The 57,671-nt window shown below is 34.6% G+C and carries 60 protein-coding genes and 1 other RNA gene (1 of these 61 running past the window's edge); 31 read left to right on the forward strand and 30 right to left on the reverse strand.

Features of this window, described 5'->3' with window-relative positions; genetic code table 11:
• Positions 1-238: 238 nt before the first annotated feature.
• The 5 genes from EPI11_RS17065 to EPI11_RS17085 form a co-directional block, all read right to left on the reverse strand.
• Positions 239-730 (reverse strand): GNAT family N-acetyltransferase, encoded by a 492-nt coding sequence (locus EPI11_RS17065; RefSeq protein ID WP_128391204.1) that lies wholly within the window; start codon positions 728-730, stop codon positions 239-241.
• A 594-nt stretch (positions 731-1,324) separates the two neighbouring features.
• A complete protein-coding gene (locus tag EPI11_RS17070; RefSeq protein WP_128391205.1) occupies positions 1,325-1,672 on the reverse strand; it encodes a DHCW motif cupin fold protein in 348 nt (115 codons plus the stop codon).
• Between the two features lie 218 nt (positions 1,673-1,890).
• Positions 1,891-2,778 (reverse strand): carbon-nitrogen hydrolase family protein, encoded by an 888-nt coding sequence (locus tag EPI11_RS17075; protein ID WP_128391206.1) that lies wholly within the window; start codon positions 2,776-2,778, stop codon positions 1,891-1,893.
• A 44-nt stretch (positions 2,779-2,822) separates the two neighbouring features.
• Complete coding sequence (locus tag EPI11_RS17080) at positions 2,823-4,127, reverse strand: hypothetical protein (protein ID WP_128391207.1); 1,305 nt, start codon at positions 4,125-4,127, stop codon at positions 2,823-2,825.
• Positions 4,128-4,768: 641 nt separating this feature from the next.
• Positions 4,769-5,203: a VOC family protein gene (locus tag EPI11_RS17085; protein WP_128391208.1), complete on the reverse strand. Its 435-nt coding sequence runs from the start codon at positions 5,201-5,203 to the stop codon at positions 4,769-4,771.
• A gap of 514 nt (positions 5,204-5,717) precedes the next feature.
• On the opposite strand from EPI11_RS17085, the gene EPI11_RS17090 reads away from it, so the two are divergent.
• The 9 genes from EPI11_RS17090 to EPI11_RS17125 all read left to right on the forward strand — a co-directional run bounded on the left by EPI11_RS17090 (position 5,718) and on the right by EPI11_RS17125 (position 15,960).
• Entirely contained in the window at positions 5,718-6,284 is a 567-nt protein-coding gene (locus tag EPI11_RS17090; protein ID WP_128391209.1) for an RNA polymerase sigma factor, read from the forward strand.
• Positions 6,285-6,501: 217 nt separating this feature from the next.
• The gene (locus EPI11_RS17095) at positions 6,502-7,344 is read left to right on the forward strand and encodes a FecR family protein (RefSeq protein WP_128391210.1); all 843 of its coding nucleotides are present in this window, start codon (positions 6,502-6,504) and stop codon (positions 7,342-7,344) included.
• Positions 7,345-7,379: 35 nt separating this feature from the next.
• Complete coding sequence (locus EPI11_RS17100) at positions 7,380-10,631, forward strand: TonB-dependent receptor domain-containing protein (protein ID WP_128391211.1); 3,252 nt, start codon at positions 7,380-7,382, stop codon at positions 10,629-10,631.
• Positions 10,632-10,843: 212 nt separating this feature from the next.
• Positions 10,844-11,002 (forward strand): hypothetical protein, encoded by a 159-nt coding sequence (locus EPI11_RS19020; RefSeq protein ID WP_164879197.1) that lies wholly within the window; start codon positions 10,844-10,846, stop codon positions 11,000-11,002.
• A 116-nt stretch (positions 11,003-11,118) separates the two neighbouring features.
• Entirely contained in the window at positions 11,119-12,420 is a 1,302-nt protein-coding gene (locus EPI11_RS17105) for a hypothetical protein (protein WP_128391212.1), read from the forward strand.
• A 67-nt stretch (positions 12,421-12,487) separates the two neighbouring features.
• Positions 12,488-13,360 carry a T9SS type A sorting domain-containing protein gene (locus EPI11_RS17110; RefSeq protein ID WP_128391213.1) on the forward strand — a complete coding sequence of 291 codons (873 nt, stop codon included), beginning with the start codon at positions 12,488-12,490 and terminating at the stop codon, positions 13,358-13,360.
• A 145-nt stretch (positions 13,361-13,505) separates the two neighbouring features.
• The gene (locus tag EPI11_RS17115) at positions 13,506-14,246 is read left to right on the forward strand and encodes a hypothetical protein (protein ID WP_128391214.1); all 741 of its coding nucleotides are present in this window, start codon (positions 13,506-13,508) and stop codon (positions 14,244-14,246) included.
• A 22-nt stretch (positions 14,247-14,268) separates the two neighbouring features.
• The gene (locus tag EPI11_RS17120) at positions 14,269-15,639 is read left to right on the forward strand and encodes a S41 family peptidase (RefSeq protein ID WP_128391215.1); all 1,371 of its coding nucleotides are present in this window, start codon (positions 14,269-14,271) and stop codon (positions 15,637-15,639) included.
• A 33-nt stretch (positions 15,640-15,672) separates the two neighbouring features.
• Positions 15,673-15,960 carry a hypothetical protein gene (locus tag EPI11_RS17125; protein WP_128391216.1) on the forward strand — a complete coding sequence of 96 codons (288 nt, stop codon included), beginning with the start codon at positions 15,673-15,675 and terminating at the stop codon, positions 15,958-15,960.
• A gap of 467 nt (positions 15,961-16,427) precedes the next feature.
• Here the strand turns inward: EPI11_RS17125 and EPI11_RS17130 are convergent, their stop codons facing one another.
• Positions 16,428-17,195 carry a hypothetical protein gene (locus EPI11_RS17130; protein ID WP_128391217.1) on the reverse strand — a complete coding sequence of 256 codons (768 nt, stop codon included), beginning with the start codon at positions 17,193-17,195 and terminating at the stop codon, positions 16,428-16,430.
• Between the two features lie 169 nt (positions 17,196-17,364).
• Between EPI11_RS17130 and EPI11_RS17135 the strand changes: the two genes are divergently transcribed.
• The 6 genes from EPI11_RS17135 (at position 17,365) to EPI11_RS17160 (ending at position 21,495) form a co-directional block, all read left to right on the forward strand.
• Positions 17,365-17,724, forward strand: coding sequence for a hypothetical protein (locus EPI11_RS17135; RefSeq protein WP_128391218.1), 360 nt, complete (start codon positions 17,365-17,367; stop codon positions 17,722-17,724).
• Between the two features lie 3 nt (positions 17,725-17,727).
• A complete protein-coding gene (locus EPI11_RS17140) occupies positions 17,728-18,144 on the forward strand; it encodes a hypothetical protein (protein ID WP_128391219.1) in 417 nt (138 codons plus the stop codon).
• Between the two features lie 30 nt (positions 18,145-18,174).
• Positions 18,175-18,786: an Imm43 family immunity protein gene (locus EPI11_RS17145; protein ID WP_128391220.1), complete on the forward strand. Its 612-nt coding sequence runs from the start codon at positions 18,175-18,177 to the stop codon at positions 18,784-18,786.
• 95 nt (positions 18,787-18,881) lie between these two features.
• A complete protein-coding gene (locus tag EPI11_RS17150; protein WP_164879198.1) occupies positions 18,882-19,604 on the forward strand; it encodes an SMI1/KNR4 family protein in 723 nt (240 codons plus the stop codon).
• Positions 19,605-19,798: 194 nt separating this feature from the next.
• Complete coding sequence (locus EPI11_RS17155) at positions 19,799-20,434, forward strand: hypothetical protein (protein WP_128391222.1); 636 nt, start codon at positions 19,799-19,801, stop codon at positions 20,432-20,434.
• 530 nt (positions 20,435-20,964) lie between these two features.
• On the forward strand, positions 20,965-21,495 hold the full coding sequence (locus tag EPI11_RS17160) for a hypothetical protein (protein WP_128391223.1): 531 nt from the start codon (positions 20,965-20,967) through the stop codon (positions 21,493-21,495).
• A 68-nt stretch (positions 21,496-21,563) separates the two neighbouring features.
• Here EPI11_RS17160 and EPI11_RS17165 read toward each other — a convergent pair whose 3' ends face one another.
• From EPI11_RS17165 to EPI11_RS17175, 3 genes are all read right to left on the reverse strand, one after another.
• Positions 21,564-21,848: a hypothetical protein gene (locus tag EPI11_RS17165; protein ID WP_128391224.1), complete on the reverse strand. Its 285-nt coding sequence runs from the start codon at positions 21,846-21,848 to the stop codon at positions 21,564-21,566.
• Positions 21,849-22,052: 204 nt separating this feature from the next.
• A complete protein-coding gene (locus EPI11_RS17170) occupies positions 22,053-22,553 on the reverse strand; it encodes a hypothetical protein (protein WP_128391225.1) in 501 nt (166 codons plus the stop codon).
• Between the two features lie 482 nt (positions 22,554-23,035).
• Complete coding sequence (locus tag EPI11_RS17175; RefSeq protein WP_206619137.1) at positions 23,036-23,524, reverse strand: immunoglobulin-like domain-containing protein; 489 nt, start codon at positions 23,522-23,524, stop codon at positions 23,036-23,038.
• Positions 23,525-24,215: 691 nt separating this feature from the next.
• Here EPI11_RS17175 and EPI11_RS17180 point away from each other — a divergent pair.
• From EPI11_RS17180 to EPI11_RS17190, 3 genes are all read left to right on the forward strand, one after another.
• A complete protein-coding gene (locus EPI11_RS17180) occupies positions 24,216-25,325 on the forward strand; it encodes a hypothetical protein (RefSeq protein WP_128391227.1) in 1,110 nt (369 codons plus the stop codon).
• A 191-nt stretch (positions 25,326-25,516) separates the two neighbouring features.
• Positions 25,517-26,257, forward strand: a complete 741-nt coding sequence (locus EPI11_RS17185; protein WP_128391228.1) for a 3-oxoacyl-ACP reductase family protein — start codon at positions 25,517-25,519, stop codon at positions 26,255-26,257.
• A gap of 291 nt (positions 26,258-26,548) precedes the next feature.
• Entirely contained in the window at positions 26,549-26,956 is a 408-nt protein-coding gene (locus tag EPI11_RS17190; protein ID WP_128391229.1) for a helix-turn-helix domain-containing protein, read from the forward strand.
• Positions 26,957-27,007: 51 nt separating this feature from the next.
• Here the strand turns inward: EPI11_RS17190 and EPI11_RS17195 are convergent, their stop codons facing one another.
• The gene (locus EPI11_RS17195; protein ID WP_128391230.1) at positions 27,008-28,954 is read right to left on the reverse strand and encodes a hypothetical protein; all 1,947 of its coding nucleotides are present in this window, start codon (positions 28,952-28,954) and stop codon (positions 27,008-27,010) included.
• 319 nt (positions 28,955-29,273) lie between these two features.
• Positions 29,274-29,670, reverse strand: a transfer-messenger RNA (tmRNA) gene (gene ssrA / locus EPI11_RS17200).
• Between the two features lie 212 nt (positions 29,671-29,882).
• On the opposite strand from ssrA, the gene EPI11_RS17205 reads away from it, so the two are divergent.
• The 3 genes from EPI11_RS17205 (at position 29,883) to EPI11_RS17215 (ending at position 33,574) form a co-directional block, all read left to right on the forward strand.
• On the forward strand, positions 29,883-31,103 hold the full coding sequence (locus tag EPI11_RS17205; protein WP_128391231.1) for an NAD(P)-dependent oxidoreductase: 1,221 nt from the start codon (positions 29,883-29,885) through the stop codon (positions 31,101-31,103).
• Between the two features lie 280 nt (positions 31,104-31,383).
• The gene (locus EPI11_RS17210) at positions 31,384-33,045 is read left to right on the forward strand and encodes an MFS transporter (protein ID WP_128391232.1); all 1,662 of its coding nucleotides are present in this window, start codon (positions 31,384-31,386) and stop codon (positions 33,043-33,045) included.
• 115 nt (positions 33,046-33,160) lie between these two features.
• Complete coding sequence (locus EPI11_RS17215; RefSeq protein WP_128391233.1) at positions 33,161-33,574, forward strand: hypothetical protein; 414 nt, start codon at positions 33,161-33,163, stop codon at positions 33,572-33,574.
• A gap of 68 nt (positions 33,575-33,642) precedes the next feature.
• On the opposite strand, the gene creD is transcribed toward EPI11_RS17215, so the two are convergent.
• The 6 genes from creD to EPI11_RS17245 form a co-directional block, all read right to left on the reverse strand.
• The gene (gene creD, locus EPI11_RS17220) at positions 33,643-35,010 is read right to left on the reverse strand and encodes a cell envelope integrity protein CreD (protein WP_128391234.1); all 1,368 of its coding nucleotides are present in this window, start codon (positions 35,008-35,010) and stop codon (positions 33,643-33,645) included.
• A gap of 136 nt (positions 35,011-35,146) precedes the next feature.
• Complete coding sequence (locus EPI11_RS17225; RefSeq protein WP_128391235.1) at positions 35,147-35,464, reverse strand: hypothetical protein; 318 nt, start codon at positions 35,462-35,464, stop codon at positions 35,147-35,149.
• 97 nt (positions 35,465-35,561) lie between these two features.
• A complete protein-coding gene (locus EPI11_RS17230; protein WP_128391236.1) occupies positions 35,562-35,894 on the reverse strand; it encodes a hypothetical protein in 333 nt (110 codons plus the stop codon).
• Positions 35,895-35,943: 49 nt separating this feature from the next.
• Entirely contained in the window at positions 35,944-36,600 is a 657-nt protein-coding gene (locus tag EPI11_RS17235; protein WP_128391237.1) for a DUF1361 domain-containing protein, read from the reverse strand.
• 57 nt (positions 36,601-36,657) lie between these two features.
• The gene (locus tag EPI11_RS17240) at positions 36,658-36,954 is read right to left on the reverse strand and encodes a winged helix-turn-helix domain-containing protein (RefSeq protein ID WP_128391238.1); all 297 of its coding nucleotides are present in this window, start codon (positions 36,952-36,954) and stop codon (positions 36,658-36,660) included.
• A gap of 2 nt (positions 36,955-36,956) precedes the next feature.
• On the reverse strand, positions 36,957-37,559 hold the full coding sequence (locus tag EPI11_RS17245) for a hypothetical protein (protein ID WP_128391239.1): 603 nt from the start codon (positions 37,557-37,559) through the stop codon (positions 36,957-36,959).
• 217 nt (positions 37,560-37,776) lie between these two features.
• On the opposite strand from EPI11_RS17245, the gene EPI11_RS17250 reads away from it, so the two are divergent.
• Positions 37,777-38,040 carry a hypothetical protein gene (locus EPI11_RS17250; RefSeq protein ID WP_128391240.1) on the forward strand — a complete coding sequence of 88 codons (264 nt, stop codon included), beginning with the start codon at positions 37,777-37,779 and terminating at the stop codon, positions 38,038-38,040.
• Between the two features lie 149 nt (positions 38,041-38,189).
• Here the strand turns inward: EPI11_RS17250 and kdsA are convergent, their stop codons facing one another.
• On the reverse strand, positions 38,190-39,008 hold the full coding sequence (kdsA, locus tag EPI11_RS17255; protein WP_128391241.1) for a 3-deoxy-8-phosphooctulonate synthase: 819 nt from the start codon (positions 39,006-39,008) through the stop codon (positions 38,190-38,192).
• A 74-nt stretch (positions 39,009-39,082) separates the two neighbouring features.
• A complete protein-coding gene (locus EPI11_RS17260; protein ID WP_128391242.1) occupies positions 39,083-39,544 on the reverse strand; it encodes a 2-dehydro-3-deoxyphosphooctonate aldolase in 462 nt (153 codons plus the stop codon).
• Between the two features lie 221 nt (positions 39,545-39,765).
• On the opposite strand from EPI11_RS17260, the gene EPI11_RS17265 reads away from it, so the two are divergent.
• Positions 39,766-40,332, forward strand: coding sequence for a YeeE/YedE family protein (locus EPI11_RS17265; protein WP_128391243.1), 567 nt, complete (start codon positions 39,766-39,768; stop codon positions 40,330-40,332).
• An 8-nt stretch (positions 40,333-40,340) separates the two neighbouring features.
• Positions 40,341-40,754 carry a DUF6691 family protein gene (locus EPI11_RS17270; protein ID WP_128391244.1) on the forward strand — a complete coding sequence of 138 codons (414 nt, stop codon included), beginning with the start codon at positions 40,341-40,343 and terminating at the stop codon, positions 40,752-40,754.
• A 320-nt stretch (positions 40,755-41,074) separates the two neighbouring features.
• Here the strand turns inward: EPI11_RS17270 and EPI11_RS17275 are convergent, their stop codons facing one another.
• From EPI11_RS17275 to EPI11_RS17290, 4 genes are read right to left on the reverse strand one after another with little or no spacing between them, the layout of a single operon-like run.
• Positions 41,075-41,719, reverse strand: coding sequence for an alpha/beta hydrolase (locus EPI11_RS17275; RefSeq protein ID WP_128391245.1), 645 nt, complete (start codon positions 41,717-41,719; stop codon positions 41,075-41,077).
• Positions 41,720-41,723: 4 nt separating this feature from the next.
• Positions 41,724-42,047, reverse strand: coding sequence for a hypothetical protein (locus EPI11_RS17280; RefSeq protein ID WP_128391246.1), 324 nt, complete (start codon positions 42,045-42,047; stop codon positions 41,724-41,726).
• Between the two features lie 3 nt (positions 42,048-42,050).
• Positions 42,051-43,307, reverse strand: a complete 1,257-nt coding sequence (locus EPI11_RS17285) for a dihydroorotase (RefSeq protein ID WP_128391247.1) — start codon at positions 43,305-43,307, stop codon at positions 42,051-42,053.
• Positions 43,304-45,232, reverse strand: a complete 1,929-nt coding sequence (locus tag EPI11_RS17290; protein ID WP_128391248.1) for a vWA domain-containing protein — start codon at positions 45,230-45,232, stop codon at positions 43,304-43,306. Before EPI11_RS17290 ends, EPI11_RS17285 begins: the two co-directional genes overlap by 4 nt.
• A 117-nt stretch (positions 45,233-45,349) precedes the next feature.
• Between EPI11_RS17290 and EPI11_RS17295 the strand changes: the two genes are divergently transcribed.
• Positions 45,350-46,453: a lactonase family protein gene (locus EPI11_RS17295; RefSeq protein ID WP_317125649.1), complete on the forward strand. Its 1,104-nt coding sequence runs from the start codon at positions 45,350-45,352 to the stop codon at positions 46,451-46,453.
• 227 nt (positions 46,454-46,680) lie between these two features.
• On the forward strand, positions 46,681-48,102 hold the full coding sequence (locus tag EPI11_RS17300) for a sugar MFS transporter (RefSeq protein WP_128391249.1): 1,422 nt from the start codon (positions 46,681-46,683) through the stop codon (positions 48,100-48,102).
• Positions 48,103-48,159: 57 nt separating this feature from the next.
• Here EPI11_RS17300 and EPI11_RS17305 read toward each other — a convergent pair whose 3' ends face one another.
• On the reverse strand, positions 48,160-49,509 hold the full coding sequence (locus EPI11_RS17305) for a DEAD/DEAH box helicase (RefSeq protein WP_128391250.1): 1,350 nt from the start codon (positions 49,507-49,509) through the stop codon (positions 48,160-48,162).
• A gap of 154 nt (positions 49,510-49,663) precedes the next feature.
• On the opposite strand from EPI11_RS17305, the gene EPI11_RS17310 reads away from it, so the two are divergent.
• The 4 genes from EPI11_RS17310 to EPI11_RS17325 all read left to right on the forward strand — a co-directional run bounded on the left by EPI11_RS17310 (position 49,664) and on the right by EPI11_RS17325 (position 51,257).
• Positions 49,664-49,918 (forward strand): hypothetical protein, encoded by a 255-nt coding sequence (locus tag EPI11_RS17310; protein WP_128391251.1) that lies wholly within the window; start codon positions 49,664-49,666, stop codon positions 49,916-49,918.
• 104 nt (positions 49,919-50,022) lie between these two features.
• Positions 50,023-50,295 carry a hypothetical protein gene (locus EPI11_RS17315; RefSeq protein WP_128391252.1) on the forward strand — a complete coding sequence of 91 codons (273 nt, stop codon included), beginning with the start codon at positions 50,023-50,025 and terminating at the stop codon, positions 50,293-50,295.
• 18 nt (positions 50,296-50,313) lie between these two features.
• Positions 50,314-50,808, forward strand: a complete 495-nt coding sequence (locus EPI11_RS17320) for a hypothetical protein (protein WP_128391253.1) — start codon at positions 50,314-50,316, stop codon at positions 50,806-50,808.
• A gap of 206 nt (positions 50,809-51,014) precedes the next feature.
• Positions 51,015-51,257, forward strand: coding sequence for a hypothetical protein (locus tag EPI11_RS17325; RefSeq protein ID WP_128391254.1), 243 nt, complete (start codon positions 51,015-51,017; stop codon positions 51,255-51,257).
• Positions 51,258-51,300: 43 nt separating this feature from the next.
• On the opposite strand, the gene EPI11_RS17330 is transcribed toward EPI11_RS17325, so the two are convergent.
• From EPI11_RS17330 to EPI11_RS17350, 5 genes are all read right to left on the reverse strand, one after another.
• Positions 51,301-52,323 (reverse strand): M28 family metallopeptidase, encoded by a 1,023-nt coding sequence (locus EPI11_RS17330; protein ID WP_128391255.1) that lies wholly within the window; start codon positions 52,321-52,323, stop codon positions 51,301-51,303.
• Between the two features lie 35 nt (positions 52,324-52,358).
• On the reverse strand, positions 52,359-53,309 hold the full coding sequence (locus tag EPI11_RS17335; protein ID WP_128391256.1) for a DUF3667 domain-containing protein: 951 nt from the start codon (positions 53,307-53,309) through the stop codon (positions 52,359-52,361).
• A gap of 7 nt (positions 53,310-53,316) precedes the next feature.
• The gene (locus tag EPI11_RS17340) at positions 53,317-54,345 is read right to left on the reverse strand and encodes a DUF3667 domain-containing protein (protein WP_128391257.1); all 1,029 of its coding nucleotides are present in this window, start codon (positions 54,343-54,345) and stop codon (positions 53,317-53,319) included.
• Positions 54,346-54,478: 133 nt separating this feature from the next.
• Complete coding sequence (locus EPI11_RS17345) at positions 54,479-55,018, reverse strand: hypothetical protein (RefSeq protein ID WP_128391258.1); 540 nt, start codon at positions 55,016-55,018, stop codon at positions 54,479-54,481.
• 18 nt (positions 55,019-55,036) lie between these two features.
• On the reverse strand, positions 55,037-55,807 hold the full coding sequence (locus EPI11_RS17350) for a dienelactone hydrolase family protein (RefSeq protein WP_128391259.1): 771 nt from the start codon (positions 55,805-55,807) through the stop codon (positions 55,037-55,039).
• Positions 55,808-55,938: 131 nt separating this feature from the next.
• Between EPI11_RS17350 and EPI11_RS17355 the strand changes: the two genes are divergently transcribed.
• Positions 55,939-56,631: a DUF421 domain-containing protein gene (locus EPI11_RS17355; RefSeq protein ID WP_128391260.1), complete on the forward strand. Its 693-nt coding sequence runs from the start codon at positions 55,939-55,941 to the stop codon at positions 56,629-56,631.
• 69 nt (positions 56,632-56,700) lie between these two features.
• Here EPI11_RS17355 and EPI11_RS17360 read toward each other — a convergent pair whose 3' ends face one another.
• On the reverse strand, positions 56,701-57,671 hold the 3' portion of the coding sequence (locus EPI11_RS17360) for a hypothetical protein (protein WP_128391261.1). It continues 157 nt past the right edge of the window; the window shows 971 of its 1,128 coding nt (coding positions 158-1,128); the start codon falls outside the window, past its right edge; its stop codon occupies positions 56,701-56,703.

Raw genomic sequence — 57,671 nt, forward strand, 5'->3', positions numbered from 1 at the left:
ATTTCACTATTTTACCTACTATAGACGGCTCCCTGATTGACAATCTTAAATTTGTCCTGAAATCGGTTAAATAACGATTATAGTTTATTGATCTTTCAATACAATTCCTATAAGATAAGCTTTGTTTCTAAATTGTATAATCTTAATTATGAACGTTAAAGGTTCTTGCTATTATGATTGAAACTAACTTGTTAAAAGGTTGGCCATTTAAGCCTGCTATCTTTTTATTACTATTCATTTATACATTTGTTTTTCTGCTCATCATTATGTATTCTTTGAAAGTTCCATCTTCAATCCATCCTTGTTTCCGGTATAACATGATAGCAGAAGTATTTTCCTTATGAACACCGAGAGATATTTTAGGAATGTTCTTTCCCCAAGTTGCCCGATAAAGCTCTTTCATAAGCAATTCACCTACTCCCTTGCGTCTATATTCCGGTACTACACCCATCGTAAGCTCCGGGGTTGAATGACCGACAGCATGATCATCTGTAAGCAACATTCTGACCCATGCAGCACCAACCGGCTCTCCGCTGATTGTTTCAGCTACAATTCCAACATCAGATCCTTCATAATACCCTTCCACGTATTGGTATGCGTCCGGATAATCCGGAAGGTCATCAATAGGTATGTTTATTCCAGAAGCGGCTGCAGCGGCCACTAATATTTCGGAGAGAAATACAATATCATACGAAGTTGCTTGCCTAATAACTATTTTATCTACATCCATTTATATTATTTCTAGTTTATTCTTCGGTTATTGATTTATGCAAAGTTAATAAATTCAGTAATTATGAAGTTTTAAAGATTCTGCCACCTCTAAATATATGTTTTGCCTTTAGTCTTTAAAATTCTTCAATTCATGAATGCTAAAGGCCATTGCTTTCCAAAATCTATTATTCTTCAGGCAGTATATTTCAAACTTAGATTTACATTGAATTATGTTGATGCGATAATGAAGATGCGGGAGTAGAGGTTGACTATTCTACTCAATAAAAGCCTATCTAATAAAAATCATGCTGACTTTTGTGGACTTGCCCGGACAATTTTCGAACACCTTCATCGAAGATTTGTCAATGTTGGTGAGGCTTTCGGCGTAATAACATTTAGAATTTAAAACAATTTTATGCTGTGTTAAGAAACATAACAAAAACAATAAATGAAATTAAGACTGTACATATATTGAGAAAGAATCAGATTGCACTTGCTCTTTCTGTAAGGTTCCTTAAGAAAATAAATTTGGTATTTTTAAATTAGTTTTATCGAGTCTGGACTTATATTATTCATATGGATAATTTTTAATGTCAGACTCTTCTTTTTAAATTCATTTATTATTTTTCAAAAAGTCTCCGTCTATAATAAGAAGTTTAACACCATTAGCAGAAGTCGAGCGATGAGAACTAAGTTCGTCTGACACAACATACGTTTCACCCTTTGCCAGATTAATTTTCTCTCCTGTTTTTAGTTCGCTAATGAATTCGCCTTCTAAACAATGTACAATGTGCCCTTTTTGACACCAATGGTCTGCCAAATATTCGTTTGAATATTCTACTAAACGTATTCTTAGCCCATCAAATTGAATTGTCTGCCAAAATGCTACTCCTTTTTCTCCTTGGTATTCAATTTTCTCAATTGATGCCCAGTCTATTGCCTGAAATGGTATGTTGCTCATTTTATTTATTAATTTTGTCTGTAAATACGTCCATTTGATAAAGATTATGTTTCATTGTGTCGTTTTCTAAAATTACTGCTAACCGTTTTCGGCTTAACGGATGCGGCGGATTTTTAGCTCAAAAGCTCAATAAAATTCCTAATATTGAACCTTGCACAAATGTTTCATAGAAACGCTTCAGCCATCATTTTGTCAACTGCTGTTATGTGTCCGTGCTTTTATTTCTGTATTGTTGTTACAATATAACCACTTCCTTTGCTTTGTTGATGAATGCGTCCGTTTTTGTCTGAAATAAAAATATCACCTGGATAATCTTCTCCATTTTCAACTCCGTACCGATTGGCAGCAACAATCCAAGCATTATAGGATTTGGAAAAAGGCCAATATTTAGTTGTACCTAAGATAAACGGCATTTTTGATGCAACAGGATATAGCAACACATCGACCTTGTTTTCTTTATAGGAATTTACAAGAAAATGGGTGTTCGCATCTGCACAAATGGCTAAACCAACTTTAAAATTTTTAATGCTACACGTATCAACCTGCTCTTTTGCTGCTGCTATTCCGTTTAATACGTCGTATTGATGCAGGAATATTTTTCTATGCTTGGCAATTATTTCCCCATTATTATTAAAAACAATGAGTGAGTTGTAGATGTTATCGTTTGCATTTTCAATAACACCAACTGCTAGAAAAACATTTTTCTTCTTCGCCAAATCGCTTAAAATATTTGTTTCAGTACCTGGAATTGAGATAGCTACACTTTGCTGATAGGCTTTCGGATTTTCTTTGCGATAATATAATCCCAAAGCTGCTTCCCCAAAGACAATCAAATCGACGTCTTTTTCTTTTTGCATAATGTCATTGGTCATTTCTACGACCTGATTTAATGCCTTGTTCTTGTCTTCCTTTATTTCAATAGAAGAGGTCGCTATTTTTAAGGTGCTACTTGGGTTGTCTGTTTTTTCTATAGAAGGAAAACGAAGCCATTCTTGCAGACTAAAAATTACTATGTTGGGATTTTCGGGTTTCTTAAATAAAATAAACACTGCAAATGCAATGACCAAAGCAGAAATTGAAAGTTTTATAATTTTTTTTGTTTTCATATTATTCTCCACGTTTTTTTTGTACGATGCAAAACACTTGTTGCTCAATTGGGCGATTCATTTGTAACCTTTATGAATTCTTGTGATTTAAACCCTTGCTGTAAAAATGTATTTCTGATACGGATATATTTTTCAGTGTCATTTTGCATTCTATGTCCGTCTTTAAAAAAAAGCAGTTTGGCATTTGGATAGACTTGCTCAATTTTACGATTGATTTCATCAGAAAAAACAATGTCTTCTGTTCCCTTTAGTATCAATACTTCTCCCGAAAATTCACTTCTGTTGATCTTAAACTCTTTTGCCGGAATTTTATTAGTTTTGTGATATTCCAATAAATCTGATACCGCTTTTGAGGAAAATTCATACAGTAAATTCGTTTCTTTCTTACTATTATATTTCATTAAATCGTAGCCGACTAACTCGAACCAGCGAACTCTCGCCATAATTTCTGAAGGCGGTTTTATCATATAATTAAGAATCGAAAGATTCGTAATGGGTTTGAATTTATATGGAAACAAGCTACCGCCATTTTGTAACTTTTCAAGAATTTTGATTTGTGCTTCTCTTGGAGATTTATCTGTTCTTCCTTTTTGATAAAGAATATTGGAAATGATTTGTTTATCAATTGATTTTTTAGCTAAGATTTGGTTCAAGATTGTTGCTCCTTTAGAATTAAATTCTTCAAAATTGGGTGAATATTTTATCCCAAATTGCTTTGATAAGTCCGGTGCTCCTGTAGATTCCAAAATCACTCGGTTTACATGTGCTCCATATTTTGAAAGGTATTGCTGTGCTAAAACCCCTGCTCCCGAAGCTCCGAAAATGTTGATTTTATGGTCTTTCCCTAAAATTCCTTTTTTCATCAAATTCAATCTCACGCATTCTATATCTTCAACTTGCTGGTCGGAGTTGAACAAATATGAAGCCTTTGCATAATCCATTTTTTTGTTTTTATAAACTTCGGGAAACAGTGTAGGAGAATGTCCTCTAACGCCAATCAGTACATAAGAATTTCCTCGTAAAACATTTTCAAAAAACTGAAAATCAGTCTTTGTACTTACTAATTCCATTTGTCCATCTGTAAGCAAGAAAGTTATGTTTTTGCTTTTATAAAAGTTAGGACTCAACTGATAAAAACCTCTGAATGATTCTTTAGTTGAGTGATTATGGTCGATTGGCAAATTGATATAATGATGAAAACTGTCTTGTGGCATTTCTGCATAGTCTTCATTTGGTTTAATTCTAGTTTTAGGAGTTTTATAAAAATCGTAATGTAAATATGATAGACCACCTGTAATTATTGTCAGGATAATTAAAGTTATTAAAAGTTTTTTTTTATTTTTTGCCATTTTTTTGTCATTCTGCTTTTACTTACTGTAGGCAAGTTTCAGAATATATCTCAATGTTCCGAATCCTGCCATCACTAGCAGTGATTTTTTAATAATTAGTTTCAAAGATAAGTAATCTGGTTCTGCCACCTTTAAATATATCTTTTGCCTTTAGTCTTTAAAATTCTTCATTTCATGAATAATAAAAATCCCCGCTATTAGCGGGGATTTTTATTATAACCTTTATATGAGATTTAAGACTAATGTTTAAATAAAAGAACTCTTTTTAAACCACCATTTTTATTATTATATGAGAAATATATCTAATTATATAATTTCGGCTTTCATTTTTTAATACATTTTTTCATTCTAAAAATGAATATTTGGTGTCTTATTAATTTCAAAATAACGAAGATTGAGATAACACCTACTAAGAGGTTTTACTTTTTTAATGGAAAACAGAAAATTGAATTATGGAATTATTCAATAATGTCATATGAAAATGTAAAAATAGGGGACATAGTATACAAAGAAAAATGTTCAAAATATCTTTATATTTTAAGGGAAAATGAAGATCATGAAAATGAAGATCATGAAAATGAAGAAATATTGAAAAGATCTTCTATAAGTATCTTTCCCATAGAATGGTTTTGTAATTAAATTTATCCGTTATAATTTGGGTCAAATTCTACTATCCATTCAATACCATATTTGTCTCTAAACATTCCGGCATAGGTACCCCAGGGACTGTCGTCTATAGGTCCTTCAATATCTCCGCCTGCTGATAGTCCGTTAAACAATCTATCTGCTTCTTCACGGCTTTCTGCACTAATTACTATTTTAGACCTGTTCTCGTTTTCGTGTACCCGTCCCATAAATTCAGGAACATCATTGCCCAATAACACATTGTGTTTTCCTATAGGCAAAGCAATGGTCATTATTTTATCTGCATCATTTTCTCCTACCTGAAATTCAGGGCCAGACAGGTCTTTGAAACGAACAATCTTTGTGAAATCTCCGCCAAAAACTGATTTGTAAAAAGTGAATGCTTCTTTTGCATTTCCATTAAAGTTGATCCAGGGATTGATTGCTCTCATAACTTTATTTTTAAATTGTTTAATTTTTTCAAGTAAGCTTTTCTGCTTGCATCTATATCAACACCGTAAAAATATGTTAGGAAATATAATAAAAAAAACTCCATAAATTATTTTTTGTTAAATACTTATGGAGTTTAATTGTGGACTTGCCCGGACAATTTTCAAACATCTTAATCGAAGATGTGTCAATGCTGGCGAGGCTTTCGGGATAATAATATTTAGATTTTAAGACAATTTTATGCTGTGTTAAGAAACATAACAAAAACATTAAATGAAATTAAGGCTGGACATATGTTGAGAAAGAATCAGATGATTAATCATGGGATTACTATGTTCAAATCATTCTGCAAACTGGCAGCATAAATTTAGAGTGCTCGAATATGCGGGATCTTTACAAACAGATGCGACAGAACCTGTTATAACATATTAATAAATCTTTAAATGTAGGATTATCAAAATAATGAGATGTTGGTTTGTGATACTTTTGCTAAGCATCTACAAACTAAATTACATTATGAATTCTAATCTGATAATTAGATTACGCGAGGGTGATGAATCCTGTTTTCAGGAAATTTATGAACTCTACTTTTTTAAGGTGTATTGTTTTGTGAAAAAATATGCCAGACAGGATGCCGATACAGAAGATGTTACCCAAAATGTGTTTATCCATCTCTGGAACTACAGAAACAAGCTTAACTTAGAGTCTTCTTTAGAGTCAATTTTGTTTAAAAGCAGTAAACAGGAAATTTCTAAATGGTATAAAAAGCAAAATAAAATTTTTACTGTTGATGAACAGGAAATAATCGCAGAGCTTGATGATCCTTATGATACCGATGATGAACTAGATGCCAAAATGAAAATGATACATCTGTTGCTTAATCAAATTCCGGAAAGACGCAGGAAAATTTTCACTCTTCATAAATTCGAGGAGCTGAGTTATAAGGAAATAGCCTTGGAAATGAATATGACTATAGGCGCTGTAGCCAACCAAATTTCTAAAACACTTCAGTACCTAAAAAAAAATTCTGTTCAAAACAACCAACTTTATTGGTTTGCATTTTTTTTTATAGATCAAATATGATATGTTAACTAAGTGTAAATAAAAAAGTATTTATACTTAATTTTAAATTACTCCTTTTTTTTTAAAAATCCCTTAGCCTTTAGTGTCTTACAGGCTATTTCAAGTTTTTAGATATTATTTTTCATTAACAAATTATTAAGAAGCTAATGCCCCCGTGATATTTCGCAGAGGGCATTCCTATTGTTAGTAGTAAAGCTCTTAAGATAAAAAATACAAAATGAAACAAAACTTACGAAAGCAGTGGGACGAAATACCTGAAAAGGGCTTATTTCCGGATGAAGTTAAATTCCGAATGTGGAAAAAAATAAAGGCAGCAACAACAAATAAAACAAGACATCAGTATAAATGGATTGCAGCAGCTTCTATAGTATTGATTTTATCATTTACAGGATATCTGACGCTGCTAAATACAAATAAGGTTGCAGATATGGTTATTACACAAACGTATGCGCAAGATATACGCTTACTGCTACTTCCTGATGGTACACGTGTTTGGGTTAATGAGAATACCAAAATTGAATATCCAAAAGCATTTACAGGCAATACAAGAAATGTAACACTTAAGGGTGAGGCTTTTTTTGAAGTAAAAAAAGATCCGTCTAAACCTTTTATAATCTCTTCAGGGCTTATACAAACTACTGTGCTGGGTACTTCTTTTAATATAAAAGCCTATGAAGGTCATTTACCTCTCGTAAAAGTAAGGACCGGACGGGTAAAAGTTGAAAATAAAAACAATACTGTATTACTGCAAAGAGGTGATGCCGCAGTTTATATGTCTACAAGTGAACTATTAGTAAAACAAAAGGCAGACGATATTGAGCCAGCCTATGTAAAAGCGTTGATAGATATTGATGGACTTAGTTTAAATGAGGCCATAAAAAAACTTCAAAAAGAGTATTCATTTAATATTGAATATCCTTCAGACAATTTAAAAAATCTTAAGCTCAAAGGAACCCTTGATACTAGGCAAGGTATTAAAGGTATGCTTGAAACTCTTGCATTTGCCCTAAATGCAGAAATAATAGAAAATACTCCGGGTAATTATATAATAAGCCAGTAAAATTAATTAGAACATACAACCACAAATTATCAATTATGAACACTAAACATTCGCGGCAGTTTTCCTTTGCCGCATTGATTTTATTTTTTATTCTTTTTTTTCAAACGAAGGTATCGGCTCAAAATGGAACTGTATCAGTAGATTTTAATAATTCCTCTCCTAAGGATATAATTGAGAATCTTGAATCGCGTACACCTTATAGGTTTGTGTACCAGAATGATATAAACCTTAATTCTCCAAAAATTACCTTAAAAAAGAGCAATGTAACTATAGATGAAGTATTGGGTGACCTGCAAAAGCTTACAGGTCTGAATTTTAAAAGGAACGAGAATAATATTGCTATCAATAAAGGCACGAATTCTTCTTCAAAAAAAAAAAGAAATCAGGGAATCTCAGGAAAAATAGTTGACAACTATGGCAAGCCTTTATTTGATGCCATGCTATCAGTAAAGCCAGGAGAAGTGATTGTATATACTGATAACACCGGTGATTTTATTCTGGATCTGGAGCCTGGTTTTTACAATGTGGAGATAATTGCTTCAGATTTTGCTTCAAGATATATAGAAAATATTCCTGTTGATGCCGGAAAATCTACGCCACTTAATATAGCACTTGAATTAGTTGATCAGAATATATCGCTTAATGAAGTGGTGTTGACAGGGAAGCAATATAAATCGGCTGCCTCTACTGAAGGATTATTGCTTCAGCAAAAAAGGGCAGCGCAGTTTTCAGACGGTATTTCGTCTGAGCAGATATCAAGAACACCTGACAGCGATGTAGGGGCTACCCTTAAACGTATCACAGGTATTACTACTGTTGACAACAAATATGTTGTTGTACGTTCTATGGGAGAGCGCTGGAACCAGGCAGTTATGGATGGTATTAACTTGCCGAGCACTGATGCACAGCAGCAAAACTTTGCTTTTGATATTATCCCTACAGCAATGGTAGAGAGTATAGTGGTAAGCAAAACCCCTACACCCGATATGTATGCTAATTTTGCCGGTGGCCAGGTTGAAGTGAAAACTAAAGATATACCCAGAAAGAATTTTACTTCTTTTACCATAAGTACTTCCTATAATGACAGAGCTACATTTCAGCAGGCATTAACAAAGCAGCGTGGAGCTTATGATTACTTTGGATTTGATGATGGTACCCGCAATACTCCTGTTTCGACACCTATTGGCCTGCCTGAGACAGAAGCGGAGTCCGGGCCTTATTTTGATCAGACCCGAAAATATACCCAGGATAACTTTACTACTTATAAAACCAAGGCAGATCCTAACACTACACTCCAGTTTGGTATAGGGCGGGTATATGAACTTAAAGACAGTAAAAAATGGGGGTTTACAGGTTCTTTGTTGTTTAGAAATACACAGGATATTTTACAGATAGAACATACTGAAAGAGGCGATTTACAATCTAATACGAAATATTATCCTGCTGGTATTAGTAATGGATTGACTACGAATGAGTATCCGGTTTTTGAAAAGTACGGCTACCGCAATCATGGAGCCAGCTATTCCTTCAACACTACGTTATCAGGTATGTTTAATGTAGGCTACCAGTATAACAACAGCCGTATCACGCTTCGCAACTCTTATATACATGTATATGACAACCAGTTGACTCAGATAACCGGCTGGCGTATAACAGATGGTAAGGATGCGATTTTAAATGGAACTGTTCTGCCAATAACCAAGGAAACAGATTACCCTGTCTATACTGATTTTATACAAAGTAAGCTGGAAGGGAATCATCGTTTTAATGGTTTTGATCTAAACTGGTATGCTGCCTATAGCAAAACAGCAAAGGAAACAAAAGACGCAACTTTTACCGATATGTTCAGGGAACGAGTTGGAGATGATATCATGAATTATTATGAGGTTTATAACTCCGCTTTTAATATAAACAGGAGAAATTTTGATAATAATGAGGCAGATTATAATGTAGGGGTCAATATAAGCAGGGATTTCACTTTAGGAAAAATAAAAAACACCATTAAAACCGGGTATTTCGGAACGTATAAATATGCTACCAATTACCAGGAACTCATTAACCTTAACGTTGTAGGTCAGGATGACGACAAGGTAGAAATTTATTCACTGGCAGATGCACTTGATGGCTCAGAATACCACTGGGGCGACCTGGGCTGGACAAGAGAAGGTTTTTTTGGAAACCGTTATGAAGGTGAAGTTATAATTCATTCTCCTTTTTTAATGCTGGATAACCGTATAGGCAATTTTATCCGTTTGGTTTGGGGGGTAAGGGCTGAGAGCTTTACCTACCATGAATTGGAACGCCAGGCACAGTTTACAAGTGACTTTGATGCACCGTTAAAAACAGATGACCGATGGCAATACCTACCGTCAGTAAACCTTACGGTAAGTCCATCAGAAAAAACAAATATTAGGCTTAGCTATAATAAGTCGGTAATTCGCCCTCAGTTTTCAGAGAGGCTTAACATACCTTTTTATGACCCGATACGTAGCGCAACTGTACGAAACTATACGGGTGGCATTATTTCTTCAGTTTCAGAAAATTATGATGCAAAGTTTGAATATTTCCCTTCACTGGGACAGGTAATGTCTATTGGCGTATATGGTAAATATATAAAGAACCCAATAGAAACTGTAAATACGATTGGAGGAGAGTTATCACGGCTTATTTATATAATGAATTCGCACAGCGCCAAATTATGGGGTATTGAGGCAGAGATATTAAGAAATCTTTCTTTTTTAGGGGATGGCAAAGAATTGAAAAATATATATCTGTATGCTAACGGGGCAATAAATAAAACAGAGGTAACAGGGTATGAGGATATTGATGGTACAGGAGGGCTATATAAGGCCGACAGGCCGTTGTTTGGGCAGTCTCCTTACACCTATAACCTTGGACTTGATTATATAGGTGACCGTTTTGGTTTTAACATACGGCAAAATGCTACAGGAGACCAGTATCTTTTGGTTGGTTTTGACTACAATTCAGAAGAAATAAGAAGGCCATATGCAGTTACCGATGCTATGGTAAGCTATAAATTTTTTAAGGAAAAGAATCTTGAGCTAAAATTGAGTGGACAAAATATTTTTGACCGTGTTCTTGAGACTTATAATAACCAAAACAGCTACTCTAAAATTGCTGAAGGTGTACCGAATGGTTCTAACCCCAGAGAGTTTTTGATGCTTACTCCCGGTTCAACAGATAGATATGATGAAGACGTAGACAGGAAACTATTTAAAGCCTATACAGGAAGGACTTTTAAAATATCAGTTAATTATTCCTTTTAAATGATTTGACACGATGTCTGTTAGTAAAATGTAATGAGTTGGGGTTGAAATTTAAGAAAGCGTTAAGTCTTAAAAAAAGGGGTGCTTTTTTTACAGGGTTGAATCTAATACAAGTATAAAGCAAAATGCTTGATAATAATAAGGGCCGTTGAACTACTATACTGCGGCCTGTTCTTTGAAATTTTTAAGAATAAGGAAAATAATCCCAAAACATGGATTCATCAAAAAACAAACTTTCGCATCCAACCAGCGATAAGGACAACAGCCATTTAGCGGTATTCATTTTCCGAAAGCTTAAGAAAGCCGGGCAACCTTTCACAAATTTTAAAAAACCTGTAGTGAAAGACGGAACAGGTAAATGCCGGAGGTAAAGCCGGAGGTTCAATTGCTTTACCAAAAATAAAAAGCCTAAGGGAAGTAAAATTTGCTGCCTTCCCAAAGGCTGGAATTATGTGTAGCAGCAAATATACCAACTAATTACGTTATTATGAAAAAAATTTTAATGATGGCAGCTGTTGCTACAATGCTGTTTTCTTGTCAAAAAGAGGATGAAACAGATTCTTCTTTTAAAATGAAAGCTTCCGGAGCTGGCTATGCTGCTTGTTCACTTCCTGTACAATCAGTAAGCGGAGCTATTACTGCGAATACTACCTGGACAAACGACAAAGTTTGGGAAATCGACGGAATTGTTACTGTTAAAAATGGCGCAACCCTAACGATTCAGCCTGGTACTTTTATAAAAGCAGTATCACATTCAGAAAATGCTGCTGAAGGTGTACTTGTAATTACAAAAGAAGGATTTATTAATGCTCAGGGTACAGAAGAAGCCCCAATCGTTTTTACAAGTTACAAGCTTCTTGATTGTGATGATACTACCATAGCTGCTCCCGGCGATTTTGGTGGTGTAGTAATACTTGGTGAGGGCGAAGTAAATAATGGCCTTACAAACAACATTATTGAAGGGTTAAACGACCAGACACCTATTGCTGATTATTACTATGGTGGTTCAAATAATGCTGACAACTCAGGTACAATGAAATATGTACGTATTGAGTATGCAGGACGTATTTATGATGCGGCTCAGGCTTATGAAATCAATGGTTTAACTTTTGGTGCTGTAGGTAGTAGTACTGTTATAGACCATATCCAGATTTCTTACGGTAAGGATGACTCTTATGAGTTCTTTGGAGGTAAAGTTAACGCAAGCTACCTTGTTTCTTTTGCATGTGATGATGATAACTTTGACTTTGACCTTGGTTATACAGGTACGATCACAAGAGCTCTTGCTGTTGCTGATAAAAACAGTACTCACAGTACAAGTAGTGGTGCAGCTGATTCAAACGGTATAGAGCTTGATAACAATCCGGGCGGTACAGTTACTACACTTATAACAAGGCCGGTAATTAGCTTTATGTCTATCTATGGTTTGCCAAACTGTACAGATGGAAACCTTCTTGAAAATGCTGTACATGTGAGAAGAGCAGGTAAAATTACTATGACTAATTCACTTGTTTCAGGTTACAACAGAGGTATATTTTTAGACGGTACACTTTCAACTGGTACTTTTGTTAATGTTGCAGCTGATGCTTTTGTAACTCCTGCAAGCCCTACACCTCTTACTGGTGTTACTGAAAGTATTTCTTGTCCTGCTGCTGCTTTTGGAGCTTCACAGCCTTGGTTTAACGCTGGTACATTAAACTTTACAACTTCACCATCAAGAACTAATGGTGCTTTTGCAGGTGGCGTAGCTATCTGGACAAACAACTGGACTAAGTTTTCTGGTTTTTAATTAAAACTTTTTTATTAATACTAACCGGGGCAGTTATCCTGCTCCGGTTTATAATTCTTTTACACACATGAAAACAAAATTATTATTACTGTCTTTTCTTTTTTTGATTACTATCACTGCACAGGCCCAGATAGGTACAGTATGGAGCTGGAACTTTAATGACAATGGAATTACTGACGAAACTTTAGGAAATTGGACAATTACACAGGCAGAAGGAAGTACTGGTGATACCTGGGCACTTAAAAATACAGAGTATAGTATTATAATGGCTACGGGTAATGAATTAAAAGTGTTGGGTTCAATAAATCCAGGAGGAAGTGAATACAGCCGCTGGGCTATTACACCAGCAATGAATTTGTCTTATTATACTGGGACAAAGATTTCATTTACTTATTTGAGTGGTTTTTTTGAGGTAATGGGACCTGAATATGTAGAAATTTATGCTGCTACCTCACCGGATATGGCTGCTATGCTGGCAAACGGACCGATAGCATCACTTGAATTAAACGGCGATGCAGGGGTAGATCCTTATATTGAAGTTGAGCAGATCGTTGATATCCCTGAACAGTATAATTTGCAAACGGTCTACTTTGCTATAGTTAATAAATGGGAGACGGGAAATAGTGTTGGGGCAAGCTGGGCCCTGGAAATGACCGAAGTAAAAATCTCAGCTAAAGAATTAGTTGCCGGCATTGACGAAATGGCAAAAAGCAACTTTATACTAAAACAAAATCCTGTAGCAGATAATCTTGAATTGCAGGCAGGTAACCTTATAAAAACTGAAAAAACACAATTATCTATATATACAACTACAGGCCAACTTGTAAAACAAACTGCCTATCAGGAAATACTGAATGTATCGGATTTACAATCAGGAATATATCTTCTTGTTGCACAGGATGATACGAATGTTCAAAAAATGAAATTCATTAAAAAATAGTTTTTTTGTTATAGTTAACAGCGTTTGTTAAATAACTGCTGGTTTCGGCCGGCAGTATTTTATTTATCAGCGCACCACATTCAATTTAAAAAACCATTAGGTAAATATGTTTAAAAATATTTTAATAAAAACTGTCTTTTTTGTAATGGCAGTTTTGTGTTTTACAGCCTGTGAGAAAGATACTTTCCTGCCTTACTATCCTTCCCAAACGCGTGGTAAGATGACCATAATAGCTTATGCTACAGATTCGATAAATATTGATGCAAACGCAAAACCACTCTTATTTGATGATGAGGACATATTTATTAAAAATATTAACGAGATCTATGAGTTTGTTTCTTTTGACAATCAGGATGAAGTCTTACATATTAAAGATTATCAAACGGGTCTGACGATCCATACTTATACATATGCAAATGCCGCTCCACGGGACACAATATCTTTCTTTTATAAAAAAGACTATTTTATAGACAATGTACTGTCTTTTAAAAAAGGGTCATTAAGTCAGACAGGCCGTACAGGTTATAAATTTATTTTTCCTAATATGGGAGCCTATTCCGGCAGCACTTATACCGGGGCTTTAGATGCTATAATCAGGAATTTAAGCGGACAAGTACTAGGAGTTGCACAAAACATAACGAAAGAAGATTTCAGCACATTTGTTGAATATCCTTTTAACCCGCCCCCGGTTATAAAAGTAGAACTTGTAAAGCATGGAACTAACGAATCTTATATTGGAGGGAAGCAAATAATTGTTGAGATGGTAATGCAAAGCAATAAATCAAAAATGATTGTTCTTGAGGAAACCCAAGATGAAAGTAATACGTTCACTGGTGTTACAGGCAGTATTGACTTAACGCAATATTTTGATTTTCAACAAGAATAATACAATCTAATACATTTCAAAAATGAAACAATTTCAGGCAATTATACTGCTCATATTTTCTGTTTTTGCACTTATAAGTTGTCAAAGTGATGATACTGTTCCTATATTTGAAAAAGGGACTAATGAATATGTGAACCAGTGGATGTATGATCAAATGAAAAAGTATTACTATTGGAATGACAATATAAAAGGAAAAGGGGATATCTCTTTAAGCCCGGAAGAATTTTTCTCAGAATTGCTTTCTCCCGAAGATCGTTTTTCTTATGCTTATCATCCCTCTCTTCCACAAACTATTTCACAATCCATTAGAAGGAGCTTTGGCTTTGAGATGGGGTTTACTATGTATGACGGACAAGCATATGGGGTTGTGTTATATGTTTTGGCAGGATCTCCCGCAAAAAATTATGGATTGCAAAGAGGGCAGCTTGTTACCCAAATTAATAATGTTGCTGTTAATCAAGCCAATTATGAAGAACTTTACCATAGCCTTGAAGGAGCATCAAGCGCTAATCTGACCATAATTAATTATAGCACTGAAACCGGATTTACTTTACCTAAAGAGATAAATCTTATGAGCTTTCTCACATTTGGTCAGCCATTGAACAAAAATATTTTTTTAATGGAAAATAAAAGGATCGGTTATCTTGAGATACCTCATTTTGATGTAGGTATGGCTCAGCAATTTGCTCAGCAATTTACTGAATTTAAAAATCAATCATGTACTGAAATAATTCTGGATTTAAGATATAACGGCGGAGGCGACATTTCCTCAGCTGCTGCATTGTGTATTCTGTTAGCACCCAATATTAATGCGAATGATTTTTTTATACGATTTGAAGGCAATAAGAATGGAGGAACTATTGATCAGTCATTTAAAGAAACCTTAGAAATGAATGAAAGTGCAGTTAGCTATGATATTCTTAGAATGCAAAGACCTAATATAAGTAAAATATATATCCTATGTGGTAACCATACAGCTTCTGCTTCAGAAATAATAATTAATAACCTAAAACCTTATATGGAGGTTATAACTATAGGCGAAAAAACGGTTGGCAAAAATATGGCTGGATTTGCAATAACAGATGATAGAAATCCGGAGGAACAAAGCTGGAATCTTTATCCTTGTATTTATAAATTGTATAATGCAAACTTTGATGGAGGATATAATAAAGGTATCGAGCCCGTTTTTCATCTTAACGAACTTGAACAACTAAAGGTTTATGCATTGGGGGACGAACGAGAACTCTTGATTAATAAAGCCATTAGTATCATGACAGGCAACATGGATAGAAACAGAGAGCAATACTTACCGACCAGACCACTTCGTAATCCTGTTGTTGAATGCAATGAAAGTATACTACTTCCACGCACTATAACTGATTTAAAGAATTGATTTATTTTCAAGCTTGTAATTACCAAATTGATAATGCAAAAAATAAGCAAAAGAGAGCATCAGACTATGATTGAGGCTTATAGGAAATTTGACGAATTTAATCGTTTAGTAAAATATAAAATAAATGAAGAAGAGAATCTAATTACCCGTGAAGGTATAGAGGAGTTACGCACACTTTATCTTAGATTTTATACTTTATTACAAGAACTTGACAGTTGTGCTAAGAATTATGAAAAGGAGAAAAAAAAGATACAGGGAGTTCTAAATAAAAACATACGTAAGATGAATTCTGAATTAAGGAAAAACCCTATAATTAATTAATTAATTAATGATAAGGTTTTGAGTAAAATTGAAGTTGTATATATATATTAGTTACTTAATAATTGATTCAAGTAGGTTTTAAAAACTTTGAATCTGCAAAGAGAACTATAAATGGAATTGATATAGTACATATGTTGAGAAAGAGTCAGATGATTAATCCTGGAATTACTATGTTCAAATCATTCTGTAAATTGGCAGTCTAAATTAGAGTGCTTAAATATCCTGGATCTTTACAAATAGATGCGACAGAACCCACTCAGCATCTCATGTAGTTGAAAGTTACCAAAGCCTTTACCTGAAGGTTCATTATCCTGTAGAGTTCACGGTAGCGGTCATCAATGACCAGGTAGGATTTGCTCGTTATCACTGAAGCATCAAAATCACCGCTTACCACCCAGCAAAGTACCTCCTTTTCCCCTTCTGCACAACGTAAGTCAGCGGGACAGCATCAGGATTACCAGGAGGGCTTATTCCCTTCCTTGTGCGTAAAATGCGGCCCTGTTTGCATAATAGAGTTGAGTGGATAAAGAGTCTGTTTTCTCTGTCCAGATTAGATCAGGGATTTCCCAGGCAACGGGCTGTTTAAAGTTTTTCCAGATCATAGCTGCTTCTTCATTCATTGCTTTTACCTGCATCGACAAATCAAGCCGTTCTGCCGCGATCTGGAACATTAGATGGTAATTATCCAGATCTTTTGGATCATTCCCTCCGTGGATGGTCACATTTGCAGGCAGGTAACCAATCAGGTTAGAATCTTCAACAGGGAACAGCGTTCTGACAGCAGCAAGGCAATAAATTTGCTGTGCAACAACACCTGGCAATTGTTCATCTGAATAACTTCCTGACGCCAGGTTCAGACAGCCACGAAGTGCGGATGCAGCATTACGGCTAACCGGTGAGAAAACTAGATTTGATACATTGGTAAGAACAGAGCCGTTCCGCATGTAGCTAATTGAACCGTCTATTTCGCTCCGCCTGATTTTAACCTTTTTGATACTTCCCGAACGCCATCCGTCCATCAACTCAAATGAGTTTTTAGCAATATTCAAATACCCGGAGGTTTTCTCCTGGTAAAAACCAGTATTTTCAGCAATTTGTGCAATCGATTTTCCCCAAAATGGAACAAGCGTTTTTATCCAGTTGCTAAAATCAAAATATACTTCGTTACTATCCCGGGAAGCTAATATATCTCTTATTTCCGTGCATTTAATTATCGGATCGGTGGCTGCGTTCATAGGTTTACATTTAGCTTTTAACAGCAATTACCATTCCAGAAAATGCTTTGGATAATATTTACATCCAATGCTTTTGGCGAAGCATTGTGGTATCTGAGATTTTTGTTGAACATATAAAATCAAATCAAATAAATAGCATTACTTTTAAGAAGGCGTAACATTTTAAACTATGATTGAGGTTGTAAGCAATACAAGGATTAATAGCGTTTTTCTAAAACAAAAGAAAAGATGTCTACAGGAAGAGATTGAAGGTGTTAAGTATTACTTTGAGCTTAATAAAGAAAATGAAATAGTAACATTGTCTGTAAGAAATGTAGAAAGTTTTATTCTTGATGGGCAGATCTTGACATTTGATATGGTTGATTCTTTTTTAAGCCAAAATGAATATATCAGGAGAGGAGATTTATACTATTTTGCTTATTTAAACTTAAATCTTTATTTAAATTTCGAAAAGGAAAAGTTTCTTGAAATATTAATTTATGATGAAGTGGTCGCTAATGAGTATAATTATAAACAGGTGGCTGATTAAAATATGGAGAATTTAAATTTTAGACCCTATGAAAGTATTGGTGATTACCATTTTGGGGTTAAATTATCAATACTGTCAGTACTGATAAATACTGACCATAGAGGAGATATTGATTTGTCGTCTAAATATATAATTCAATACGATGATATTGGGTATAGATTTGATAAAGGAAAGTTTACTCAGCTTTATATTAATTTGGAGGTATTTATTGGAAAAATATCTATGTTTAATACTGATCTTACAAACGAAATTGGAATAGAATCACTGATTGCCAAAGAACCTAAAATTGAAAGAAAAGCGCACTATGTTTTTCCTGAATTGGGCTTAACAATTAGTAAGGACAAAAAGGAGCTGTATTTCTTTGATAAGAGTTTATTGGCGAATTGGCAATTGGTGAAAAGACCCATTACCAGTTGGTAGTGGAAAATTCTCAAAAGATTGAATAATTACATGGAAAACTATTTTGGAATATTTGAAAAAACAGGGAAATATACACCTATTGGTTTGTCTGAGGGTATTTTACATTCAGAACTTAATCCCAAAGATCCTTTTACACCTTTAAATTCGGACTCAGGAGACTGGAGGAAGTTGATAAATAGCAAGGTTGAGTTGCCGAAAGAGTTGTGGTTTATTACAAGAGATAAACACTATTCCTTTGACCTGCGATATGATTCTGGTGGTTTCTTTATTTCTAATCATCTTTTAGAATTATTTGATAAGTTCAATACAGGTAATTTTACGAGTACGAAGCTCCATATACTAAATAAACAATTACAGCCGGTTTCAGATAAACAATATAAGTATGTGAAATTTTACGACAGCGAAGACATGATTGATTACGAAAATTCTAAAATTGATTTCGATAAAAATGGGGTTGTTAAAAAAATATGGACATTAAAACTTAAGGGTTCTGAAGTTAAAAATGATATATTCATGATTAATAGTTGGATTTTTAACAGAAGATTATTTTGTTCTGATAAATTTAAAGAAGCTGCTTTACAAGGTGGTGTCGAAGGTCTTCAGTTCATTTCGGCTGACGATGCAGGAGTATTTAAGCCTTAAGTTTTTAGTGAATATGTATTCGATACCTGGGTGGTTGCCATCGGAGTTTTCTATAGTTGATGGAAAAACAGACTTTTATACTTCTAATCTTTGTAATGTGTTGGAAGAGGAGGAGGGGGTATTCAGAAGAGTTTTTGCTCGTAAATGTAGGTGGAGATTTTAGCGTATTTTCAATAAATGCAAAAAGGTTTGATACATGCAAAGAAATAAAAATGCACGCCATAAAAACTAATAGAATGAGTTATATAGATGAGATAGAACGCTTGGGAGGAATAAATAAAATGTATCTCCCTACTGATACTACTTTAAATATTGATGAAATCTTAACTATCGAAAACGATATTGGAGCCAGACTACCCGATGGTCTTCGGGATTTTTTAATGAAATATGGTGTTTCTGATTTTGACGAGGAAGTAATATTTGAACCTATATCAATAGACGCTCAATATATTCATGATGAGGATTCGAGTCAGCTGGATTTTATCTTTGAAGGATCAAGTATAGGGGTGTTTTATGGAAAAGATCCTGAAGAAGAAGGTGCTTATGATATTTTTTGGAATATCGAGAATTATAAAGACCGAATGCCCTCACAGTTTTTACCCTTTGCTACTGATGGTATGGGGAACCAAATTGTGATGTCGTTAAAGAAAGAGAACTATGGGCTTATATATTTTTGGGATCATGAAGCTGAGTGGGACGCGGAAGACTATTATGATGAAACTGGGGCTGTAATGCCTGAGGAAGTGAAATATCAAAATTTATGGCTGCTGGCAAATAATTTTGATGATTTTTTTGCTCGGTTACATGTTGAAGTATAAAGTTTAACATGTGACTCTGAGGCAGGAAATAGATAAGCCCGTAGATATTGCTTCTTTTACTGAAGATAGACCTGTGGTACAGAAACTGGTTCATGCTAACAATAAAAAGAACAGAGCCTTATTGGAAAAAGCTAACCCTTCATATTGGAGATGATGACTGAGATTTCAAATTAGAACCATTACATTCAAGGAATATGTCAAAAGGATTAAGTAATATATTGGATGAGGTCATCTCTGAGTTTAGACCTCTTCTATTGGAAAGACAATTTGTAGAAAAAGGCAAACGTGACTTTGTGAGAAAAATAAAGTCAGATTATAATCGAGAGGAGAAAATTACTTTTTCGGCGAGACTACATCGCTCGGATCCCAATACTATTTATGTCGCATGCACAATTGGGTTATATTATCCAAGTGTTAAAAAGATCGAAAGCTTCTTTATTACTGATCACTTATCAAAATATCCAATTTTCGCGGGTAGTATAAGCCATTTTTCTGAATCTAACATGTTCCTGTCCGTGCCTTATAAAACTGAAGTTAATTTAACGGAAGTTGTAGAAGAAATAAAAAATGAACTTGAATCAGGGGCATTTAATTTGATCAGTATTTTCCCAACACTTGAAAGTATTTATCTGGGCATCATAGACAAACATCCTTTTTTATATACATTTTATAATTCATATCAGGAAAGAGAGCTATTAATGATTACCTGCATTGTTCTTTTATTATATGGTAAAGACAAAGCTTTGGAGTGGGCACAAGAAAATTTTAGAGAAGGCAGTTACAAAGACGGTATCATCGAACGTTTACTGGTCTTTGAGTTTACAAAGTAAAGTCTATACTCGGTAAGAATGTGGGAGTTTCGGCAAAACTGACCCCTTCATTTCGGGGAAAAGGTGATCCCTTTTAGCTCTCAGGCCGCTTTTTTTAGTTCTAATTGATCAGTTAATATTGAAATTCTGAGCCCAAATAATAGCCTATAAGCTATTATTTGTCCAGCCGATAGGCGTGTGTCTATATTAGGGAATGAATCGTTTATATCGCCTTATTTGAGACGACTTTGAAATGCCTGACTAGACGGTCTGTCAAGAACGTCTGTTCTGTTATAAAAAGGCGGGTGAAGGGAATGATAGGCAGGTTGGGGCTACTTTATCGGTGCCAGCTCGTAGGTCAAAAGGAATTAATTATCTTTGGTAATACTTTGTGAGGCATCCGCTACCACGCTCGGCAGCCAGTCGGTCGGTCAGTTTGATCCGAAACAGAGGGTCACATTCAATGAAATATGCAATAAAGTGGGGTATGGGAAAGATTCAAAATATAGAAAAAAAAAGCGCAAGTCATCATTAAGTATAATTAAATAATTATGAGCTATATATATGTTATAGTTGATTGTAAAAGATTTTTAAGTTTTGTAAAGAAAATAGCATTAAAACATAAAGTAGATTGCTTTTTCGAATACAGATCTTCAATTGATAGAACCATGACTAGTTATAAGCAGGTTGATTTTAACTTAGAAAATTACAACAGCTTAATAAATGAAGAATACGATAGATTTTTTTTTATTTCAAAGGAGGTGCCTGTTGACGATACTTGGAGCTTTTATGATAAAGGTATTCTTGAGTATTCAATTGAAGGGACTGGGGGAAGGCAGTTAAGTAATGAAATTGAACTTATTGAATTGAGATTGATAGGAAAAAAACCAGAGAAAGCTATTAAATCTTTCTTTAATGCGATTAATTATGGATTAAAGAAAGACGAAGATTTTTCACAAGGTATTGGCCCTTCCAGTCATCGTAAAAAAATTTTTTATTTAAATGAAGTAGCTGATAATGGCTTTGAGATATGGAATAATTTGAAGAATAAAAATGTTGCCCTTACTATTATTAAGCAATAAGGATTGATCAAGTTAATTCATATCTATTTGACACACCCACCTCTTATGAACTGTTATTCAATTAAATTTCAGCAGGTCATCGGTTCATAACTTAAACCTTTGACCTTATTTTTTACCAGCAGCAGACATAACTTTTGAGAAATGATTGTGGCCCTGACGGTAAAACCTCCCGCTCCAAAAAACTCTTTAGGCTCAAAAAAATCAAGGTCACCCGGTGCCGACTTAAGATCTGGATAAAATCCAATTCCGTTCAGTATATATTTGTTGATTCCCCAGCCTGCAATACTTTCTATTTCATTGATATGCTGTGCTTTAATGTCTAAATTAGCTTCAGTTATACCTTGGGGGACCAACTACAATACGCTTTTCAGGATTCTATTTGATTTATATTCCAATTATAACCTCCTATTTGTCTGCCTTTCAACATGCCAAATTCCGGATCTGTATTTTCAATTTCAAAAACATCCTTGAAATAAGGGGAATAGCCAAACCAGTTTTTTATCCTAACACTTTTTACCGTTACCCTAATCGAACAACGCCAATACACAAAGATTCAATTAACATTTACGTATAAAACCCAGGCTGCCTTTATAAATAGTCTTATAAAATGAAGCAGGTAAAACCAGCTTTTTCAAATAGATCAGAATTTCTTTTTCCAGCTTCTTTTTATCTGTTTCACTCATTCTGATACAACTGATATTTTCCCCTTCCTTCAATATAGTTTGAATTTTTCCCTTACCATCTACAACAAAAGAAAAGCTGAACATGATTTTATCACAATGAGTACAATCGGATTTAATCTTTTTCGAAGCCAGAAATGGATTCAGGCAAGTGGTTATAAAATCAGTGTTGATTGTGGCCCAGCTTATTGCCTGCGTCCCTTGGTTTACATTTATTGATATACTATTCTTGGTTTTAGCGGTTGGCAAAGGCGATTTAACCGCTGTAACTTCCGATATTGTTTTAGTCGCCGCTGATTCTTTTTGAGTTGGGCTATTACACTGACACAGGGTCAATATATAGAAAAAGCCGAAGCAAAAAGCACCTGCGGTTTTCATATATGCCGGTATTCTTTTCCTGTAAAATCGAAGTTTGATTTGAAAGCGCATAGGTTATAATTTTCAAAGCAATTCACAACAACACCTGTTAAATTTATAAATGATACTCTGGTCGGAATTATAGTAAAAATACAATTTTGAAAGCAATTTAAGTAAGTTAAATCCAAATAAAGATGACATAGAAGGATATTTTTTGTGTCATCAATTGGCTGCAGAGCGATTTGATCACGGAAGAATATTTCCCTGAAAATTTCTTTCAAGACAGACTACGCGTTCATAATTAGCAAACTCAGGATATTTTAGATATGGAAGATCTTTTTCCGAGAATCTGATATTATTAAGGTATTGGAAGATAACTATCAGCGTTAACCGATTAAATCAAAAGAATACTTTAGAATTGGAACCGTATTAGGTCATTTAAAAGAGATAGTTCATTGTTTTAAACAATGAACTATCTCTTTTTTTAGGGAGCATAGCCGTTTTTATTCAACCTCAAATTCGGCATACATATGAAAATCTTTTTTTGTTTTTTGATAATCAGAGTTGAGATAATATTTGACAATTCTGTATTTGCCTACTTTATAGCTGATTTGATCTTTATATAATTTCTTCTCGAAATTTTTAGTATCGGTTGGTCGTAGCTGCCAACCAAGGTCGTGGAACAGCATATCCTTTGGGGAGATTTCTTTCCATTCTTTATTTTCTAATTTTTCAATATAGTAATGTAATCCTGTTGTAATAGTGTCAGTTGTATTATTGGTCATTGTTATTGTTACAGTATCAGGAAGTTCAGAAAGCTTAAATACGTTTGGCTTAACGGACAATGATACGGATTTACCTATAACATCTTTTACTTGCTCATTTTTGTCTAATTGTTCTTCTTCTTTTTGTTTAGTTTGGGTGCAACTCAATAAAAGAGTTGTTGAAATTATAAATAGGATAAGATTTTTCATTGTTTTTAATAAATTCATTAATCTGCTTTCTACACATAGCTAAATTACAGAGGCGACCCATTTTTAACTATTTATTAGAGATGTTTTGTAAAGGTTAATTTTTACTTGCAACGAGTCCAAATAGAAATTAAATTTCTTAGCATCCACTTTAGTTCCTATAGCCTTTTTGCTTTTTGATCCCATCTGGAAACATTCCACTTCCTTTTTATAGACATTTCCTAAGGAATTTCATCTACTATAACTGTTACAAACACTCAAACAAAGTCCCCCGCAAATACTATTTTATTGCCCTGAAACGTTTTTGTTGCGGAATTGACCAACGCATCCGTTGAAAAAGATAAATTTACAGTTTTTTATGGTTCCAAATAATATGTCAAGATCAATTTTATACATTGGTTCTGTTTAATAGAGGTGTGATTATTGTGGAAATATAAAGTGTCTTTTTTGCAGTGCAATGAATGGCCACCTTTCTGAGTATTATTTACTGGAAGAGATTGACAAAACAGGCGCTCATGATAAAATAACTTGAACCTTACTCTGGTGTTGAAATGCCTGGATGTAAAGGTAAATTAGAAACGGCACTTCCGGCAAAAACTAAAGTTATGTTTTCTTATCATTATCCGGAATCTTACCTTTCAGAAGTAAATAGATAAAGCAAGAATAAAAAATGTTAGAGACAAAGCGAAAACTGTAAAAAAAAATATTAAAAATGGAAATCTTAGCTAAAATTAAACTCGAAAAAAGAGTTATTAAATCAAAATCAAATGAAAATATACTTTTAGTTATATTTGATAACTCTTCTGAATTTGGCCTGTTAGAAAGTAATGAAAATGGGTTAGAAGTAATATATTATCATGATTTGGGATTCATAATTCTCGATGGATGTTTTAGCGATGCTGACTCAATTTGGTTTGCGGGGTTAGAATCTGAAAATATTGAATGGGATTTTAAAAGGAAAAAAGTGCTGAGACATTGTGGCGAAGTATTAATTAATAGCTTAAACTCAGATCTGAATGGATATTCATGTATCTCGATTATCCCACAATCGAATCTTTTAATAGCAGCTAATCTGGGTTCATTCAAGCTGGAGTTCTTTGACCTCGATACATTAAAACCGATTAATCATGGAGTAGCGCTTACTGAAGTATATACAAAACAAATCTGTGTTCATCCTGGTGGTCATATCATTGCCATCTTGATAACAGATTCAGAAGATACGGGAAAAGTGCGTTTTTTTGAATTAAAAGGAAGAGAAATTAAGCTATATACAAAATATATTAATGTCCTTTTTGCCCCTGGAGTATGTACTTTTGATTTGGAAGGAGACAGATTGATAATTGGAGGCGGATACCCGCCGTTTAGTTACCAAATTAATGAATTTCCATCTCTTAGTGTCATTGCTGAATTTATTGATTATAATGGATTGGACATTCCTCAACCCTGGGGCGATGCAAATGGTATTTCATTCAATAGCGATATTGTATTTAAAGATGAGCATCTTATTTATGTGCCCTATTTTAACGGTGATATAATCACTTTAGAAATTAATACAGGAAAGATTGTGGAATCATTTACATGTAATGCATCTCCCTGCGTCTCACTTTCCAGATTAGGAAATACTGATTTGTATGCGTGCTCATCTATAAACGGTGAGATTTGTTTGTTGAGATTGAAATTAAATCTGAAAGACAACACAAAGAACCCAACTTATTTACCCAATCAAGCAACAACTGATAATTTATTCCTTCCGCTAACTGATATGGAAGAGTTCATTTCTGAAGCAGATGAACCCCTTTTAATATCGTTCGCTGATAATTAGGGAGATTTTTCTTTATTCTCTTGTTTTTGTGGTGCTTGGGGCTGGAAAGGAATGTTGGATGTTCAACGTAATATACACTTAGAGCTCTTTTTTGTCATTTCTTACGTTTTTGTAAGTAACTAACAATTTGATGTGTACCCTTATTTGCAAGTATTTTTTTATAAATTCGAATAAAATATAGGAAACTTCATATGACAAATTTAAAGAATAAAATAGCATTGGTGACCGGCGGAAGTAGAGGTATTGGTGCTGCTATCGTAAAGAGACTGAGTGCTGAAGGAGCTAAAGTAGCTTTTACTTATGCCAGTTCAGGAGCAGTATCTGAAAATCTGGTAAAAGAAATTGAAAATAGCGGAGGAGAGGCAATTGCCATAAAAGCAGACAGCGGCAGTTATGAAGAAGTGACCGGAGCTGTAGAAAAAGCAGCAGCGCATTTCGGCAAAATAGATATTCTGGTGAATAATGCTGGTGTCGCAGATGGTAAAGCTTTTGAAGAATACACGCAGGAAGACTTTAGCAGAATGTTTGATGTGAATGTAAAGGGTGTATTTTTTGCCACTCAAGCAGCCATAAAGCACATTCCTGATGGCGGAAGGATCATCACCATAGGTAGCTGTCTGGCAGAAATCGTGACCGTTCCTAACCTCACTCTGTATTCTATGAGTAAATCAGCTTTGGTTGGTTTTAACAAGGGGTTGGCACGCGATCTTGGCGATAGAAGAATCACAGCCAACCTGGTAAATCCAGGTCCAACAGAAACGGATATGAATCCAGCTACAGGGCCCATAGCAGATGCAGCCAGAGAGAGAATGGCGATTAAAGAATATGGAACAGCCGAAGGAATCGCTTCATTAGTAGCCTGGGTTGCCGGTGAAGAGTCGAAGTACATGACAGGGACTTCATTAACAATGGATAGCGGAACAAATATTTAAATAAACAGTGCGTATTGATCAAAGCGTGTTTAGTACAGCTTAGAAATAGTAAGTGCAGGAAAAGTACATTTTTTTGACATCAATCCATTGGGTAACGCTCCTTATGAGTATATATATGTGAATACATTATAGGCTGTCATATATATAGTATGATGCCTTTATAAAATTGATGCAGGGTGTACTAACAACGTTCTTAAAAATTGTATTTTTGTTTTAGTTGGTAAAATACCGGATGGTACTTGTTTTTTACCGGCAGAAAAAATCTGACAGAAAAATTACTATATTTGAAGTATGAGTACAGCAACGCAAAACCACATAGGTAGAAAGATAAGTCGCATTAGAGAATTGCGAGATATGAAACAGGAAGTTTTGGCTACTGCATTAGGTGTTAGCCAACAGACTATTTCAAATATAGAAAACAGTGAAATCATTGAAGAAGAAACACTGGAAAAAATTGCCGAAGTTTTGGGCGTATCAGCCAAGGCCATTCAGAATTTTAACGAGGAAACTGTATTAAATATAATTTCTAATAGTTTTACCAGTAATGATAGCTCTACTATAAATGCGATTAATGTTCAGCCAACCTTCAATCCGATAGATAAACTAATTGAAACATACGGAGAGAAAGAGAAGCTTTACGAACGCTTGCTCCAAGCCGAAAAAGAAAAGATAGCTTATTTAGAAAAGCTTATTAAATAAAGAAATCCCCGTTACTAGCGGGGATTTTCTTTATTGCAGTTTTTATGTTTTTTATTTAGGGAAAAAGCGATATTCACTTTTTTGTTTGATTTCTAAATCATTTTCAATTTTAAGTAAGGCTATAATAATTAACATTAATAATGAAAAATAGTCTCTTTTATGTTCTTTCTCAAAACTAGTATTTGTACCATGAAGATATTTATTTCTTAGGTCTGTACCATTAGTAAATTCTTTTTTGTTTAAATAAAAATTAAAGTAATTCAACTCCTGTTTTGTAAATAAAGTATCTTCATGATACAGTAAGTTTTCATTAAGCATATTATCAATTACAATTTGCACAGAAATAGGGTAGTTCCAATAAGTAATTACTTCATTGTTATATAATTCTCCAATTAAAAAAATCATTATATCTTTTTTAATACTTACTATATTATTATTGTTAATATATAAATATTCATCTTTGACCAGCATAGATATTATGTCTTGTTGATAATCTGCAAATTGATTAAAATTTACATTTTCATTTGTAAGTAAATCGTATAAATTTTTGTACTGATCGTTATAAGGTTCAATATAATGTAGTAGACTTTGATCAGAAAAAAATAAATTGCGAAGTTCTATTATCTTAGGACTATTAGAATAAAAATACTTTTTGCGTGCCAAACTAGGAATTTCACTTAAATATAATTGACTTGAACTCAATTGGAATAACTCCAAGTCGATTATTCCGTCGTTTACATAAAGCTGATATTGTCTAAGTATGGATTCAAATTCAGGTGACAGTGCACGAATTTTTTCGAGATAGGTGCTTTTTTTAGAAGGAATCTTAAACCGAATATTAGTCAAACCATAATGACGGTCTAAACGATCATATATAAATGCTTCAATTAGCTTTTCTACAGAGAGAGATCTATGAGATAGATATTCATTAAAAATAATTATTTGAAGATGAGATAAAAAGTTTTTTCGATGAAATATTGTACCAGTAACATACTCGTTTTTTGATTTCATCATTATTCTCTCAAAAATATCCAGTTCACAAGGTTTACTCCATAATGTAAGCAGACCATTAGTGTCAGTGTAAATAAATAGTTTTGAAAAAACATAAAATAAAGAGATATTGTTTTGAAGATCATCTAGAACCTTTCTGCTGTAAGAAACAATTAGAATACTTTCATCATATTTGTATATAACAGACTCTTTTTGTGTATTAGATAAAGATATCTCTACTCCTTCTTTCCAACCTTGACCTTTTGATAAAACTTCATCAGTTATTTCGCGATTTTTTCTCTTAGCTTTTAAACGTAATTTTGGTGATAATTTTAGTAATTGTGAATCTTTCGAATTTTGGATAAGTCTAATGTAATTTGGATTAGCATTTGGCTGATCGATATAATTGTTAATTATAGTTTCTTTATCACTTATAGTTAAACAGGAAGGAAAGATATAATTACTTGCATGACTATGTTTTTCAAGTTCGATATTTGATAAAATCAACTCTGCTGCCTTTGAGTATTCCAAGAGAAATAGTCTAATTTCTTTATTAAAATACGGAACAATACTTTTAAAACCAAGAATATAATTAATTTCTCTAGGATGATTTTTCAATAGAGTAACAAACACATCAGTATTAATTTTTTTATAACTATGAAAATAGTGAGTTAACTCCCAAAAATGGCTTTTATAAACGAAATCTACTTGGCTTATTAAGTCTAATACATTTGTATTAGAAATTTTAGCCCAGAAATTTTTAATAATAAACCAATTTTCATCTATTTTGGTTTTATAGAGGCTTATAGTTGTTTCTTCCCATTTAGGCAAAAACAAGTTATGATCAAAAAATAATTTTACGTTATAAAATTCAAGAAGATCATTAATCTCTAAATTATCCTTTTCTTGTGTGCCATCTAATAATTGCTCTATCTTTATTAAGTTAGATACTATCGAACCATCATGTATAGAATAAAAAACCACTCTGTTACGCTTCTTTGGTTTCATATTATCATAAGTATTAAGCTGACTAATGTAAGTGTTTTTAAATTTAATGAACTAAATATTAATAAAATAAAGTATTATGTCCATATTGAATAGCGGCTGGGATTTTGCTATCAATTACAAAATTATTTCAAAAATATAGAGTAATTGTAAATAATTTAAAATCAAAAAAATCTTATAATTTACTTTTAACGTTTGAGATGATATCTAGGGACAATCTAAGTGTAAAAATCTAAATTAATTATTATTATTGGAAAAATTATTTGATTTGAAATTTATATAAAATAACAAAAACCTATAAAATATAGGTTTTTGTTTGTTAAAGTGGAGTCGCCGGGAATCGAACCCGGGTCCAAACAGGGAAGCAAAGAGCTTTCTACACGCTTATTCTCCGCTTAGTTTTTCGTTATCGTGCCAGGCCGGAGACTGCCACACGATACTTATCTTCTGTTTTCTCAAGACCTCCGCGAAGCGAAGAGATCTCCAGGTTTATTTTTACGGTTCCCCTGTACAAAACGCCACAAACCAAGGCTTTTTAGGAGAATCTCGCTTTCCTGCCTTGCAGGAACGAGGCTAATCTTACTTTAATTTAGATTATGCAGCTAGAGCGTAGTTATTTTCGCCGTTTAAAATTGTGAGACCATTTATTAACGAGAATTGTCTCAGTTCTCGACGTGCTTACTGTTCAGTTCGGCCTGCTGTCAAAACCAGTCGACCCCAATATTTACGAAAGATGTAGTGTACTATTCAAAAACAGTACCATATTTCGGTTTGCAAATATAATGATATATTTTTCAATTATTAATTGGTCAAGGACTGAATTACTGTTATATTTGAAGACATTTTTTAAGCTAGTGTTATATTATTAGAACTATATCGTTTTATATGGGCTTTAACTAACAATAACTGCTTTAAACAAAAGATTAATTGCATGAAATTCGGGATAATTACGGAAAGAAAATCACCACCAGATAAAAGGGTTGTTTTTTCACCTACAAAGCTGGCGGAATTAAAGGAAAAATACCCACAGGCAGAGATTCTTGTAGAGTCATCTGACATTCGTATTTTTAATGATGAGGAGTATGCATTAAAAGGTTTTGAAACAACAGATGATGTTTCGGACTGTGATGTATTTATTGGTGTTAAAGAAGTGCCTATCGAATTTCTTATACCTAATAAGAAGTATATATTCTTTTCTCACACAATTAAGAAACAGCCACACAACAAAAAACTGCTTCAGGCTATCATAGATCGTGATATCGATCTTTATGACCATGAAACTTTTGTTGATGAAAACGGCCACCGCCTTATTGGTTTTGGAAGGTATGCAGGGAATGTAGGTACCTATAACAGCTTTAGGGCTTTTGGTGCTAAATATGAGTTGTTTAACCTTCCTAAAGCAGAAACGCTGCCGGACAAGGATGCTCTTATTGCGCGACTTAGAAAGCTCGTATTGCCACCATTAAAGATTGTACTTACCGGTTATGGTAAAGTAGGTAATGGGGCAAAAGAGATGCTTGATGCCATGAAGGTTAAAGAGGTATCTGTAGAGAATTACCTTTCTAAAAACTACAATGAACCTGTATATGTTCATATCGATGTTGAGCATTATAATAAAAGGAATGACGGTAAGGAGTTTGATAAAGATGAATTCTACAAAGATCCTACCGATTATGTTTCCGATTTTGAGCGTTTTACAAAAGTGTCTGATATGTTTATTGCCGGACATTTTTACGGAAACGATGCCCCGGTGATCCTTTCGGCAGATATGCTTAAAGCACCTGATAATAAAATTAAAATAGTTGCTGATATCTCTTGCGATATCGATGGACCTGTAGCATGTACTTTACGTTCGTCTACTATTGCTGAGCCTTTTTACGGATACCATCCGTATGAAGAGAAAGAGGTAGATATGTTCCATCCGGCTGCGATAGTGGTTATGGCGGTAGATAATCTTCCTTGTGAACTTCCAAAAGATGCCAGTGAAGGTTTTGGCGATATGTTCTTAGAGAATATTATTCCTGCATTTTATAATAATGATAAGGATAATGTTTTAAAACGTGCCCAGATAACTGAAAACGGACGACTTACCGACAGGTTTAAATACCTTATAGGTTATATAAATGAAAAAGAAAATGTGCCCCACTTATAGGGGCCTTTTTTTTGCCTGTATATAAAGTGTTATATGTTCTTTGAGCTTAAACGAATAGTGTGTAGTTAATTGTGTGAATTATTTTAGTGTGTCGCTATAAAATTAGACGTTTCTATTTTATGGAATATACCAAAAAAGAGTATTTTAGCGGGTTGGATAGTGCAAATGATTTATTGTTTTTTTAATATAAAATCAAGGCATTATTCTGAAAACAAACTAAAAGCTGAAAAAACAATTACATCTATAATTCAAATATTCACCTTAACATCCAATCTATTCTATGAGTTCAGAACAAACAAAAACTAATTATCCTGCGTTGTATACGCTGGTCACGGTATTCTTCTTCTGGGGGTTTATCGGGGCTTCAAACGGCGTTTTTATTCCGTTTTGTAAAGCTAAATTTGGCCTGGACCAATTTCAGAGCCAGCTTATTGACTTTGCTTTTTATGGTGCTTACTATATTGGTGCACTATTGTTATTCATTATCAGTACGATGGTGAAAAAAGATATCTTAAATTCATGGGGGTTTAAAAAAGGTATAATTAACGGATTACTTGTTAGTACGTTTGGTGCTGTATGTATGATATTTGCGGTAAAATCGGGGGATTATTTCCTTATTCTTGGCGCGTTGTTCATTGTTGCATTGGGTTTCTCTTTACAGCAGACTTCTGCTCAGCCATTTGCAACTTCACTAGGAGCGCCTCACACTGCTTCAAACAGGTTAAATCTTGCAGGAGGAATTAACTCCTTAGGTACAACGATTGGTCCGATCGTGGTTTCTATGGCTTTGTTTGGTGTGCTTTCGGGAGTAAGTATCGAAGAGTTTGCTCAGCGTCCTGAAGCATTGGACAAAATGGAAATCCTTTATGTTTTTGTTGGTGCACTGTTTCTTGTTGCTGCAGCACTTTTCTTTTTCTCGAAAAAACTTCCTTCAGGTAAGATAGAATCAGTTTTTGAACCTGCTAAGAAGGCGATGAATACGCTTATCATTATCACATTATTGCTTGTTGCCATATTTGGTTACATTTTTTCACGTTATGAAGATCCTGAGTTTGTTACCCGATTCCTTGAGAACAGGGAGAAAGATTATTTAGGATTAGGGTTAACAATATCTACTTTGTTTATTATTGTCTTTGGACTTTTATATGCTAATATGGCTGCTAAGAAAAAGCCGGAAGGCTGGGGCGCCATGCGTTACCCTCAGTTGGTTTTAGGGATGCTTGCTATATTTACTTACGTAGGTGTAGAAGTAACAATCCAGAGTAATCTTGGAGAGTTATTAGGCACTCCTGAATTTGGAAAGCTTTCAGGTTCTGCTATTGCTCCATTTATTTCTATGTATTGGGGAAGCTTGATGATTGGCCGCTGGGCAGGTGCGATATCTGTTTTTAATCCATCGAATTCAACCCGTAAAGTATTATTGATAGTGATACCTTATGTTGCATTTGGGGTTGTATTGTTTATCAATGCAATTTCTGGACAGGATATAACTCCTTTATATGCGTATGCAGGTATTGTTCTTATACAAATTGGCGGCTTCTTTTTAGGTCAGGATCGTCCTGCTAAGACATTAATGATCTTTGGTGTACTTGGAATGATAGCAATGCTGATTGGTTTATTTACAGAAGGTACGATCGCTATTTATGCTTTTATGAGTGGAGGGTTGTTCTGTAGTATTATGTGGCCGTCTATTTTTGCATTAGGTATTGCTGGTATTGGTAAGTATACGTCTCAAGGTTCGGCATTTCTTATTATGATGATACTTGGCGGAGGAATTATCCCACCATTACAAGGTAAAATTGCCGATATAATTGGTATCCATAATTCTTATTTCATTCCTGTATTGTGCTTTACTTACCTTGCTTTTTATGGTTGGAAAGTAATTAAGATACTTAAAGAACAGGGTATTGCTCATGAAGTTGAAACCGGAGGCGGACATTAAAAGCCACTTCTTTATAGATTATATAAACCGTCCTGAATCTCAGGACGGTTTTTTTATGTTTTGCTGTCATTTGGTTAACCTTAAAATTTTATCTTTGGTTAAAAACCAATACATTATGAATATTAAAGTTTTATCAATAGCACTAATAGGTGCTGCATTATCTTTTACGGCGTGCAAAAAAGAAACTGCTAAAGAAGAAGATGCTGTTGTTGAGATCAAAGACACTACAGCTGTTATAACGCCTTCAGCTGATTCTATAGTCGTAACTACCGAAACACCTGCTGAAGCAGAGGTTAAAACAGTTACTGCTTCTGGTAAAATAACAGAGATCAATAAAGGAAAAGATGGTTATACGGCTAAATTTAAAGGTGAAGACGGTAAATCATATGCTGCGACGATAAGCATTCCTAACCTTAAGGATGCTAAACAGTACAGAGCCATTAAAGTTGGAGACAAAATCACTGTAACCGGTGAACCAACAAATATTGAAGAAGAGGTACTTATTAAAGTAACCGAGTTACAACCGTAATCTATTATTTTTATAAATAGTAAAAACCCTGTAGTGTTGATTTACAGGGTTTTGATTTTTATTATTGTTTATTTCCATTCTATCTTTCGGGAGAAGTACATCACCGCACCCAGGATAAGGAATAGTCCAATGCTGCCCACCAATAATGCATAGTTTTCTAACTGTATGATCACATAAATAAAGATATACAATGCACTAAGTGCTATGGCTATGAAACCTGCAAACTTTTTGTTTTTCAATATGGATAGGGAATAGAGGGTTATCATAACAATTACTGATAATCCTGCTATAAGATAAGCCAGCATGAAACTACTATGTTCTGTGATAGAAATTAGCAGCGTGTAGAACATAATTAGTGCCAACCCGATCATGGAATATTGGAAAACATGAATGTTTATTTTGCTGACAGATTGTATTAAAAAGAAAACAAGAAATGTTAAGCCTATTACAAGGAAACCATACTTTGCAGCGCGCTCATTTTGTTGGTACTGATCTATAGGAATTAGGAATTTTACATCGAATGAATATTCCGAAAGGCTTGGTAATGTACCAAAATGCTGCTGTGCAAACGGCCTGTTAAGGTGTGATACCTTCCAAAAAGCATTAAAACCTTCATCTGTAATGGTATTGGTTTCCGGTAAAAAGTTACCGTCAAAACTTGGTGAAGGCCAGTTAGAAGTCATTTTTGCCTGAGTCATTTTACCTATTGGAACGATTTTTATCTGTTCACTTCCTTTATAATTTATATTGAAATCAAAAGGTGCCGGACCATTTTCGAATGCACTCTTAATATCAAAAGCATTGGTTTCGAGCGTAGAAACAGTATCTTTTTCGTTATTGTTTTGTACAGGTTCGAAGGTGTGTTTCTTTCCATTTATACTTACAGTAACACTTCCGGTAATACTTTTTATTGTATTGGTCTTTATGATAATACTTGCTTTATCAAAATGTATATTTTCTTTTGGTATTGCTTGTGAATCAAAACTTGGAAATGAGTAGTTTCCTTTAAAATCCATTTTAGATGTATACACTACCGATTCGTAATTATTCCTGTTTTTCTGTTGTGTATTCACATTAAGATCTGCATTTAACTGATCTGGAAAGAAATAGGCAAACTCTGTTGATTCTGATCGCTGTATGGTAACCTTTTTGGTTTTATCGTCTACAAATTTTGTTTCATAATATTGCGTATACGGAACTTTTAGTATTGGTCCATAGAAGTAAACATCTTCACCCCACTTGTTATTAATTTCGGTGACTACCTCTTTTTGACGTTCGGCTCTTTCAAAAATTAAGCTTTTTACAAATTGCAGAGGAATAAGCAGTACAAGTGTTAGTAAGCCCACCATAATAATTTTAGCTGTACTTGACTGAAAAAATCCAGGTGATTGGGGAGGCTGTTGCATTGGGTTAGGGTTTTGATCTTGAGTTTCCATAATTAATGATTGTTAAGGGTTTGCAATTGATAAAAAATAGTATATTGAAATTGGTAAATTGATTAGTAATAGGAGGGAAGCTAAAAAGAGCTGTTTCCGGTATTTAGATTTAATTCCTCTTTTTGATCTATTTTGTTTAAATGCGACTAAAAACGAGGTAACAGTATAAGATCGCAACGGGAATATTTATGAAAAGTATTACTGTTTTATTCACTATTTCATTTTGATAATCTTTATAGACATAGGCACAGACAGCAAGTACACCTGCAGCTATTGTATTTATAAATATTGCTATTAGTACATACAGAAAACCAATTATGATAACTTTACTGCCATTTATCATAAAAACAGCAAATAGTATAGTACCAATGGTAAAGGATATGCCAAAAATCCATTTTGGAAATTCCAGTATTTGTTGTAGCCTAACGGGTAGTGGATGTTCGCGATTTTCCATAGTCTATCGTATTAAAAAAGTGTCTTTAATTCTTTCTAGTGGTAGGTGCAGCATCCTGAAATGATCGAGGTCATAAAAACGCAGGGCATTTTTTCCATCACGGTATTTTCCAAAAAAGTACAGGATTATGATGTGGATAAAACATTGTTCCAGTAAGGATAATAAACACGGTGCGCAGAGCAAGGTCTCCATTGCCAAATAGGTAATAATGCATGGCAATATCTTCTTTGTTTGATACCTGGTTTGTAATGAGTAAACGATGAATATCTACAGTTTCGGGCTGTGGATCGATATCGTGGCTATTGTTAAACAGGAACCAGCCCAAATGAAATCCAAGGCTGTCTTTAGGATAATTTATTAATTCGTCCATGGTTACAGCTGCTTTTTTATCCTTAAAGAGACTTGTTATTTTTTGAAGTATTTTTTTCATTTTTTTGATCAATTTCACTTTGAATTTCAAAGTAGATTTATAAATTTTTTTACTTTTTTGGAGTATGGTATAAATGGAATAAAAGAAACATCAATGTGCCAAATCCCAATGTTATTCCCCATGCGGGTTTACAGGTTTCGGCATCGGTAAGGCTGCATAATATATCTATTGCAAGGCTGTATGGCTTTTGAAGTATGTCCCAGCTGTTGTAGCGTAAAAATCTGCCTACATACATACCAAAACCACAGAGTATACAAATTACCCCTATAGCTATCCAGGCGATTTTTAAACTGAATTTGGCAGAGATTACAGTAAACATATCTTTCATAGAGGCGAGGCCAAATAGTATACCACTGGCTGAAAAGGATACGAGAAGTAATACATCAAACCAAACAGGTACACCTGTTTCTCTTTTAAGATGCATAAAGTCGGTAATAATATAAGGAGCATTGGGCAGTAATAACAGCCATAAAAAGAAGACAGGGTAGAAGTAAGCTTTCTTATTAATGATTTTACTATTATGACGCATTATTGTTGTTAAGACCAATGGTGTATAAGCTAAAAAGAGGTTCCATATAAGGAAAAAGAAAAATATGGAATGTGTGATCTTTGCCCTTACTAAAAGGATGCTAATGCAGAATGCTGCCAGTACGAACAGCATATAATGCCTGCTAAATGTTTTCGTAATAATGGTTGTTTGTTTCATGTTTTCTTTTTTTGTAAAGTACTTTGAATTTCAAAGTTTGTAAATAAAAAAATAGTGTTAGCTTTTCTGTATTAATTTTTCAAGTGCATCAATGTGGTCCTTAAAGGCTTTACGACCGTCTTTGGTAGCAATATAACGGGTGTTTGGTTTTTTACCAATGAATTGTTTTTCGATCATAATATATTCTTCCGATTCCAATGCTTTAGCGTGGCTGGCAAGGTTACCGTCTGTCACACCAAGGAGTTCCTTGAGGGTTGTAAAGTCGGCATACTCATTTACCATAAGTATCGACATGATACCCAGGCGTATGCGGTGGTCAAAAGCTTTGTTTATATGTTGGAGAATGTTCTTCAAAGTTATTGCTTACGATCATATTTAAAATGCATTACAGAGCCGTAAAGGATGTGGCATACGCCGAAACCCAATGCCCAAAATTGTAGTCCGTAACCCATATAATTGGTAGCTACCAGACCTATAACAATATTGGTTAGCCCAAGGTACCGCAAACCTCTTAAAGTATATTTACTACCGTTCACACAGGCAAGTCCGTAAAATATAAGGGTAATAGGAGCGATTAGGCCATAGTAATGATTCTTCATCAAAAGTACTGCAAATATGCCGCCTGTTACTAAAGGTATAAGGAAATTAATTGCAAGTCTTTTTGAAGTAGAGTTCCAAACGGTTTCACCTTGTTTCTTTGCTTTTCTTGCTGTAAGAATGTATCCGGTTAGTAGAGAAAGCAGCAGTACAAGACCCGCAATGCCTACGATTAGCTTAAACTGATAACTCTCAAGGAAAATTTTTCCCTGATTGTTTATGGCAATCTCTCTTATGGCGTAAGCTCCTGCGAGGGCATAGATACCTATTATAATTCCCGAAAGCCCGCTAAGCGATAGGAATTGAGATGATTTATCCATCATCTTTTTTATGTCCTGAATGTCCTTTAAATAATTTTCCATACAAAAGTACTTTGAATTACAAAGTAAATTATAAATTTTGAATTGGCAATGCGATAGGAGAGTATTTTTTAGATTTTATTTTTAAGCTATTTTTTGCTGATAATAAGAACTCTTTATTCTAAACTGTAAGAAGGTGTTAGTTGAATTTCTTTGTTGATAGTTGATGTAAAATGTTAAAATATTTTAGTTATATTTACAATTAACCCTAAGTTATATAATGATGATAAAGTTGTACTCTCAATCCGATGCAAAGTATTTATTTGATTATTATTCACCGAAAGTTATTGGTAAACCGTTAACTCCGGAGCCAGTATCTAATATAACACACTTGCAGATGATCGAATATGCCGACGGTAATTACCAGTTGGTCGCAATTGGTTCTGAAGTTTATCCGGGTACTGTTAAACCTCTTAGTAATATCTCTACCGTAACGAAACGGCTAGGGCTTCCATCTCCCGAAGAAGTTTTAGAGAGTAAATAAAATATTGTAGCGCTTCGACAGGCTTAGCGTGACAGAGGTTATGTAATTATAAATGGTCGTAACTAAAATATAAAAAGGATAGCAATTGCTATCCTTTTGTTCTGTGATTTCTACTATTATAGAAATCGTATGTTAAATCAGATGAATGATTAAAACTGGTTTATTGTTTTTCTTATTGCTACCAGCTTATTCATTAAGCCTTCGAAATAATCAAGGTGAAGCATGTTTGCTCCATCGCTTTTAGCATTTGCCGGATCGAAGTGTGTTTCGATAAAGATACCGTCTACACCAACAGCTATGCCTGCTTTAGCAACTGTTTCGATCATGTCCGGCCTTCCACCTGTAACACCAACCGTTTGGTTAGGCTGTTGTAATGAGTGGGTAACATCTAATACAGTAGTGGCAAATTGCTGCATCGTAGGTATGCCTCTGTAATCTACTATCATATCCTGGTATCCAAACATAGTACCTCTATCGGTAGCCATTACGTTTTCGTTATTGCAGTCCAATACTTTTTGTACAGCGTGTTTCATGCTCTCAGGGCTCATGAACTGTCCTTTTTTAAGATTCACTGTTTTTCCTGTTTGAGCAGCAGCAACCACAAGGTCGGTTTGGCGTACAAGGAAAGCAGGGATCTGAAGTACGTCTACATAAGCAGCAGCCATTGCAGCATCTTCATTAGTATGTATATCCGTTACAGTTGGAACGCCAAAGGTTTTAGATACTTTTTCAAGGATCTTAAGCGCTTTTTCATCACCAATGCCCATAAAGCTGTCAATACGGGAACGGTTTGCTTTTTTGAAAGAACCTTTAAATACAAAAGGAATCTCCAATTTATCGGTTACCTGAACTAATTTTTCAGCAATACGCATTGCCATTTCTTCTCCTTCAATGGCACATGGGCCTGCAAGAAGGAAGAAGTTACCGCTATCGGTATGTTTTATCTGTGGTATATTTTTTAAGTTCATTATTGTGGTGTATAATTTGAGTGCAAAGATAAAAATAAAAAGGCTTCGCTGTTAGGTGAAGCCATAGAGAGTGTCTATTGTGTTATTGGACCAATACTAAATCCTGCCGGTGCTACTACCTTACCTTTTTCATAAAGGTTGATGTAGATAACCTTTGGTTCTTTCAGTCCGTCCCAGGAAACTTCATAGATGTCCAGTATACCGGCTCCCATATCGTTTTTCTTTGATGGAAAAGGGCAGCAACTGTCTGTTTTTTTATAGGCTAACTTCTGGCCTTCAGGCCCTGTTAATGCACCAAAGTAGCGCTGAACATTGATTTCTGCAGCAGTTACCGGCAGAAAACCAAGGTTTACAGGATAATCCTGATCGTAACCGTATTTTTTATTATTACTGATCTCAGTAATAATAAAAGTGTTTTGTTTAGTGAGAGCCGGCATAAGAGCCGTGTCGTCTATATTTCTAATGGTATTCCTGGTGCTTATGCAGGAAGTGGTAAACACTAAAACAAGACAGGAGATGAACAGGTATTTTTTCATATACGTGATAGAATAAGCATCAAAGTTAAGAAAATTTTGACTGAATTAGAGATGATACTATTGCTGATAACGCTGATTTTTTACCACTAATTATATGACGCTTAAAAAAGTTCGACAGGTTTTGCTAAATCCGTACTATTAAGCTCGTATTTCATTAGTAATAATTAGTGTTTTGGTTCTGTAAGCCATCAATTTTGCTATTTTTGTAAAAAATTAAATTCATGGAAAGTTTATATGGTACCTGGCCCTGGTATGTTTCGGGATTCCTGATCGGGTCGGTTATGCTGGCGTTGATCTACTTTGGAAAGACTTTTGGTATGTCGTCTAACCTTCGTACAATGTGTACAATGATGGGAGCAGGGAAAACGGCGGATTTTTTTAAGTTCGACTGGAAAACACAGCGATGGAATCTTGTCGTTGTACTTGGTGCTATGCTTGGCGGTTATATTGCGGTTCATTTTTTAAGTGATCCTACTATAGAAACGGTAGTGCTTAACCCTAAAACGGTTATTGAGCTACAGCAAATGAATATTGATGCGCCTAACGGTAAACTATTACCGGATGCACTTACCAGTACAGAAGCCTTACAGTCGCCAAAGATACTGGGTATATTGCTTTTAGGAGGCATCTTGGTAGGTTTTGGAACACGTTATGCAGGGGGCTGTACTTCGGGGCACGCAATCACTGGATTGAGTAATTTACAGTTACCGTCGTTAATCGCTGTGATCGGATTTTTTATAGGCGGTCTGATCATGTCGTGGCTGCTTTTACCATTATTCTTTAATTAAGACTCATCATGAAATTTATAAAATTCTTATTGGTTGGTGTTGTGTTTGGTATTGTACTTACCAAATCAGAAGCGGTATCGTGGTATCGTATCTATGAGATGTTCCATTTCCAGTCATTCCATATGTTTGGAATTATCATGACTGCAGTTGTGGTGGGAACTATCGGAGTTCAGTTGATAAAAAGAAACAACGTCAAAGATATTACAGGACAGCCTATCGTTATCCCAAATAAGGATAAAGGGTTTACCGGTTATTTTGTTGGTGGTATACTGTTCGGTTTAGGTTGGGGACTTGTAGGTACCTGCCCGGGACCTATGTATATTTTAATAGGTGCAGGTTTTTGGGGGATAGGAGTAGTGCTACTTGGTGCCTTAGTAGGAACGTATTTTTACGGATTGCTAAGAAGCAAACTGCCTCATTAAAATTTGATCAGTACTTTTTTTTTGCGTAAGCAAAATTTATAATATAGAAACAGGAATAATTTGATCTTAAGATTAGATTGTTGCTGTTTTTTATTTTGATTAAAATCTGAATTTATGGAGTAGTATTTTATCAATACACTGATATCTTAATCATATGTTTTAAAAAAGTATAAATAGTGGATCATTAAAAGTAAAAGCTTTGAAACCTCTAGTGTTTTAAGCACTTTACTAAAAAATAATATTCCACTTCGAAATGCGCGATTGGCATACACAAAGTGGAATATTAAAAGGCTGTAAACAGCTTATTTTTTAAGTAGAAATTACTTCTTTAACCAATGTAAAAGATCGTGGAAATTTTGTGGAGCAACACCGTGACCGGAGTTGTATTCATGATATTCAACATCTACTCCAAGGTTTTTAAGAAATTCAGGTGCCTTTTGGGCCCATTCAACAGGTATCACCTGATCTACAACACCGTGTGAAGCAAAGAATCTTACTTTGGTTACGTCTTCGGCGTGCAGGCTTTTGCCTACGATATCCATGTTTAAATAACCGCTTAATGCAGCAACACGATTGATCTTTTCAGGGTAGGTTAGTGCTACAGCATAACTTAAGATCGATCCTTGGCTAAAGCCAAGAAGCGTTATATTATCCTTGTCGATTGGATATGCTTCAATAAGTTCATCAATAAATTTTACGATCAGGTCACGGGATTCTATAGCCTGTTTATCATCAGAAAACTTATTCATGTCGTTATCAAAGGTGATGGCATACCACGCATTTCCATAAGGAGGAAGGCTGTATGGTGCTCTGGCAGACACTATAAAATACTCGTCAGGTAACTCGTCAGCAAACGAAAAAAGATCTTCTTCGTTACTTCCATAACCATGAAGCAGTAATAATAATGGGTTCTTTTCCAGTTTAACTTTTGGTTCTCTTACTAAGTGGTATAATGATAAATCCATGAAATTAAAGGCTTTTAAATATTTTTTGGAATAATGGTCCCACTAACGGAATTGAATTTGTCTGACCTTGTAATGCACCTAAAAATCCATACATCCATAATATGAAAAAGAACACATAGAATCCTGTTGATACCGCCCAGCTGTCAAAACCACTTACAGGATATCCTACAGCAAAGAACAATAGTTCAATACCTAAAGCCTGTCTTATATGAAAGGATGCAAATGGGTTTTTACGTTCGCTGTTTTGTACTATTGCAATAATAGCACCTATAATGGTAAGGTAGCTGATGATGGCATTTTGCTTCCCTTGTTCTCCTGTATTGTTCATTTCTTAATTATTCAAAATTAGTTTACCCTGATTATAAATTCCGTAGGCTTTTCCTTTTAATTGCTGACCAAGGAAAGCAGAATTTTTTGATTTTGATTTGATATCTGTTTTTTCAAAAGTCCAGTTCCCTTCAGGGTTAAAGAGTGTAAAACTTGCTGTAGCGCCTTCTGCAATTTCAGGGTTTTCAATTCCGAATATTGCTTTGGCGGCATTCAGTCTTTCTACAATTACATCAAGAGGCAGTAGGGTTTGTAAGGCTCCAAAAGCGCTTTCAAGTCCTATAGTTCCATCTTTGGCAAGATCGAATTCCAGTTTTTTATTTTCTATGTCAATAGGATTATGGTCAGATGTAATACAATCAATAGTACCATCTAAAACTCCTTTAATTAAAGCTTTTCTTTCAGTATCAGGGCGTAATGGCGGCGCTACCTTATAACGGGTATCAAAATCGGTTAATGTATTGTCTGTAAGCAGTAAATGATGAATCGCTACACTGCAGGTTACATTAAGTCCTTTGGCTTTGGCATCTTTGATCAGTTTTACTGATTTTGCTGTAGATACTGTTGGGATATGCATCTTGCCTCCTGTATATTCTAATAAGTAAAGATTACGTACAATTTGTAGTTCTTCAGCAAGGGTAGGAATACCTTTAAGTCCTAGTTGAGTACTTACAACACCTTCGTGAACAATACCTTTTCCTTTTATCTTATCATCTTGTGAATAGGCAATAACCAACCCGTCAAAATCCTGAACATATTGTAAAGCAATCTTTAAAATGGCAGCATCAGAAATTGATTTGTTATAATCACCAAAAGCTACAGCTCCGGCATTTTTCATATCAAACATTTCAGTAATGTCTCTACCTTCACTATTTTTTGTCAATGCTCCAATAGGGTGGATCTTAGTAGCGGCATGCATCGATTTGGTCATTAAAAAGCTGATGTCAGCTTGTTTTTCGGCAATTGGGTTACCCGTTGGTTGTAATGCAATATCTGTAAAACCGCTAAGTGCTGCTACATTAAGACCATTGGCAAGTGTTTCCCTATCTTCATATCCCGGTTCTCCCAGATTCACCGAACTGTCAAACCAACCTTTAGAAATATGTAGGTTTTCGAGCTCTATCGTTTCATAACCATCTGCCGTAGCAATGTTTTTACCTATTTTTTTAATAATGCCGTTTTCTACTTGAATATCTACAGTCTGGTTGTTAAGCTGGCTGTCTTTATCAATAATAACGGCGTTTTTGAATATCAGGTTCATTTTACAAATTTTTGAATAAAAAGTTCAAGTAACAGGAATATAAGTGTGCCAATAATGAACCATTTCCATAGTTCGTTGGCTGTTCTTTCAGATTTTATGTCGTTGTAAACCGTTGCGACAGAATCTGCTGCTGTAAATTTATCAACTAATGCTTTATTCTGCAGGGCAAGATTACTCTCTGTCCTGGCATGGTTAAAGCTTATGTTTTTAAGGTTTTCATCCTTTTTATAGATAGCAAAGTTACCGGCTTCTTCCGGATAATCACCAAAAGAAAGCTTTACTTTATTATTCAGTACCTGCTGCATCGGAATAAAATCAGATGTTTCATTCTTCACAGCCAGTACTTCATCCTTTGATAAAACAGCATCCAGTAACAGGCTTTGGTTTTCACCAATAGTAATAGCACTCACTCCGGTTTTACCACTATTTTGAGCCATGTTATAGAATGTAGGAACAATTAGAGGTGAGTTCTGGAAGTTACTGTTGATTTTATTTATTGGTGCGCTAAACACGTATATGTTACCCAGCTTATTGCTTTGTGAAGCTAGAAACGGTGTTTGGTCGTCATAGCTTAATATTGGCAGTGCACTACCGCTTAAGGTAAAGCCGACTGTTGCTTTTGGATACTGGAAATTATCTGTTTTTTTCTCAAAAACCGTTGCATAAAGCGGATGGCTGAAAGCTATCTTAGTAATTTGTCTTTCGTTAGTATTTACGCTTTTAAATTGGCTGCTGCCAAAGTTTGCGAGTAGTGCATTAAGGTTTTGGATACTGCTGTCTGCTGCCGGAATCAGTATGATATTACCACCTTTAGCATAAAATGATTTTAGTGTTGTGATGAGCGATTGCGGAATATCCTTTAACTCGTTAATAATTATTGCATCCTGTTTTTCAAGGCTGTTATAATCCAGGCTGCGCAATTCTGCTGGGGTGAAATTAAAATCATCATCAGTATAGATCCTGGAAAGGAAATTGTTTTTTGCTATATCACCAATGGCTGTTACGTTAGATTTTTGTGGTTTAGAAATGCTAAAATAATAGGTGTTATCATAAGTCAGGCTATTATCTGTAACCGTAACATAACCGTGGAAGTCTTTTTTAGGAATTGTAAATGTGCTTGATTTTTTATTAGTATCAAACTTTACAATTGTTTTTGCAGTAAGGCTTTTGCCGTTGTATAAGGCAATAGGTACATCGTTTTCTATTTTTCCATATGCCTGCATGTCTACTTTTATCTCATAAAAGTTATCCATGGTTTGTGATATGTAAACACTATCTATTGCTACATTGTTTGTGTTTTCAGCTTCGGAAACTATCGCATAAACAGGTGTGCCGGTATTAAATTTACTTATATTTTTGCTGTCCAGATTAATGGCATCTGTAATAATAACAATGTCTTTACCTGTATTAGGATTTTTCGCCTGAGCTTTCGTCAGTAAGAAATCAGGACGGAAAGGGACATCACTATAGTTAATATTCTGCAGGTCTTTTTGTATCGATTTTATATCGGTATCCCAATACGCATTAGTATTGGTGATCAATGAGAACTGTTGGTTTTCGGGAGTATTTTCAAGTATATCCTGTACGGCACGTTTTAGCAATTCACCTTTACTGCCTTTTGCCTGCATAGAGAATGAGTTGTCCAATAGAATAACCATTTCGTTTGCTTTGTTATTATCATCTTTGGCTTTAAAATAAGGCTGTGCAAAAGCAAGGATAAGTAAAGTCAGTAATAAAAGGCGTGTACAAAGTAGTAACCACTTCTTTATTTTAGAGCTTTTACGGGTTTGCATGCTGAGTTCCTTAAGGAAACGCACGTTTGTAAAATATTCTTTTTGGAATCGGCGCAATTGAAACAAGTGAACCAGAATAGGGATTGCCAGTAGAAAAAGAAAGTACAGAAATTCCGGATGTTTGAACTGCATTCGTTTGAAAGTTTGTCAAAAATACAAATTTTTATTCTAAATAGAACAGCAAATGTGTCCGATAAATTTCACATAAAATTTAAATACTCTACTTTTGTTACAATTAAAATGCGAAGGATGAAAATAGCCAAATTACTACTATTGCTTGTATGTATAAATGTTAATGCCCAGGATAACTATAATCTTGTTATAGGTACTTATACGAATGCCTGCGAGAGTAAAGGGATTTATGTGTATGATTTTAATGTTGCAACACAGGATTTTAAGCCAAAAAGCAGTACTGATGGTGTTATAAATCCAAGCTTCCTTACAGTATCACCAACTAACAACGTTATTTACAGCGTTAATGAAGATGGGGATAAAAGTAATATAAGTGCTTTTAAGTATGTGCCTTCTACAGGAAAATTAAACCTACTTAATAAAAAAGATGCAGAAGGGGCAGACCCATGTTATATTATCAATGATGATAAAAATGTTATTGCTGCTAATTATACAAGCGGAAGTATTGCTGTTTTTGGAAAGAAACATGATGGCAGTCTTACCGATGCCAAACAGGTTATAAAATTAACAGGAAGCAGTATAAACAAAGACCGTCAGCAAAGTGCACACATCCACACAGTATATTTTTCGCCTGATAAAAAGTATGTTTTTACTACTGACTTAGGATCTGATAAAATATACATGTACAGCTATAATCCTAATGGAGGGGATAAAATACTTACCTTAAAAGATACGATAAATGTAAAACCGGGAAGCGGACCAAGACATTTGGTTTTTAATCCTAACGGAATATTCATGTACCTGCTTCAGGAAATAGATGGTACACTAACAGCATTTAGTTATTCGAATGACAAGCTTGCTGTTATTCAGGAAACTACTGTCGTGACTAAAGATTTTGTTGGAATGAATAGTGCTGCAGACATTCACCTTACTGCAGATGGGAGGTTTATGTATGCTACAAATAGGGGAACTGCGAATACAATATCTGTATTCAAAGTACATTCTAACGGAAAAATAAACGTAGTGCAAACAATGAGTACTATGGGAACCGGGCCTAGAAATTTTGTGATAGATCCTACAGAGAGCCTGGTGCTTATCGCTAACCAGACTACAAATAATGTAGTGATATTTAAAAGAGATAAGGTAAGCGGACTGCTTACGGATACCGGTAAAAAAATTGAGCTTTGCTCTCCGGTTTTTTTGATGTTTACTGCCAAATAAGTAAAAAGGTAAACGAAAACGATATTTTAAACCGTTTTTTACTCAAATACACTTTAAAATTTTAAGTTTTTAAAAGTGGTTTAAGAATGAAATTCGCAATATTTATAATTTAGGGTAATGAATTCGTTTCATTACCCTAAATTTTTTCGTAATTATCTAAAAGTTAAATTTAAGACATATTTTTAGTATTAAATTTATAATTTGCTCGTCCAAATAAACATATATTCATGAATACTGTTCCATCTAAGAATCAGCAATCGAATTATACGATTCCGCTGATTACCATCACGCTCTTATTTTTCATGTGGGGGTTTATTACCTGCATGAATGATATCCTGATTCCTTACTTGAAAAAACTGTTTGAGCTTACTTTTTTTGAATCAATGCTTGTTCAGTTTTGCTTCTTCGGAGCTTATTTCTTAGGATCATTATTGTACTTTACTATTTCTTATTTTAAAGGCGATCCCATCAATAAGATTGGATACAAAAAAGGTATCCTTACAGGTATTGTTCTTTCAGCTTTAGGGTGTGTTCTGTTTTACCCTGCAGCTACATTTTCGGTATACGGACTATTCCTAGGTGCATTATTTGTACTTGGATTAGGCTTTACGATGCTGCAAATTACTGCAAATGCTTACGTATCTCTTTTAGGTTCTGAAGACAGTGCATCGAGCCGTTTAAATATGACCAATGCTTTTAATGCTTTTGGTACTACAATTGCTCCGGTGTTAGGTGGTTTCCTTATTTTTGGATCAAGTCATGAACATACTATTACTGCAGAAGCCACACGTATTCCATACCTTGTATTTGCAGGAATATTATTGCTGGTCGCTCTACTTATTTATAATGTGAAATTACCCTCTTTCCAAACAGAAGAAACAGAAACTAAAGGTCTTGGCGCTTTAAAGTTCCCGCAGTTAAAGTTGGGAGTATTAGGGATATTCTGTTATGTAGGTGGTGAGGTTGCTGTTGGCAGTTTTATTATTAGCTTTCTGGAGAAAGACTATATAATGGGGTTAAGCGAAGCAGTAAGTAAAAACTACCTTGCTATGTATTGGGGTGGTGCTATGATCGGACGATTCTTAGGTGCTATATCTCTTAATCATACCATAAGCCAGACTAAGAAAATGATCTATATGGTTGTTACAGCAGCTGCAGTATTCTTATTGATATATAGTATTGTAGATCTTACTTTCGATCAGATGAGCTTCTTCCTTGTATTCCTTGTCCTTAATTTTATTGCTTTCTTAATTGGAAAATCGGCTCCTGCAAGAACACTGGCTGTATTTGCTTCGATAAATGTAGTATTGCTTATCTCGGCTATGGTAAATCAGGGCGAATTGGCAATGTACAGTATATTAGGTATGGGGATATTTAACTCTATTATGTTCTCTAATATTTATACGTTAGGAATCTCAGGACTTGGCAAGTATACAAGCCAGGGATCATCATTACTTGTAATGGCAATTTTAGGGGGTGCTATAGTACCAATTGTACAAGGTGCTATTGCAGATACCGATCCTGTTTATGGAGTACAGCACTCTTTTATAGTACCGGTATTTTGTTACTTATATATAGTATTCTTTGGTATCTACTGTTCACGTAAATTAAAGAATGTAGAACACGGATCAAACGTTTCAGGACATTAATCGTAATGATATAATATAAAAAATGCCGCTAAATCTTAGCGGCATTTTTTGTATATTCTATTTTCCTTTTTTCTTTCTTTTAGCATCACGTGTTCTTTCGATACCACGGTTCCTTGATTTTGTTTTTCTTGGCTTCGTTTTACCGGGACCGCCAAGGTTAACCTTTTTATTCTTTTCTTTCTTATCATGGAAAGAAGCACCACGTTCCTGAGTATCTTTTTTGAAAAGAAGTTTCATTTTCTTTCTGTCCTTTTCAAAATCAAGCAGTCGTTCAGCAATTACAATACCTTCCGGCATATCAAGAAATTCCATTTCTTTCTCCATCAGTACTTCAGCCTCAACCTGAATGTCTTCTTCAGGAGGAGCAATAAAGCTTATTGCAATACCGGTCTTGTCCGCACGTCCGGTACGTCCTATACGGTGAATGTACTGTTCAGGTACTTCAGGGAACTCCATGTTAATAACATGGGTGATATCAGAGATATCAAGACCACGCGCCATAACATCGGTAGTAACAATACCTCTTAAAACACCTTCCTGAAAGGAAGCCATGGTATTAAGACGGTAGTTTTGCGATTTATTGGAGTGTATAACCCCAAATTGACCCGGATAATCTTCTTCAAGAGTATCCATCACCATATCGGCAGTTTTTTTATTGTTTATAAAAACAAGTACCCGGCTAATAGTTTCGTCCTGTAGTAATTGTTTTAGTAAGTTTATTTTTGTCAGGAAGTTAGGTACTCTGTATCCTAACTGTGTTATTTGTTCCAGAGGTGTACCAGATGCAGCCAGCGATACTTCTTCAGGAAAATCGAAAAAGTCATTAAGCATATCATCTACATCATCAGTCATAGTAGCAGAGAACAGTATGTTCTGCCTTTTAGACTTCATCATAGATAAGATAGAAGTAACCTGAACACGGAAGCCTAGATTTAGAATTTCATCAAACTCATCAATTACAAGTTTTTGAACTTCATCAAAACGTACCACATTATCTAATGCAAGGTCCATCATCCTTCCGGGAGTTCCCACAAGAATATCTACACCTTCATAAACACGTGTTTTTTGCGTATTAATGTTCACACCGCCATAAATACCCAGTACACGTACTGACATATATTGGGTTAATTTTTCAACTTCTTCGGCCACCTGTACTACAAGTTCACGGGTAGGTACAATAATTACAACACGAGGAACGTGGGTTTTTGCAAACTTCCATTGTTTAAGTATTGGCAATAGGTATGCAAATGTTTTACCGGTACCTGTTTGTGCAATACCCATCATGTCGCGACCCGAAAGGATAACAGGCATAGACCTTTCCTGAATAGGAGTAGGGTTTACAAAGCCTAATTCGTCAAGGGCTTTTTGTAGGGCTTTAGGAAGATCAAAATCTTGAAATGTGGACATGTAATGCTATATTTTGTGCAAAGATAGGTATTTTAAAAAGAAGGTGCTCCAGATTATCTAACTGTTAGGTTATATGCATGTATATATAAATTAACAAAATCTTTTCAAATTTTCATTTTTGGCAAATTATCTTAGCAGTCTAAACAAATAAAGCATGTCAGAATTTGTAGTCTTAGGAAATACTATTTCGGTTGCTTCCATACGAAGTTATCTTTTTGCTAAAAAAATAGATAAAGGCGATTCGTTGGTTATCAACCCTATGGATTATGAAAATATTCTGGATGAGATCAGAAATTCTGATGAGCCTTTGGATATTCCTTTAAATATATTAGGCGTGCTGCTTATTAAAGATACAACAGGAAATGTCCCTTTGGGCAAAGTACAAATCATAGAGAACGAAAAATTATAATAGTATCATCTTACCTACTTTTATAAATTTAAAAAAGCTTCGTAGTAGTGCCCGAAGCTTTTTTTGTATCTACTATTTAACAACCAGAATTAAAGTAAAGAGCTATGAAAGAAAATTTTACAACTATTATTCAGGCCTTTAAAAAGGCAGGGGTTGATATCCCAACTGTTCAGTTTAGTATAACCGAATATTCTCTTAATACTGATCTAAGCTTTAGGTTTGGCAATCTGAATGAATTTCTCTTGTTCCTTAATTTAACATCCCCGAAGGATGATGAAAGGATTGATGAAATACAATCCATGTTTGTGGAAACGGGGGTTGATGCCCACAATTTTTTTTACGTGAATTTTTACAGGCCTAAGGTTGCCGAACTATAATTTTAACAAAGACATACTATGGATTTAGGCTATTTAAAAATCAGAATAGATATCAAAACAGAATATGACGAGTACAAAAAGAAATACAATTATAAAAAGAAGGAACTCAAAAAAGAAGAAGTAAAAAAACTATTTGACGATTTTAAAGAATTCTTTAAAAGAGATGGCAGCTTTAAATTCAAAGAAAATGAACACAGCATTGCTGCCGAGTATAAAGAGCACGGTATTAAACTCGATATGGATGTTTATAAAAATGTAGATAGCGAAGATTTTAATATGACAGGTACCATCGATACGTTTGAAAATGAAGTAATTGAATTTACAGTTCAGGGTGTATGCAACAAGGATCATACATTACAGCCTGCTTTTGTAAACGAGGACGAGCGTATGGTTCATGATACCCGCTATTTTAAAGATTTTTTAGATGGAGACATCAGCTACACCTTTATTTATAGTCTTAAAGGAAGAGATGAAGAATATAATAATATGCAGGAATTAATGTTGGCACTGTAATTGCTTTTCTTTCTAAAATTAACTTAAAGGAGTGTTAATTTTGCCAAAAATGTTTATTTTTGCTCGCGTAAGAGAGAGTGAAAGAGCATTTGCAAATCGTTGATATGCAATAATGAAGGTGGCTGAATACAATATAATAATTTATAAAAACTAACCCTTTTTGCTATAAAACTACACTTCTTATTTTTATTTAAAGCTGAAAGGATATGAAATTATTTTCCCTTATATTATCTGTTATTGTGTTTTTTGGATCACTATACTTTTTTGTACTTAAAGTTTCTGAGGTAGACAGTCTTAATGATTTGATCTATGTCTCACTTTTAGTCACCTTAATGGCTATATGTGTAGTAGGAGTTATTATTAACTGGGAATTTTTCAGAAAAAAGAGAAATAACAATCTGTTCCTTTTTGTAACAAATTCGTATTCGAGAAAGAAAAAGAAGAAATAAAAAATCCGGCTGTCAGCCGGATTTTTTATTTTATAGGGTATTCTTATTTTTTATCAACTACAGGGCGGTTTTCTCTATTAGCCAGTTCCCATGCGGTTACAAAAGCCAATTGCGCTCTTTTAGCAAGCATATCATATTCAATTTTGTCTGGTGTGTCACCTGGTTTGTGGTAATCTTCGTGTACGCCATTAAAATAGAAAATAATCGGAATTCCTTTTTTAGCAAAGTTGTAATGGTCAGATCTGTAATAAAACTGGTTAGGATCATTTTTATCATTAAAAGTATAATCCAAATCCAGTTTTGTATATTTTTTATTAGCCTCTTCGTTTATGTTATGCAGATCGGTACTTAATCTGTCAGAGCCTATTACATATACATAATTCCCTTTATCTTTATGCTGGTCATCCCTGCGTCCTATCATGTCAATATTTAGATCGGCAATAGTATTAGCTAGGGGAAATAATGGATTTTCAGAATAATAGCGGGATCCATGTAATCCGTGCTCTTCTCCTGTAACGTGAAGGAATAGTATAGAACGTTTTGGTCCGTAACCGTCTTTCTTAGCCTGCATAAATGCCTGGGCAATTTCAAGCAATGCTACAGTTCCCGAACCATCATCGTCGGCACCATTATACACTTCACCGTTTTTCATCCCTACGTGGTCGTAATGGGCAGAAATAACAAGGATCTCATCCGGTTTTTCGCTTCCTTCTATAAAAGCCCAGATATTCTCAGAATCCCCAAGTTTTGGACTAAATGATTTCGCCATGAAGGCAGAAGGTACAGGCTGATAAAAATCGGTAGCACCTTTAGGGAATGAAACCCCTATATTCTGGTATTGTTCTATTAAATACTTACCGGCTTTTTTCTGACCCGGTTCGCCTGTATTACGGCCTTCCATTTCGTCTGAAGCAACGATATATAAATGTTTCTTTAAATCGGCCTCATTTATGGTCTTCATGTATTTAGACACATCTGCCTTAGCATAATTCTTCTTTTCTGAAACTTGCGTCGAGCTGCATGAAACTACAAAGCACGATAAGGCAAGCAGGCATAATCTATTCATATATAAATTTTAATACGTAAATATAAAGATATAATTTAATGTGCGTTAAATGCAATATAGATAAAAGATATTACCAAAACAATGCTTATGCATATTGTATTAATACAAAATAATATAGCAACTTTTAAGCGGGATATGGATTTTCGTTCACCATACATTTTTCTATGTGATCGGAAAAAGTAGAAAATGGAATAGAATAAAGCAATAGCCATGTATGTCCATGCTAGAATTTCAGCAAAAGCAGTACTTGTAAATCCTAGTATATAACCTAAAAGAATGTTTATAGCAGCTATGATCAACAAGAAAGAAAAGTAATGCAGGGTATATATACTATGATCAAAAAACATCCATCGCTTTTTTCCATGGAATAACCACAGCCAAAAAGCAAAAATTGGCATGTAAATGAATAGTACTTTAGGTAGAATGTGTATAAAGCCCTCTACAACGTTTAATAGGGTCATGTCTTTTTCTAATACAGTTATCACTGATCGTTCCCCCCAACGATTGATAATGCCTTCTTTTTGATCTTCTGGCAACGAATTTTGAATGGAATCGTACTCTTTAACAGAATGGTAAATAACCTTTTCATTATCAAAAGTTATACCTTCCTTTTTTAAATTTATTGATTTTGATCCAAGATTAATTTCTGCTTTAATGTTTTTATTACCCTTATGTGATAATAAAGACATTAGTAAGAAGGTTATAAAACTCACAAATATATACAGTTTTACAGGGGGTACATAATGCATCCTGTGGCCTTTCAGGTATTCTATTGTAAGTTTTCCCGGGCGGAATATAAGGTATTTAAGAGTTTTCCAAAAAGCACCGTCATAATGGGTAAGGTCTTCAGCAAAGTGTCCCGCTAAGTGTGCAAAAGATTGTCTTGTCTCGGTATTTTTCTGGCCGCATTTAGAGCAGTATTCTACTTCTACTGTGTAACCGCAGTTTTGGCATTCGTTGTCCTTACGAAGGTTTATGTGTCCCATGTGTATTCTAGTGGAGGTTATATAAAGTGAAGTATGCTGCTGTTATAGATATTAATAGTATGGAGATAATATTGATGATAAACATCAGTGTGCTTTTTATAAAATTGATGATCATTGATTCGTGGTACATTTTACGATGTGCTCTGTAAAAATAATACACCTGCCAAAACAGAGAACATAAAAATAATATTGTGAAAATTATCTTTGTCGGAGTTTCGCCTATGATACTTGTAATTGGGTCTGTAAAATTAGACAGTAAAAGTATAAAGGTCATATTGATAAGCAAAAAAGCAAAATAATGCAGTGTAAATATCCCATGATCAAAAAAATACCAACGCTTTTTGCTATGAAATATCCATAACCAAAAAGCAAAAACCGGCATATAAATAAATACTATTTTTGGAATATTATGAGAAAATGAATCTGAAAATTTTTCTCCTACCTGCTCAGGAGTATTATGGCTGTAAAGCTTTATTAATTTTTCTCCCATAACACGTTCCATAGCGTTCAATCGTAGAGAATCCGGCTTTAGTAGTTCTATAGAGTCCATTTCCTTTTCAGATTTATAAGACATAGGATTATTAACAACAAATTTTTCTTTATTGTTAAACGAGTTAATCAATACGTTTTCCTTTTCCCTAAGGTTAATACGAACCTCTTCTATCTTTTCAATAGTAGGATGATCTTCACTTTTTTTAGAGGTGTCTTCTTGCTCCGGGTATTCCGGCATAATTGCAAGTATAAGAAAGGTAAGGAAACTTATAAAAATATAAAGTTTAACAGGGGGTACATAAAGCTGTCTCTTACCCATAAGATATTCTTGGGTAAGGAATGCAGGTCTAAAAAGCAGGTACTTAATGGTTTTCCAAAAAGCACCATCATAATGGGTAAGGTCTTCAAGGAAATGTCCTACCAAATGACCAAAAGACTGTCGGGTTTCGGTATTCTTTTGTCCACAATGCGGGCAATAAATTTCCTCTACAGTATGGCCGCAGTTTTGGCATTCTTTATCGTCGCGAAGATGGTCGTGTCCCATTTTTAATAGTATGGCTTTATTTAAGATGTTAAAACTATTAAAAAAATGTGTAAAATGTAGTATTTGTTAAAACTTACTTGAAAGATAATGGTGTGTTAACAAAAAATCCTCACAGTTTTAGGGACTTACTATATTATTCCTGTTTTAATCGTTCCATATTTTCCATTGTTACATTTACCTGTACATCGGTTATCAATTCTGTACCTTCAACTGTAAGTGCAATTTCCATAAGGTAGTCGTAATAGTCCTGATTCTCTTCAATAGCAGTTTTCCGGGCAGTATTTAATTCAAGCCATTCCTGCTTTGCCATTTTTGTATTTACAAAATAGGTGCTTTTTATATTTTCATCGATCCACTTAGAAAATGATTCCTGTTCTAGATATAATGAAGAATCAATTTTCTGATTCAGTTTTTTATTAAAGGCTTTTCTACGGATTCTTACATCTGTTGAACTCATACTGTTGAATTCTTTAAGCGATAATTCTTTTAGCTTATTATAACGTTCAACATATTCAGGATCTGTTTTTTGGAGATTTAATTTATTCTTTCCTCTTGTAAGTTGTATGAGCTTTTCAGCTTGTATAGAATCTTTTTGTGTCATTTTAGATTCCTTATTTTGAGCATATATAGAAACAGAACCTATAAAAATAAATAGTTGTAAAAGTCTTTTCATTTTGATTTAGTTATAAAATTATTTTACGCTAAAAAGCTCATTCAAAAATAAAAGGAAATGTTTCCATGAACGTTTATCGGCTTTTTTATTGTAGGCAGCCCCTTTAGAATTATCATTTCCGGCTTCTTTTTCGGTAAAGGCATGAACAGCATTGGCATAATAGATCATCTGCCAGTCGGCATGCCCATCTTTCATCTCTTTTTGGAAAGCTTCAATATCTTTTTGTGCTACATGAGGGTCATCTGCGCCATGCAATACAAGTACTTCAGGTTTAATAGTCCCGTTTGGTCTTGATGCATCTTTACCTAATCCTCCATGAAACGATACTACTCCTTTAACCGGCAGATCACCTCTGGCTGCTTCCAATGCACCTGTACCGCCAAAGCAATAGCCTATAATTACAATATTATTTGCATCGGCACCACTTTTTATAAGCTGCTCCAAAGCAAGAGTAATACGCTTCTGATAGGCTTTATAGTTTGTTTTATAGTAACTGGATTGTTCACTGGCTTCCTGTGGAGTAGTTGGGTATTTGCCTTCGCCATAAATATCTGCGATAAAAGCATAGTAGCCCAGTTTAGATAATTTTTCGGCTGTTTCCTTAGAATGATTGCTTATTCCTTTCCAGGCAGGCAATATAAGGATACCAGGCTTTTTACTTAATGGTTTGGAGGGGTGAGCTGCAAAACCGTTTAAGGTCTGATTCCCGTCTTTATAAACTATAGGCTTAAGCTGAGCATTTGTTTGTAGTGCCATGAATGTGAGTAGTAGTATTAGGTTACGTTTCATGTGATTATATTTCAGTAAATATAAAAATAAAGTTCGTAGCTATTTATGTACATTATTAAAGTTGTGCTAATAGATTAAATATCTGTTTCAAATAGTGTTAAATTTAGATTGATAATCTATAAATAAATCCAATGGAACATATATTTGAATGGAGACGCCTCTTGTTTAACGACCTGCCTTTTGAATTTCTGGTAGAGGTTATATTCCGGACTGTAATTATGTTTACGGTGGTACTGCTTACCTTAAAATTTGCTGGTAAAAGAGGTGTAAAACAATTGTCTGTTTTCGAGGTTGTAATTATTATATCACTGGGGTCTGCTGCAGGCGATCCTATGTTCTATGAAGATGTAGGCCTTATTCCTGCTATAATGGTATTTCTTATAATCCTCACAATGTATCGGGCTGTAACCTGGCTGTTGGCCAAAAGTAAGAGGTTCGAAAGCTTTATTGAAGGAAAAACACATTGTATTATAGAAGATGGGAAATTTTCTATTCAGAGTTTTGAGAAGGAAGACCTGGCTCAGGATGAATTTTTTGCCGAATTGCGTATCAAGTCCATTGAACACTTAGGTCAGGTAAAAAATGCTTATATGGAGACAAGTGGTGATATAAGCGTTTTTTATTATGATGAGAATGCTATAAAATATGGTCTCCCTATCCGTCCACAGCTTTTTAATCTAAAAAGTGCTACTATTCCAAAGTCGGGTATTTACGCCTGTACTTTTTGTGCAAATACACAGCAATTGGAGCCTACAGCTGCAAAATGTTCAGTATGCGGTAAGGAAGAGTGGGTAGAAGCTATAAATATAAAACGTATTATATAAAAAAACACCACTTTTTAGGGTGGTGTTTTTTCCTCGAATATAGAATTAACTTAACTTAACTTCTTGTTTTTAGCCTCTCGAACCTCTTGACGAACCTGTATTACTACCTGAACGTGAAGGCGCCGGAGTGCTTTGTCTGGATGTTGCCGGTGCGGGAGTACTTCTCATCGCTGGAGCACTTCTAACAGGGGCACTAAGGTTGCTGTTGCCTCTTGAAGCAGCAGGTGCAGCATTAGTGTTTCTTGATGGCTGTGCTGCAGCCGGATTAGACCTTACAGCTTCACTGCTGCTTCTTGCCGGTGTATAAGCATTCCTTACAGACTGCGAATTGTTTCTAGACGGTGTGGTAACAGAATTACCATTATTTCTACTACTATTACTAGCACTATTGGAGCGTGAAGAAGCATTGTTAAATGAACTTCTCGTAGCATTTCCTGTGTTTTGTGTTCTTGAGCTGGCCCTGGTTTGTTCCAGTGCATACCTGTTTGTTACATTATTCCTGCTGCTAAAAGAGGCAGTAGGATTCTGTCTTTCATAGGCATTAGTTCTTCTTGTATTGTATAATGATTCTGCTCTTGAGCTTCTTCTTGTATTTGCATAAGCATATGTATTCCTTGGGTTTATATGATTATGTACATGGTTTCTATATCTGTAAACAGGGTATGGAGACCAATAGGTATAATAGGTTGGGTAATAACCCCAATACCATGGAGAATAATAAGGGCGATAGCTGCTTGCCCAGAATACGTCATATATAATAGGTCTGCTTACATATACCGGCTCATAGATGTAGTTTTGGCCATACATATATACATCGCCCACTACCTGTACCTGTACATTATTACCTCTGCCTTTTTCTACTTCAATAGTAGCCACATCCTGGAAAGTGTCTTCACCTAGCACAGACTGTATAATGATAAGGTGTGTATTGTTTTCTGTTGCTTCAATAACTCTTAAATAATCAACTCTGTTATCCCCGTTTAGGTCAAGATTCGATAATTGTATTTCTGGGTCATTAAGCCTTCTTTCAAAGTCTTCAA

Origin of the sequence: Flavobacterium cerinum (genome assembly GCF_004028155.1) — a bacterium.
Taxonomy (GTDB): Bacteria; Bacteroidota; Bacteroidia; order Flavobacteriales; family Flavobacteriaceae; genus Flavobacterium; species Flavobacterium cerinum.

Coding starts and splice junctions, on each gene's coding strand:
- EPI11_RS17065 (WP_128391204.1), bottom strand. CDS start 730: ATGGATGTAGATAAAATAGTTATTAGGCAAGCAACTTCGTATGATATT.
- EPI11_RS17070 (WP_128391205.1), bottom strand. CDS start 1,672: ATGAGCAACATACCATTTCAGGCAATAGACTGGGCATCAATTGAGAAA.
- EPI11_RS17075 (WP_128391206.1), bottom strand. CDS start 2,778: ATGAAAACAAAAAAAATTATAAAACTTTCAATTTCTGCTTTGGTCATT.
- EPI11_RS17080 (WP_128391207.1), bottom strand. CDS start 4,127: ATGGCAAAAAATAAAAAAAAACTTTTAATAACTTTAATTATCCTGACA.
- EPI11_RS17085 (WP_128391208.1), bottom strand. CDS start 5,203: ATGAGAGCAATCAATCCCTGGATCAACTTTAATGGAAATGCAAAAGAA.
- EPI11_RS17090 (WP_128391209.1), top strand. CDS start 5,718: ATGAATTCTAATCTGATAATTAGATTACGCGAGGGTGATGAATCCTGT.
- EPI11_RS17095 (WP_128391210.1), top strand. CDS start 6,502: ATGAAACAAAACTTACGAAAGCAGTGGGACGAAATACCTGAAAAGGGC.
- EPI11_RS17100 (WP_128391211.1), top strand. CDS start 7,380: ATGAACACTAAACATTCGCGGCAGTTTTCCTTTGCCGCATTGATTTTA.
- EPI11_RS19020 (WP_164879197.1), top strand. CDS start 10,844: ATGGATTCATCAAAAAACAAACTTTCGCATCCAACCAGCGATAAGGAC.
- EPI11_RS17105 (WP_128391212.1), top strand. CDS start 11,119: ATGAAAAAAATTTTAATGATGGCAGCTGTTGCTACAATGCTGTTTTCT.
- EPI11_RS17110 (WP_128391213.1), top strand. CDS start 12,488: ATGAAAACAAAATTATTATTACTGTCTTTTCTTTTTTTGATTACTATC.
- EPI11_RS17115 (WP_128391214.1), top strand. CDS start 13,506: ATGGCAGTTTTGTGTTTTACAGCCTGTGAGAAAGATACTTTCCTGCCT.
- EPI11_RS17120 (WP_128391215.1), top strand. CDS start 14,269: ATGAAACAATTTCAGGCAATTATACTGCTCATATTTTCTGTTTTTGCA.
- EPI11_RS17125 (WP_128391216.1), top strand. CDS start 15,673: ATGCAAAAAATAAGCAAAAGAGAGCATCAGACTATGATTGAGGCTTAT.
- EPI11_RS17130 (WP_128391217.1), bottom strand. CDS start 17,195: ATGAACGCAGCCACCGATCCGATAATTAAATGCACGGAAATAAGAGAT.
- EPI11_RS17135 (WP_128391218.1), top strand. CDS start 17,365: ATGATTGAGGTTGTAAGCAATACAAGGATTAATAGCGTTTTTCTAAAA.
- EPI11_RS17140 (WP_128391219.1), top strand. CDS start 17,728: ATGGAGAATTTAAATTTTAGACCCTATGAAAGTATTGGTGATTACCAT.
- EPI11_RS17145 (WP_128391220.1), top strand. CDS start 18,175: ATGGAAAACTATTTTGGAATATTTGAAAAAACAGGGAAATATACACCT.
- EPI11_RS17150 (WP_164879198.1), top strand. CDS start 18,882: ATGTGTTGGAAGAGGAGGAGGGGGTATTCAGAAGAGTTTTTGCTCGTA.
- EPI11_RS17155 (WP_128391222.1), top strand. CDS start 19,799: ATGTCAAAAGGATTAAGTAATATATTGGATGAGGTCATCTCTGAGTTT.
- EPI11_RS17160 (WP_128391223.1), top strand. CDS start 20,965: ATGAGCTATATATATGTTATAGTTGATTGTAAAAGATTTTTAAGTTTT.
- EPI11_RS17170 (WP_128391225.1), bottom strand. CDS start 22,553: ATGAAAACCGCAGGTGCTTTTTGCTTCGGCTTTTTCTATATATTGACC.
- EPI11_RS17175 (WP_206619137.1), bottom strand. CDS start 23,524: ATGAATTTATTAAAAACAATGAAAAATCTTATCCTATTTATAATTTCA.
- EPI11_RS17180 (WP_128391227.1), top strand. CDS start 24,216: ATGGAAATCTTAGCTAAAATTAAACTCGAAAAAAGAGTTATTAAATCA.
- EPI11_RS17185 (WP_128391228.1), top strand. CDS start 25,517: ATGACAAATTTAAAGAATAAAATAGCATTGGTGACCGGCGGAAGTAGA.
- EPI11_RS17190 (WP_128391229.1), top strand. CDS start 26,549: ATGAGTACAGCAACGCAAAACCACATAGGTAGAAAGATAAGTCGCATT.
- EPI11_RS17195 (WP_128391230.1), bottom strand. CDS start 28,954: ATGAAACCAAAGAAGCGTAACAGAGTGGTTTTTTATTCTATACATGAT.
- EPI11_RS17205 (WP_128391231.1), top strand. CDS start 29,883: ATGAAATTCGGGATAATTACGGAAAGAAAATCACCACCAGATAAAAGG.
- EPI11_RS17210 (WP_128391232.1), top strand. CDS start 31,384: ATGAGTTCAGAACAAACAAAAACTAATTATCCTGCGTTGTATACGCTG.
- EPI11_RS17215 (WP_128391233.1), top strand. CDS start 33,161: ATGAATATTAAAGTTTTATCAATAGCACTAATAGGTGCTGCATTATCT.
- creD (WP_128391234.1), bottom strand. CDS start 35,010: ATGGAAACTCAAGATCAAAACCCTAACCCAATGCAACAGCCTCCCCAA.
- EPI11_RS17225 (WP_128391235.1), bottom strand. CDS start 35,464: ATGGAAAATCGCGAACATCCACTACCCGTTAGGCTACAACAAATACTG.
- EPI11_RS17230 (WP_128391236.1), bottom strand. CDS start 35,894: ATGAAAAAAATACTTCAAAAAATAACAAGTCTCTTTAAGGATAAAAAA.
- EPI11_RS17235 (WP_128391237.1), bottom strand. CDS start 36,600: ATGAAACAAACAACCATTATTACGAAAACATTTAGCAGGCATTATATG.
- EPI11_RS17245 (WP_128391239.1), bottom strand. CDS start 37,559: ATGGAAAATTATTTAAAGGACATTCAGGACATAAAAAAGATGATGGAT.
- EPI11_RS17250 (WP_128391240.1), top strand. CDS start 37,777: ATGATGATAAAGTTGTACTCTCAATCCGATGCAAAGTATTTATTTGAT.
- kdsA (WP_128391241.1), bottom strand. CDS start 39,008: ATGAACTTAAAAAATATACCACAGATAAAACATACCGATAGCGGTAAC.
- EPI11_RS17260 (WP_128391242.1), bottom strand. CDS start 39,544: ATGAAAAAATACCTGTTCATCTCCTGTCTTGTTTTAGTGTTTACCACT.
- EPI11_RS17265 (WP_128391243.1), top strand. CDS start 39,766: ATGGAAAGTTTATATGGTACCTGGCCCTGGTATGTTTCGGGATTCCTG.
- EPI11_RS17270 (WP_128391244.1), top strand. CDS start 40,341: ATGAAATTTATAAAATTCTTATTGGTTGGTGTTGTGTTTGGTATTGTA.
- EPI11_RS17275 (WP_128391245.1), bottom strand. CDS start 41,719: ATGGATTTATCATTATACCACTTAGTAAGAGAACCAAAAGTTAAACTG.
- EPI11_RS17280 (WP_128391246.1), bottom strand. CDS start 42,047: ATGAACAATACAGGAGAACAAGGGAAGCAAAATGCCATCATCAGCTAC.
- EPI11_RS17285 (WP_128391247.1), bottom strand. CDS start 43,307: ATGAACCTGATATTCAAAAACGCCGTTATTATTGATAAAGACAGCCAG.
- EPI11_RS17290 (WP_128391248.1), bottom strand. CDS start 45,232: ATGCAGTTCAAACATCCGGAATTTCTGTACTTTCTTTTTCTACTGGCA.
- EPI11_RS17295 (WP_317125649.1), top strand. CDS start 45,350: ATGAAAATAGCCAAATTACTACTATTGCTTGTATGTATAAATGTTAAT.
- EPI11_RS17300 (WP_128391249.1), top strand. CDS start 46,681: ATGAATACTGTTCCATCTAAGAATCAGCAATCGAATTATACGATTCCG.
- EPI11_RS17305 (WP_128391250.1), bottom strand. CDS start 49,509: ATGTCCACATTTCAAGATTTTGATCTTCCTAAAGCCCTACAAAAAGCC.
- EPI11_RS17310 (WP_128391251.1), top strand. CDS start 49,664: ATGTCAGAATTTGTAGTCTTAGGAAATACTATTTCGGTTGCTTCCATA.
- EPI11_RS17315 (WP_128391252.1), top strand. CDS start 50,023: ATGAAAGAAAATTTTACAACTATTATTCAGGCCTTTAAAAAGGCAGGG.
- EPI11_RS17320 (WP_128391253.1), top strand. CDS start 50,314: ATGGATTTAGGCTATTTAAAAATCAGAATAGATATCAAAACAGAATAT.
- EPI11_RS17325 (WP_128391254.1), top strand. CDS start 51,015: ATGAAATTATTTTCCCTTATATTATCTGTTATTGTGTTTTTTGGATCA.
- EPI11_RS17330 (WP_128391255.1), bottom strand. CDS start 52,323: ATGAATAGATTATGCCTGCTTGCCTTATCGTGCTTTGTAGTTTCATGC.
- EPI11_RS17335 (WP_128391256.1), bottom strand. CDS start 53,309: ATGGGACACATAAACCTTCGTAAGGACAACGAATGCCAAAACTGCGGT.
- EPI11_RS17340 (WP_128391257.1), bottom strand. CDS start 54,345: ATGGGACACGACCATCTTCGCGACGATAAAGAATGCCAAAACTGCGGC.
- EPI11_RS17345 (WP_128391258.1), bottom strand. CDS start 55,018: ATGAAAAGACTTTTACAACTATTTATTTTTATAGGTTCTGTTTCTATA.
- EPI11_RS17350 (WP_128391259.1), bottom strand. CDS start 55,807: ATGAAACGTAACCTAATACTACTACTCACATTCATGGCACTACAAACA.
- EPI11_RS17355 (WP_128391260.1), top strand. CDS start 55,939: ATGGAACATATATTTGAATGGAGACGCCTCTTGTTTAACGACCTGCCT.